General features: G+C 64.4%; 44 protein-coding genes and 1 pseudogene (2 of these 45 running past the window's edge). 26 read left to right on the plus strand and 19 right to left on the minus strand.

The features are described 5' to 3' along the window. Nucleotides 1-1,086 carry the 5' end (the start) of a TonB-dependent receptor domain-containing protein gene (locus ACXJ16_RS20710; RefSeq protein WP_463923220.1) on the minus strand. Its footprint begins 1,872 nt before the window's first position, so only the first 1,086 of its 2,958 coding nucleotides appear in the window; the start codon lies at nt 1,084-1,086; its stop codon lies off the left edge, out of view. A gap of 209 nt (nt 1,087-1,295) precedes the next feature. On the opposite strand from ACXJ16_RS20710, the gene ACXJ16_RS20715 reads away from it, so the two are divergent. From ACXJ16_RS20715 to ACXJ16_RS20725, 3 genes are all read left to right on the plus strand, one after another. After that, a complete protein-coding gene (locus ACXJ16_RS20715; RefSeq protein ID WP_463923221.1) occupies nt 1,296-4,424 on the plus strand; it encodes a glycoside hydrolase family 2 TIM barrel-domain containing protein in 3,129 nt (1,042 codons plus the stop codon). Between the two features lie 385 nt (nt 4,425-4,809). Beyond that, the gene (locus ACXJ16_RS20720; RefSeq protein ID WP_324699702.1) at nt 4,810-6,024 is read left to right on the plus strand and encodes a methyl-accepting chemotaxis protein; all 1,215 of its coding nucleotides are present in this window, start codon (nt 4,810-4,812) and stop codon (nt 6,022-6,024) included. 195 nt (nt 6,025-6,219) lie between these two features. After that, nucleotides 6,220-7,506, plus strand: coding sequence for an MFS transporter (locus ACXJ16_RS20725; RefSeq protein WP_463923222.1), 1,287 nt, complete (start codon nt 6,220-6,222; stop codon nt 7,504-7,506). 4 nt (nt 7,507-7,510) lie between these two features. Here the strand turns inward: ACXJ16_RS20725 and ACXJ16_RS20730 are convergent, their stop codons facing one another. Further along, entirely contained in the window at nt 7,511-8,647 is a 1,137-nt protein-coding gene (locus tag ACXJ16_RS20730) for a glycoside hydrolase family 130 protein (protein ID WP_463923223.1), read from the minus strand. A gap of 117 nt (nt 8,648-8,764) precedes the next feature. Next, nucleotides 8,765-9,439, minus strand: coding sequence for a CDP-alcohol phosphatidyltransferase family protein (locus tag ACXJ16_RS20735; RefSeq protein ID WP_054439085.1), 675 nt, complete (start codon nt 9,437-9,439; stop codon nt 8,765-8,767). 482 nt (nt 9,440-9,921) lie between these two features. On the opposite strand from ACXJ16_RS20735, the pseudogene ACXJ16_RS20740 reads away from it, so the two are divergent. From ACXJ16_RS20740 to ACXJ16_RS20760, 5 genes and pseudogenes are all read left to right on the plus strand, one after another. Then, nucleotides 9,922-10,206: pseudogene (locus tag ACXJ16_RS20740) on the plus strand (hypothetical protein); the annotation flags it as partial. Nucleotides 10,207-10,413: 207 nt separating this feature from the next. Beyond that, a complete protein-coding gene (locus tag ACXJ16_RS20745; RefSeq protein ID WP_463923224.1) occupies nt 10,414-11,577 on the plus strand; it encodes a hypothetical protein in 1,164 nt (387 codons plus the stop codon). Further along, on the plus strand, nt 11,567-12,610 hold the full coding sequence (locus tag ACXJ16_RS20750) for a nucleotidyltransferase family protein (protein WP_463923225.1): 1,044 nt from the start codon (nt 11,567-11,569) through the stop codon (nt 12,608-12,610). The genes ACXJ16_RS20745 and ACXJ16_RS20750 overlap by 11 nt, the downstream gene beginning before the upstream one ends. Nucleotides 12,611-12,704: 94 nt before the next feature. Beyond that, nucleotides 12,705-13,325 (plus strand): FMN-binding negative transcriptional regulator, encoded by a 621-nt coding sequence (locus ACXJ16_RS20755; protein ID WP_463923226.1) that lies wholly within the window; start codon nt 12,705-12,707, stop codon nt 13,323-13,325. 175 nt (nt 13,326-13,500) lie between these two features. Beyond that, nucleotides 13,501-15,732: a TonB-dependent receptor gene (locus tag ACXJ16_RS20760; protein WP_463923227.1), complete on the plus strand. Its 2,232-nt coding sequence runs from the start codon at nt 13,501-13,503 to the stop codon at nt 15,730-15,732. A gap of 49 nt (nt 15,733-15,781) precedes the next feature. Here ACXJ16_RS20760 and ACXJ16_RS20765 read toward each other — a convergent pair whose 3' ends face one another. The 8 genes from ACXJ16_RS20765 to ACXJ16_RS20800 all read right to left on the minus strand — a co-directional run bounded on the left by ACXJ16_RS20765 (nt 15,782) and on the right by ACXJ16_RS20800 (nt 24,375). Further along, nucleotides 15,782-17,092, minus strand: coding sequence for an MFS transporter (locus ACXJ16_RS20765; protein WP_463923228.1), 1,311 nt, complete (start codon nt 17,090-17,092; stop codon nt 15,782-15,784). Nucleotides 17,093-17,123: 31 nt separating this feature from the next. Beyond that, nucleotides 17,124-17,786: a glutathione S-transferase gene (locus ACXJ16_RS20770; RefSeq protein ID WP_463923229.1), complete on the minus strand. Its 663-nt coding sequence runs from the start codon at nt 17,784-17,786 to the stop codon at nt 17,124-17,126. Continuing rightward, nucleotides 17,783-18,793 carry an oxygen-dependent tRNA uridine(34) hydroxylase TrhO gene (gene trhO, locus ACXJ16_RS20775; protein WP_463923230.1) on the minus strand — a complete coding sequence of 337 codons (1,011 nt, stop codon included), beginning with the start codon at nt 18,791-18,793 and terminating at the stop codon, nt 17,783-17,785. The genes ACXJ16_RS20770 and trhO overlap by 4 nt, the downstream gene beginning before the upstream one ends. Nucleotides 18,794-18,863: 70 nt before the next feature. Next, on the minus strand, nt 18,864-19,943 hold the full coding sequence (locus tag ACXJ16_RS20780) for an acyltransferase family protein (RefSeq protein WP_132469585.1): 1,080 nt from the start codon (nt 19,941-19,943) through the stop codon (nt 18,864-18,866). Nucleotides 19,944-20,155: 212 nt separating this feature from the next. Next, on the minus strand, nt 20,156-21,577 hold the full coding sequence (locus tag ACXJ16_RS20785) for a sugar porter family MFS transporter (protein WP_054439100.1): 1,422 nt from the start codon (nt 21,575-21,577) through the stop codon (nt 20,156-20,158). A gap of 68 nt (nt 21,578-21,645) precedes the next feature. Continuing rightward, nucleotides 21,646-22,506 (minus strand): SMP-30/gluconolactonase/LRE family protein, encoded by an 861-nt coding sequence (locus tag ACXJ16_RS20790; protein WP_463923231.1) that lies wholly within the window; start codon nt 22,504-22,506, stop codon nt 21,646-21,648. 1 nt (nt 22,507) lies between these two features. After that, on the minus strand, nt 22,508-23,260 hold the full coding sequence (xylB, locus tag ACXJ16_RS20795; RefSeq protein WP_132469579.1) for a D-xylose 1-dehydrogenase: 753 nt from the start codon (nt 23,258-23,260) through the stop codon (nt 22,508-22,510). A gap of 11 nt (nt 23,261-23,271) precedes the next feature. Then, on the minus strand, nt 23,272-24,375 hold the full coding sequence (locus tag ACXJ16_RS20800) for a fumarylacetoacetate hydrolase family protein (RefSeq protein ID WP_463923232.1): 1,104 nt from the start codon (nt 24,373-24,375) through the stop codon (nt 23,272-23,274). Between the two features lie 232 nt (nt 24,376-24,607). Between ACXJ16_RS20800 and ACXJ16_RS20805 the strand changes: the two genes are divergently transcribed. The 4 genes from ACXJ16_RS20805 to ACXJ16_RS20820 all read left to right on the plus strand — a co-directional run bounded on the left by ACXJ16_RS20805 (nt 24,608) and on the right by ACXJ16_RS20820 (nt 31,352). Then, nucleotides 24,608-26,653: a carbon starvation CstA family protein gene (locus ACXJ16_RS20805; protein ID WP_463923233.1), complete on the plus strand. Its 2,046-nt coding sequence runs from the start codon at nt 24,608-24,610 to the stop codon at nt 26,651-26,653. Continuing rightward, a complete protein-coding gene (locus ACXJ16_RS20810) occupies nt 26,650-26,835 on the plus strand; it encodes a YbdD/YjiX family protein (RefSeq protein ID WP_054436014.1) in 186 nt (61 codons plus the stop codon). The genes ACXJ16_RS20805 and ACXJ16_RS20810 overlap by 4 nt, the downstream gene beginning before the upstream one ends. Before the next feature lie 203 nt (nt 26,836-27,038). Beyond that, on the plus strand, nt 27,039-29,171 hold the full coding sequence (locus ACXJ16_RS20815; protein WP_463923234.1) for a TonB-dependent siderophore receptor: 2,133 nt from the start codon (nt 27,039-27,041) through the stop codon (nt 29,169-29,171). A gap of 381 nt (nt 29,172-29,552) precedes the next feature. Beyond that, nucleotides 29,553-31,352 (plus strand): sensor domain-containing diguanylate cyclase, encoded by a 1,800-nt coding sequence (locus ACXJ16_RS20820; protein WP_132469238.1) that lies wholly within the window; start codon nt 29,553-29,555, stop codon nt 31,350-31,352. On the opposite strand, the gene ACXJ16_RS20825 is transcribed toward ACXJ16_RS20820, so the two are convergent. Then, complete coding sequence (locus tag ACXJ16_RS20825) at nt 31,349-32,185, minus strand: LysR family transcriptional regulator (RefSeq protein ID WP_454798284.1); 837 nt, start codon at nt 32,183-32,185, stop codon at nt 31,349-31,351. The two genes, ACXJ16_RS20820 and ACXJ16_RS20825, sit on opposite strands and share 4 nt — an antisense overlap. Nucleotides 32,186-32,282: 97 nt before the next feature. On the opposite strand from ACXJ16_RS20825, the gene ACXJ16_RS20830 reads away from it, so the two are divergent. Beyond that, nucleotides 32,283-33,734, plus strand: coding sequence for an amidohydrolase family protein (locus ACXJ16_RS20830; RefSeq protein ID WP_463923235.1), 1,452 nt, complete (start codon nt 32,283-32,285; stop codon nt 33,732-33,734). Beyond that, complete coding sequence (locus ACXJ16_RS20835) at nt 33,731-34,909, plus strand: amidohydrolase family protein (RefSeq protein WP_463923236.1); 1,179 nt, start codon at nt 33,731-33,733, stop codon at nt 34,907-34,909. The genes ACXJ16_RS20830 and ACXJ16_RS20835 overlap by 4 nt, the downstream gene beginning before the upstream one ends. Before the next feature lie 96 nt (nt 34,910-35,005). Here ACXJ16_RS20835 and ACXJ16_RS20840 read toward each other — a convergent pair whose 3' ends face one another. From ACXJ16_RS20840 to ACXJ16_RS20850, 3 genes are all read right to left on the minus strand, one after another. Then, on the minus strand, nt 35,006-37,930 hold the full coding sequence (locus ACXJ16_RS20840) for a TonB-dependent receptor domain-containing protein (RefSeq protein ID WP_463923237.1): 2,925 nt from the start codon (nt 37,928-37,930) through the stop codon (nt 35,006-35,008). Nucleotides 37,931-38,096: 166 nt separating this feature from the next. After that, nucleotides 38,097-39,443, minus strand: coding sequence for an ATP-binding protein (locus ACXJ16_RS20845; protein WP_054436009.1), 1,347 nt, complete (start codon nt 39,441-39,443; stop codon nt 38,097-38,099). Beyond that, on the minus strand, nt 39,443-40,123 hold the full coding sequence (locus ACXJ16_RS20850) for a response regulator (protein WP_054436018.1): 681 nt from the start codon (nt 40,121-40,123) through the stop codon (nt 39,443-39,445). Before ACXJ16_RS20850 ends, ACXJ16_RS20845 begins: the two co-directional genes overlap by 1 nt. Nucleotides 40,124-40,305: 182 nt before the next feature. Between ACXJ16_RS20850 and ACXJ16_RS20855 the strand changes: the two genes are divergently transcribed. The 4 genes from ACXJ16_RS20855 (at nt 40,306) to ACXJ16_RS20870 (ending at nt 43,650) form a co-directional block, all read left to right on the plus strand. Next, nucleotides 40,306-40,956, plus strand: coding sequence for a hypothetical protein (locus tag ACXJ16_RS20855; RefSeq protein WP_463923238.1), 651 nt, complete (start codon nt 40,306-40,308; stop codon nt 40,954-40,956). A 103-nt stretch (nt 40,957-41,059) separates the two neighbouring features. Then, nucleotides 41,060-42,289: a glycosyltransferase family 4 protein gene (locus tag ACXJ16_RS20860; protein WP_463923239.1), complete on the plus strand. Its 1,230-nt coding sequence runs from the start codon at nt 41,060-41,062 to the stop codon at nt 42,287-42,289. 70 nt (nt 42,290-42,359) lie between these two features. Then, the gene (locus tag ACXJ16_RS20865) at nt 42,360-43,052 is read left to right on the plus strand and encodes a DedA family protein (RefSeq protein ID WP_463923240.1); all 693 of its coding nucleotides are present in this window, start codon (nt 42,360-42,362) and stop codon (nt 43,050-43,052) included. A gap of 73 nt (nt 43,053-43,125) precedes the next feature. Continuing rightward, nucleotides 43,126-43,650: a DUF3598 domain-containing protein gene (locus ACXJ16_RS20870; protein ID WP_185999832.1), complete on the plus strand. Its 525-nt coding sequence runs from the start codon at nt 43,126-43,128 to the stop codon at nt 43,648-43,650. Between the two features lie 47 nt (nt 43,651-43,697). Here the strand turns inward: ACXJ16_RS20870 and ACXJ16_RS20875 are convergent, their stop codons facing one another. Continuing rightward, nucleotides 43,698-43,991 (minus strand): DUF1330 domain-containing protein, encoded by a 294-nt coding sequence (locus ACXJ16_RS20875; RefSeq protein ID WP_054436004.1) that lies wholly within the window; start codon nt 43,989-43,991, stop codon nt 43,698-43,700. A gap of 152 nt (nt 43,992-44,143) precedes the next feature. On the opposite strand from ACXJ16_RS20875, the gene ACXJ16_RS20880 reads away from it, so the two are divergent. The 8 genes from ACXJ16_RS20880 (at nt 44,144) to ACXJ16_RS20915 (ending at nt 54,448) form a co-directional block, all read left to right on the plus strand. Continuing rightward, nucleotides 44,144-45,424 (plus strand): MFS transporter, encoded by a 1,281-nt coding sequence (locus tag ACXJ16_RS20880; protein ID WP_463923241.1) that lies wholly within the window; start codon nt 44,144-44,146, stop codon nt 45,422-45,424. A gap of 93 nt (nt 45,425-45,517) precedes the next feature. Then, nucleotides 45,518-47,740, plus strand: a complete 2,223-nt coding sequence (locus tag ACXJ16_RS20885; protein WP_463923242.1) for a TonB-dependent receptor — start codon at nt 45,518-45,520, stop codon at nt 47,738-47,740. Nucleotides 47,741-47,851: 111 nt separating this feature from the next. Then, entirely contained in the window at nt 47,852-48,532 is a 681-nt protein-coding gene (locus tag ACXJ16_RS20890) for an isochorismatase family protein (RefSeq protein WP_185999835.1), read from the plus strand. Then, nucleotides 48,532-49,422, plus strand: coding sequence for a polysaccharide deacetylase family protein (locus ACXJ16_RS20895; RefSeq protein WP_054436001.1), 891 nt, complete (start codon nt 48,532-48,534; stop codon nt 49,420-49,422). The genes ACXJ16_RS20890 and ACXJ16_RS20895 overlap by 1 nt, the downstream gene beginning before the upstream one ends. Further along, nucleotides 49,419-50,333, plus strand: coding sequence for a polysaccharide deacetylase family protein (locus ACXJ16_RS20900; RefSeq protein ID WP_463923243.1), 915 nt, complete (start codon nt 49,419-49,421; stop codon nt 50,331-50,333). Before ACXJ16_RS20895 ends, ACXJ16_RS20900 begins: the two co-directional genes overlap by 4 nt. Then, on the plus strand, nt 50,330-51,343 hold the full coding sequence (locus ACXJ16_RS20905; protein ID WP_054435999.1) for a zinc-dependent alcohol dehydrogenase family protein: 1,014 nt from the start codon (nt 50,330-50,332) through the stop codon (nt 51,341-51,343). Before ACXJ16_RS20900 ends, ACXJ16_RS20905 begins: the two co-directional genes overlap by 4 nt. A 208-nt stretch (nt 51,344-51,551) precedes the next feature. After that, nucleotides 51,552-53,786 (plus strand): TonB-dependent hemoglobin/transferrin/lactoferrin family receptor, encoded by a 2,235-nt coding sequence (locus tag ACXJ16_RS20910; protein ID WP_463923244.1) that lies wholly within the window; start codon nt 51,552-51,554, stop codon nt 53,784-53,786. A gap of 62 nt (nt 53,787-53,848) precedes the next feature. After that, nucleotides 53,849-54,448, plus strand: a complete 600-nt coding sequence (locus ACXJ16_RS20915; protein ID WP_463923245.1) for a biliverdin-producing heme oxygenase — start codon at nt 53,849-53,851, stop codon at nt 54,446-54,448. 61 nt (nt 54,449-54,509) lie between these two features. Here the strand turns inward: ACXJ16_RS20915 and ACXJ16_RS20920 are convergent, their stop codons facing one another. The 3 genes in view from ACXJ16_RS20920 to ACXJ16_RS20930 are tightly spaced (at most 39 nt apart) and all read right to left on the minus strand, a layout consistent with a single transcriptional unit that may run on beyond the window. Continuing rightward, on the minus strand, nt 54,510-56,057 hold the full coding sequence (locus ACXJ16_RS20920) for a hypothetical protein (RefSeq protein WP_463923246.1): 1,548 nt from the start codon (nt 56,055-56,057) through the stop codon (nt 54,510-54,512). Nucleotides 56,058-56,074: 17 nt separating this feature from the next. After that, complete coding sequence (locus ACXJ16_RS20925) at nt 56,075-57,625, minus strand: long-chain-fatty-acid--CoA ligase (protein ID WP_463923304.1); 1,551 nt, start codon at nt 57,623-57,625, stop codon at nt 56,075-56,077. A gap of 39 nt (nt 57,626-57,664) precedes the next feature. Further along, nucleotides 57,665-57,671, minus strand: the final stretch of a protein-coding gene (locus ACXJ16_RS20930; RefSeq protein WP_463923247.1) for a hypothetical protein. 1,538 nt of this gene lie beyond the right edge of the window; 7 of the gene's 1,545 nt are visible here — the last part of the coding sequence; its start codon lies beyond the right edge, outside the window — the gene reads right to left on this strand; the stop codon is at nt 57,665-57,667.

Genomic DNA, 57,671 nt, shown 5'->3' on the forward strand with positions numbered 1-57,671 from the left:
CTTCAGCGCATCGCTGACCTCGAAGCTCGCCGATGCGCGGGTGTTGATACGCTGCGAGGGAACCGAGAGGAACCAGCCGTCATAGCGGCCATTATATTCGCCGCCATCGGTCAGCAAAGTGCCCAGCGGTTCGGTCGACGTGCCCAGATTGACGGGAACGGCGTTGACGAAACCACCCGGACCGAGGATCGGATCGCGCAGCGTGCCATTGCCGCTGACCGCGTAAAGCCTGCCGCCCAGCACCACTTGCGCGGCATCGGCGGTGTTGATGTTGCGAACGTGATCCTGGATGTAATAGGGGCTGGAACTGCTGGTGCGGGCGTAGATCGGATAACCGTCCGCCGTCCATGGCCGGTCCGCACCGCTGACGGTTCCGGGCGTGTTCTCGAAGAACCCGTAAAGCGTCACGTTGCCGCGATGGTCGGCAAAGTTGGCGCCGGCCAGCAGGTCGAACCCGTAGGTATCCATGTCGCCGCGCGTGGACGCACTGTAGCGCGTGTTCGCCTCGACCCCTTCGAAGTCCTTCTTGAGGATGAAGTTGGCCACGCCCGCAACCGCATCCGCGCCGTACAGCGCCGAGGCGCCGCCGGTGATCACCTCCACACGCTGGACAAGGCTGGAGGGAATATTGCTGAGATCGACCGCCGAAGTGCCCGGAATCGCCGCCACCTGACGGCGACCGTCGACCAGTACCAGCGTGCGCTGCGTGCCCAGGCCGCGCAGGTCGAGCGCATTGACGCCAGCGTTGCCCGCAAGGTTGCTGGTCTGGTTGGTCTGGGTGACGGCCAGTGCCGGAAGCTGGTTGACGACATCGGCGATGTTCTGCGTGCCGGTCGCCTTGATCTGGTCTGCATCGACGATCGAAAGCGGCGAAGGACTGTCGGCTGCGGCGCGGCGGATGCGGGAACCGGTAACGACGATATCGGCCGCCTTGTTCTCGCCCGCCGTGTCCTGGGCGGTCTCGGGCAGCGTCTGGGCGAAGGCCGCGGTTGAAAGGGCGCCAGCGGAAAGCCCCAGGCAACTCAGCATCAGCACGCACCGGAAACGCGCCACGGCGGACCCCGCGGCGAGGGCATTATATCTCATTGATTTTTGCTCCCTGTTGACCGCATGAATCCCCACATACGGTACACCGTATACGATATTATCATTTCTGCGTTGTCAAGTTGGGCGCAGCGCATTCAATCGGTTGCAATGCGGAGACCCTGACCGGTTGCGCTTTTCCTATATTGGTATACGATATATTTATCCGGTTTTCCGTTGCCGGAACAGCTTACCGTCAGGGGAAATGCCAAGTGCGTACCATCATCCATTCGAGCGCGATCGGAAGCCTGATGGCGAGCCTGCTGGTTTCCGCAGCCGCCCATGCGCAGGCTCCAACCCCGGAATGGGAGCAGCCGGATGTCATCCGGCAAGGCGCCGAACCGATGCATGCGACTTTCGACGGGTTCGAGACGCGCGCCGCCGCCTTGTCGCGAGAAACCGCAAAGTCACGCTACCATCTCTCGCTCGACGGTAACTGGAAGTTCCAACTCTCCAGGACACCGGAAACCCGCCCTACCGATTTCTTCGCCGAGGATTTCGACGCAAGCGGCTGGGGAACCATGAAAGTCCCCGGCATCCTCCAGGCCGAGGGTCATGGACGGCCGGTGTTCGTGGGCAGCGGCTATCCCTTTCCGCGCAACCAGCCCTGGATCGACCACAGCCTCAACGAAGTGGCGTCCTACCGCCGCAACTTCACCGTTCCCGCCACCTGGTCTGGCCGACGCCTGCTGCTGACCGTCGGCGCGGCGGGCGCGGCCTATTACATCTGGGTCAATGGCCAGCGCGTAGGCTATTCGGAAGACTCCAAGCTGCCCGCCGAGTTCGACGTGACGCGCTATGCTCATGCCGGCAACAACACCGTCGCCATCGAACTCTACCGCTTTGCCGATGGCAGCTATCTGGAAGACCAGGACTTCTGGCGCGTCAACGGGATTGAGCGCAGCGTCACGCTCTACGCCGCACCGGCTACGCATATTCGCGACCTGACCGTCGATGCGGGGCTGGAGAACGGGTATCGTGACGGCAAGCTGGCCGTGAAGGTCGACCTGGCCGGACAGGCCGCCGCGATGCGGATCCGCGCGACGCTGCTTGACGGCAGGCGCGAAGTGCTGGTGCGCGAAGGCCCGGCAGACGGAAGCGCCGTTTCCCTCTCAGCGACCATTCCCGCCGTGCGAAGCTGGTCGGCCGAAGATCCGCAGCTTTACACCTTGCTGGTCGAGCTGCTGGGCGCCGATGGCAAGCTGATCGAGGCGACCAGCCGCCGCATCGGCTTCCGCACGGTGGAGATCGCGGGCGGTGAAGTGCGCGTGAACGGCAAGCGCATCATGATCCGCGGCGTCAACCGCCACGAGCACGATCCCAAGACCTTCCGCATCGTTTCCGAGGAAACGATGCGCCGCGACATCGAACTGATGAAGGCGGCCAACGTCAACGCGGTGCGCACCTCGCACTATCCCAACGATCCGCGCTGGTATGACCTTGCCGACGAATACGGCCTCTATGTCATGGACGAAGCGAACATAGAGAGCCACGGCTACCTCAGCCTTTCGCAGGAACACGGGAACGACCCGAAGTATCTGCTTGGCAACGACCCGAAATGGCTCGCGGCCCATCTCGACCGGGTGGAGCGCATGGTCGAGCGCGATCGCAACCATCCCTCGATCATCTTCTGGTCGCTCGGCAACGAAACCGGCATCGGCAGCAACTTCGAAGCCGCCGCCAAGTGGGTGAAGGCGAACGATCCCACCCGCCTCGTGAGCTTCCTTGGCTGGAGCATGAGCAACTGGCGCCATCCGACGAACAGCTACGTCGACATCTTTGCGCCAATGTATGACGATGTCCCCAAGATGGTCGATTACGCCAAGGATCCGGCGTTCACCCAACCGCTGATCCTGTGCGAATATGCGCATTCGATGGGCAACAGCCTCGGCGATCTCGAAGGCTACTGGCGAACCATGCGCAGCTATCCCAAGCTGCAGGGCGGCTTCATCTGGGACTGGGTGGACCAGACCATGCTTCTAAAGGACAAGGATGGTCGTCCGTTCTGGGGACAGGGCCTCGACTACGATCCCGACCCGAAAGCCCCCGGCGTACATGGTGACGACAGCCCGGTGGGCGACGGCGTGATCCAGTCGGACCGGACGCCGGACCCGGAATACTACGAACTGGCCAAGGTGCAGTCACCGATTGCCTTCACGCATGACGCTGGCGGATACCGCGTAGTCAACCGCCACGACCACATCGACCTCTCGCGCTTCACGCTGGACTGGACGATGATGGAAAACGGCAAGGATGTCGCCAGCGGCACTCTGGCCACACCGCAGGTCGCGGCCGGCAGTTCAGCGGCGCTCACCGTTCCGGTTCCGGCTGCGAGAAATGCCTCCGCAGAGCGCATCCTGGTCCTGCGCGCCCGTGCCAGGGCTGGCGCCGTACCCTCGCAGCCGGCCGGGCATGTCGTCGGCTGGGAGCAGTTCGAGCTATCCGGCCCGGTCGCAGCGCCCGCCACCGCGGGCACGGTCGCTCCCGGCGAGACCGCCTCTGCGCTGCGCTTCGAAACGGGCGGTGCCGTGCTGGAGATCGACAAGGCAACCGGCCTCGTCACCCGCTACGAACGCGGCGGCAAGCTGCTGCTGACCGGCGGCGCGCCGAACTTCTGGCGCTCGCCGACCGATAACGACGTGGGCGCGGGCGTGCCCAAGAGCCACGCTATGTGGCAGTACTTTTCCGAGCATCGCCGTCTCGAGACGATCACGCGTGAAGGCAATGCCGTGATCGTCCGCCATGACATGGGCGTCGGCTCGGTGAAGACCGAAACGCGCTGGACGATGGCAAGCGACGGATCGGTGGGCGTCACAATCCATTTCGAGCCGCTGCGAGACACCCTGCCCGATCCGCTCCGCGTCGGTCTCGCCTTCGAGACCCCGGCCGAACTCGATCACGTCCGCTGGTTCGGGCGCGGTCCGCAGGAAACATACGCCGACCGCAAGACCGGCGGCATGATCGCCCAGTGGCAGGGTTTGCTGGCGGATCAGTTCCACGACTACGCCCGTCCCCAGGAATCGGGCAACAAGACCGACGTTCGCTGGATCGAACTGACGGGAACGAAGACCGGCAACAAGGTCGGGCTGCGCATCACTGGCGCGCAGCCGCTTTCGGTCAATGCCCTCGCGTTCCCCTATGCCGATCTCGCGATGAAGCCGCCTGGTCAGGCGCACAGCTCGGACATCCGCCCGCATGGCAGCGGAACGCTGCTGATCGATGCCGCGCAGGCGGGCGTAGGCGGCGACACCGGCTGGAACCTCGATGGCCGCGCGCACATGCCCTACCGCATCGAACTGAAGCCGCTCACCTATTCCTTCACGATCGGCGGAGCAGACTGACAACGACCTTCGCCCTGCCAGCCCCCTCGGAGGCGGGCGGGGCGAATGCCGTCCCCACGGGACGCAATATCAAATCTTTTCAGCGCGATATTGAGATTTATTTTAAATCACACGCCCTCATCATAACAAATAGAACCATTCAGGTTCTAAAATTTCCCGGAAACGCCCCCTTGTGAGCTGCCCGGAACGTCCAGCTCCCGGACCCCGGCACCTATAATGCCTGATGATACTTCGCCGGCATCGGATCTCTTCAGGTCCGGGCGGCGAACTCAGGGGTGGGGGGTATCTTATGTACTGGTTCAAGGCCGACGCGCCTATTCGTCTCAAATTATTCATCGCTTTCGGCAGCTTTGTTGCCCTGACGGCGCTTGCCGGATTTTCCGGCATGCTCATGCCAGCTTCGGTGGCCCGGTGGATGGCCGCCGGCACCGTCGTGCTCGCCATGGTGCTGGCATTCCTTTACCGCGAAGCCATCGCCGGACCTTATGTTACCACGGTCGTGAGGATGGAGGGCCTGGCTGCTGGCGATCTGGACACGCCGATCCAGTTCACCGACTTTCGCGACTGCGTGGGCCGGATGACCACGGCGATGTTCCAGTTCCGCGCCACTGCGCAGGCTCAGATCGAGTCCGACAAGGAGGCGCAGAACAATTCCCTGATCGTGCAAGGCATGGCCGAGAATTTCCGCCGCATGTCGCAGGGCGATCTTACCGCGGACATTACCGAGGCTTATCCCGCCGACTATGCCGTCCTCAAGGAAAGCTTCAACGAGGCTCTCGCCAGCCTGCGGTCATTGCTGGGAGCGGTGAAGGCCAGCACCCAGAACAGCCTTACCGGCTCGCGCGAGATCGCACAGGCATCGGAAGATCTTGCCCGCCGAACGGAGGGCAATGCAGCAAGTCTCGAACAGACGGCAGCGGCGATCCAGCAGATCGACACACGGCTGAAAGCCACGGCCCAGGCCGCTTCACTCTCCGTGGCCACATCGGGGCAGGCGATGGGTGCGGTCAACGAAGGACGCGCACGCACCGATGCCGCCGTCGGGGCGATGAACCGTGTCAGCGACAGCGCGAAAGGCATCGACGGCGTGATCGAAGGGCTAGACAAGATCGCCTTCCAGACCCGAGTCCTGGCCATGAATGCCGCCGTGGAGGCAGGCCGCGCGGGCGATGCCGGTCGCGGTTTCGCGGTCGTGGCCGATCTGGTTTCCGCCCTGGCCATGCGGGCGGAGGAGGAAGCCAAGCGTGCCCGCGACCAACTCGGGGTCACCCAGTCGGATATCGAGGTCGCCGTGGAAGCGGTGCGCAAGGTCGACGCGGCGTTCGAAGTGATCTCTACCTCCGGCGAGGAAGTTGCCCGCCTTGCCGGCCAGATCGCAGCCGATAACGATGCGCAGGCGGCGGCCATCGGGGAGATCAACACGGCGGTTGGCGTCATGGACCATTCGACGCAGCAGAATGCCGCTATGGTCGAACAGACATCCGCCGCGGCGAGGAACCTGACCAACGAAATCGCTTCGCTGGCAAACGAAGCGGACCACTTTCGCATTGGCCCTGCAAGCCCAGGCTTCCGTCCGACACTGGTTCGCAGCGGCACCTGAAACAAACCAAATTTCGCGGAATTTCCGGCCCGTTCGCCTTCAAAAGGCGAGCGGGCCTTCCGCTTTGCGGCCTCGCTTCGGCTCCATGACAAATTTACGTCGCATACTTCCTATATTGCGTGTACTACGTTCCCGCCAAAGGTCGACGCAAGAGACCTTGGCTCGAAACGAGCAGGATTGGGAAGGGAGAGGCGGATGGCTGCAGATGCCACGGCGCAGAAACTGCGCCGAAGGACATTGGCGTGGATTGTCGGGATCGCAATGGCTGGTCTCATGTTCGATGGCTATGACCTCGTCGTATACGGGACCGTGGTCTCCACGTTCCTTCGTGACCCGGCGCAGATCGGTCCAGTCGATCCGGCGCTGGCAGGCGCCCTCGGCAGCTATGCGCTGCTTGGCGTACTCGTGGGCGCGCTTATTGCCGGGAGCATCGGCGACCGTATCGGCCGACGGCGAATGATGATCGCAGCCTATGCGTGGTTTTCGCTGGGAATGCTGTTCACCGCCCTCGCCCATTCCGCCGCCATGTTCGGAATCCTGCGTTTTACCACCGGGCTCGGGGTCGGCGCACTGTTGGCGACGACGGCCGCCATGGTTTCGGAATATGCTCCGCCGGGACGGCGCAATCTCTACAATGCCGTGACTTACGCGGGCGTGCCGCTGGGCAGCCTCGCAGCGGCGGGTATCGCGATACTGCTGGCCGAGCATATAGGATGGCGCGGCATGTTCGCGATCGGAGCTCTGCCGCTGATAACGCTGCTGCCGCTTGCGATCTTGAGGATGCCGGAATCGGTCATGTGGCTCGTCTCGCGCGGCCGGACCGAGGAAGCACGCGCAATCGCGGCACGAACCGGCGTGGCGCTGCCCGATCAGGAACCGGCGCCCCGCCGTTCCGAAACGGAGGCGGCGGGTTATCGCGGCCTCTTCGGCGAATTCCTCGTCCCCGCCGTTCTCATCGGTCTCGTCAGTGCGACCGGGCTGCTGCTGGTCTATTCGCTGAACACCTGGCTGCCCGAGCTGATGATGCGCTCCGGCTTCGACGCCAGGGGATCGCTGTCATTCCTGCTGGTGCTCAACGGCGGCGCCGTGCTCGGTCCGATGTTCGCTGCCCGCTTTGCGGACCGGATGGGGCCGCGCCCGGTCGTGGCGGCAAGCTTCATCGTGGGCGCGCTGGCCATTCTCGCATTGACCCTTGCCCTGCCGCTTTGGCTACTGCTGTGCGTCGTCGCGCTCGTGGGCGTGGGCACAAGCGGAACGCAGACGCTGATCTACGGGCTGGCCGCCAATTACTTCCCCACGCGCATGCGCGGCGCCGGGGTGGCGTGGTGCGCGGGCTTCGGTCGGCTCGGCGGCGTTGGAGGGCCGCTGATCGGCGGTTTCCTGATCGGAGCGGGCCTTTCGATCACGAAGATCTTCATGGTCCTGGGTGCTCTTGCCCTGCTCGGAGCGGTTCTGGCGATCTGCGTTCCGCGCCGAGCCTGATCTGTCAGGGCGCGAAGACGGCTTGGGGAATATGCGTGATCCGGCAGGCCAGGTCGGCCTCGCCGGACGCCACTATATAATGCTCCCCATGCGCGGCGATGCCCGTGGTGAATACCACGTCCCGCAGATACATCTGGTGTTCTAGCGGAAGCGTCAGGTCCGGGTCCGCTTCAAGCAACGGCGCATGGCCGGTCTGCAGGACGCGGCTGGGATCGTCTCGGTCCAGGATCGACCAGTACGTGCGATAGATACCTACGATTTCCTTGGGCTCCACCCCGTGCCAGAGCGTCAACCAACCCTGGTCCGTGAGGACCGGCGGCGCCCCTCCCCCCATTCTCGCGGTGGCGACGGTAGCGGAATGGGGACGAATTCCAGGCCTGCCACAGGGCTTCCAAAACCGCGCGTCAGGCGAGAGCGCAAGGTTTATCGAAGGCCCCGAACGCCACTCGCTGCCCGGCGGATAGGCGAAATAGAGATCGCCGAGCGGGCGTGTCTGCGCCCAGTAATGACCGCCGATGAGGCCCTCGAAGATCAGCATGTCCTTGTTCTGGTGATCGAGCACGATGTCCTCGAACTGCCAGTCCAGACCGTTTTTCGAACTGTAGAGCGTGGTCGAATGCCGCTCGGGACTGACCGAGCAGGTGGTCATCAGCCAGTCTTCCCCCACCTTGCTGATCCGCGCATCCTCGATCCCGTAGCATTGCAGGCCGCGCTGCGGCGCGATCGCGCGGTCGTAGTGGACGGCGACCACGTTCAGCCCTTCGGCGTCGAGTTCGACGGGCAGTAACCACGAAAGCGAAGTCAGCGCCATGATGCGCCAACCTCCGCCCCGCAGCATGAACTTGCGCGGGTCGGTGGTATCGGCATGCTCCAGCGGCCAGGCATCTAGCACGTAGCGCCCATGATCGCCTTCCTCGCCCTCCCATCGGATGGCGTGGACATGGCCGTCCCGGATCGGTTCGCGCAAGGCTTCGGCCACGCGCACCATCATCAGCAGATTGCCGCCGGGAAGGCGCGTCAGGCCGGGGTTGAAAGCGCCAAGAACGTAAGTCTCGGCATCGAGATGGCCGGCCAGTGGCGAGCGGGAAAGGTCCACGTCATCGGGAACGAACACGAGACGGTCCACCGGAAAACCGCTCATGAACACATCCCTACCGTAAAGGAAGCGCTCCCCGGAATGGCGGTGACTGGATCGACCATGGCATTCTCCTGACGGAATCGTCAGGAAAACGCGCGTGGCCGCATTGGGTTTCGCCGATCAGCTCGCCGCGGCGAGGCGGCGGCCGGTCACAAGCGTCTGAACGACGAACAGGACCATGAGGATCACGCCGACGCTGCCGACGAACAGGTCAAAGCCGGAAACCGCGCCGAACAGGCCCTTGCCCGAACCCAACGTCATCATCATCAGGGTGAGGCCGATCAGCATGAAGCGCAGTTCGGTAGGCCCGGCCTGGAGATAGGAGAGCTTGAATTCGCCCAGCACGCGGGCGGCAAGATAGGCATGGATGGAAAGCAGGAGATATCCCACCAGTGCCACCATTGCGACGTCCATCGTCACATACGGGCTGGTGCCGATGCCCCAGACGATCAGCGCCGTCGTCAGCCCGTCACAGCTGTGATCGATGAAATAGCCATAGGACGGGCGCTCGATGCGGCGGAACCGGGCAAGGCTGCCGTCCATGGAATCGCCGAACCACTGCACGACATAACCCGCCATCGCCAGCCACAGCCACTGCGCCGAAAGGTTGCTTGCGGCATAGCCACCGAAGGTCATGAAGGCACCGACGAGACCGGTCGCGGTCAGCACGTCCGGCGTGACCCATCGCGGCATCCGGGCGCAGAGCCATTGCAGGAGCTGTCGTTCCCGCCTTGCCAGGATGTTTTCCTGAATCCGCGTGGGGGGCAGAGGCTGCGTTTCGGATTTGCCGGTCATGAGATGTCGTCCGTGAAGCTTGAATTCAAAATGTCATAAAACGGAAACCCCGATGAAGGCCGGACGCTCCCGCGCGAATGCCGGGCCGGATCAGCCCGTGGCCACGTCATTGCCCCCGATGACGTCACCTGACCTGTCTTTTCACGGCACTCCCATGCAGCGGGAAGCCGCATCGACCCGCGAAAAGCCTTCGTCTGTTCGGGATACCTGATAGTCCATCGAAGCTCTCCTGCCTGCGGGAGCTCGTTGGTCTCTCAGTCGCCGACGTGCAAATACCTGTCGGCGATCGGGGGCCTATAGCCGACGATCGCCGGTCTGGCCAGCCGCGCCGCCCCGCAAGGGCAAATGGGAGGTAGTCGCCGATACCTTATGAATGATGCGGCAAGTGCATCGGGATAGTTGCGCGGCGCTGCCCATAATAGCCGCTTTCGGGGGAGGCGCCCTCCTGTACGCTGGCTTCGGCATGATGGGGAGTCGAGGCAATGGAGAACCCGCAAGACCTGATTGAGCAAGCCGAAACGAACGATCGACGCTCGTTCCTCGCGGCTTGCGGAAAGTATTCCCTGCTCGTTCCGCCCGCGATGACAATGCTCCTTTCGACATCGCTGAGCTCGCCCGCGATAGCCAAGTCCGGCGGTGGTGGAGGTGGCGGCGGTGGCGGAAGCGGCGGCAGCACCGGTGACGGCGGCCATACCGGCGATGGCGGCGGCAGCAAGGATGGCGCCAGCACCGGCGATGGCGGTGCCGGCGGCACCAAGGACGGCGGCGCTTCCCCGCCCAAGGATACGCCTGCTGCCGGGTCGGCGACAGGCGACGGCGGCGGAACGAAGGTCCCCGAGACGAAATCGGAAGGCTCGGCGCCCAAGGTTGCCGAAGGGGGCTCGCGCGATGGACCCGAGCGCAAGAAAGGCGACAAGCGCTGATCGAATCACACCACGCGGAGTAATCCGCGTGGTCGGGGGCCGGAGGGAGCGATGCACCGCAACGCGGATCGGGATTCCCCGGCAGCGAAGTCCGATGCCGAAAGCCTGAAACTGTATCTGGCTCCGGGCGCCGTGCCGCTCGTGGTTGACCAGCGCCCGGTGCTCTTCCTCGAAGCCTCCCAGCAACTCCACGCGCTAGACGGCTCGGCAGCCCACATCGTGGCGTGGCTTGCCGATGGAATATCGCTTTCGGCGCTGCGCCGCCAGCTTGCGGGAGCCTTATCGGATGAGGCGATCGACGCCCTGTTGACTGGCTGGTCCGAACAAGGGGTGATCGCCGCCGAGCCGGGCCTGTCCTTCCCTGCCCCTGTTCCTCCTTATGCCATCCAAAGGTACCTGCCACGGGGAGACGATCTGGTGGAAATCCGTTTTCCCGACGATCCCTGGGGCCAGACCTTCGCCGCCCCTTACGCGCATCTGGCAGCCGGCTTGACGCCATCGCTCATAGCGCAGGATAGGGTTGCGCTTTGCCGCATAGGGACGCTCTCCTTCATCTCTGCATCGCCGCGCGGGATGCTGGTCCCAAGCGCGAATACCGGCCCGGGCCTTCGCGCGGCGCTGGTATCCAGGGCGCTTGAAGGCGATACCTTCATCGCCCTCCATGCCGCCTGCCTCCTTTCCGGAGACAAGGCGATATTGCTGACCGGAGCCCCCGGCGCTGGGAAATCCACGCTGGCGGTCACCGCAGCAGCGACCTGCCCGGCGCTTTCCGTCGCGTCCGACGATATCGTCCTGTTCGATCCCCGGACCGGCCTGATCGCGCCCTTGCCGCTGCCGGTCACCATCAAACGCGGAAGCTGGGAGAGACTGGCGGATATCGCGCCCGGCCTCGCCGCAAGCGAACCCGTGCTGCGCGGAGACGGCCAATGGCTGCGCTATCTTCCGCTTCCGGGACCGGTCGATACCCGGTGGCGCAAGGTCAGCGCGATCGTCGATCTCCATCGGGGGAGCGCCTCCGGTAATGAGCTGGCTACCAATTCGGTCACTGCCTGCCTCGGCAAGCTGCTCGCGGAAGGCTTCGCCCAAAGCGGCCGCTGTTCCGCGAAAGCCATGGCCGCCCTTGCCGCCATGGTGGAGCACGCCAGCACGCTGCGCCTGCATTATACGGAAGCCGAGCAAGGGGCGCGGCAGCTAGAGACACTCGTTGGACGATGATCGCAATGCCCTCGGCCCGCTGTGCCAATGCCTTCGCGGCGAGGCCTTCAGGGAACCGCGCGGCGTCGCACCGGATTGGGATGGCATCCTCAGCCTCGCCAATCGCACCCTCGTCACCCCGGCGCTGGCTCAAGCGCTGGCCGACGACACCGATGTCCCGGCCGAAGTCAGACATTTTCTTGAGGAAGTACGTGCGCGAACCGCGATACGCAACCGCCGGATGCATGAACAGCTCCGGGAAGCGGTTGCCGCGCTCAACCAGGCCGCGATCGAGCCGATCCTGCTCAAGGGCGCCGCCCTGCTTGCCCGCAACGGCGAGGATTGCGCGCACCGCCTGCTGACCGATCTCGACCTCATGGTTCCCTACGAGGCAGGCCCGGAAGCCGTCGCCGCGCTGGCGATCGTCGGCTATCGGCGCTACCCCTCCAGCGCCGGGGAGTGGCAGGGGGTCAACCTGTTCCGCCCCCAGGACCCCGGCGGCATAGACCTGCACTTTCGCCTGAAACTGGCAGGACCGGGCCACGACCATGCCGCCCTGTCGCGATCATGCCTGCCCTATGTGGTCGGGTCCGGCGTGGCTGCCTTGCCCTCCCCCACCCTGCTGGCAGCTCTGTTCATTCTCCACGACCAGTTGCAGGAGCACGATTACTGGCGCGGCCTGATCGACCTGCGACACCTTCTGGACATAGCCCGCATTGCCGAAAGTGGCGGAATTTCTGACCCTTCGGCCCTCGAAGCCCTGTTCCCGTCGGCGCAGGCCAGGCGCGCGCTCCACACCCAGCTAAGGACACTGTCACAGTGGCTCGGGGTGACGATCGGGCATGAAAGGCGCGATTGGCGGGTATCGATGCAGGCCCGCCGCCGGAACCTGCAGTTACACAGGCCGCGATTGGCTCCGATCCTGACGCTGCTGGCGATGCTCGTCGATCCTCCGCATTCCGGGAAGCACGATCGACCGGCCGGGCAAGGCATCGCCGCCTCGGCGCGAAACCTGCGTCGGATCGTTTTCGTCACCAACCCCGCCAAAGTCTAGGTCGTAGTGACCTGCTCGCACCTCCCACTTGGACCCATGAAACTTTCATTTTTGGCCGATTGATGAGGTGCAGGCGCGGCGCGACAGTACCAGCATGAAATTTCCATCCGGCTCCGACCAGGACCTGCTCAGGCTTATCGGCGAATATCCGCTCGCCTGGCTGGTCTCGGCGCGCGATGGGCATTTCCAGGCGGTGCCCTTGCCGCTTCTGGCCGAAACCAACGGCTCCGGCGAACTGGTGTCGCTTCTGGGCCATTGTTCCCGCACCAATCCTCAGGTGGAGCATTTGCGCGCCGACCCGCGCGCGCTGGTCCTGTTCTCAGGGCCGCAAGGCTACCTCTCGCCATCGCTGGTCAGGAACCCGACCTGGGTGCCGACATGGAACTATGCCGTCGCCGCCATCGAGGTGGATGTGACTTTCGTGGAGGAAGAGACGCGCGCCTCGGTCGTGCAGCTCTCCGATGCGATGGAGGCGGAGCTGGCCGATCCGTGGACCATAGAGCGAGCCGGCCCCCGGGTGGAGCCGATGCTGAAGCGCATCATCGCCTTCCGCGCGACAGTCCGCGCCGTGCAAGCCAGCTTCAAGCTTGGTCAGGACGAGACGATGGAAGCGCTTACCGATCTCATTTCCGGCACCGGCGATGCATCGCTGGCCGACTGGATGACCCGTTTCAACGCCGAACGCCTGTCGCAAGGCGGAGCCGCGACGGAATGAAGCCGCACCCGTCCTCCCGGTAACGCGGGGGTGCGGAAAAAGACGGCAATGGAGGAGTATCCCGGGCGCGAGACCGGGGAACGGCAGGGAAGCCGGACAAGCATGTCCAGCGGATATCAACGATGGAGAACCGGCTCCGGCCGGGATCGCCACGACAAACATGAGGGTTGAAACGATGGGTTCACGTAACACGATCAAGGGAGCGATCCTTTCCTCGACGGTGCTGGCGCTCGGCCTGGCCGCACCTGCCCATGCACAGCAGGCTTCCGAAACCGGGATGGGCAAGGACGACATCATCGTCACCGCCACCAAGCGCGAACTGAAGCTCAGCGACGTGCCGATGCCGATCAGCGCCGTCAGCGGCGATCAGCTCAAGGCGATGAACGCCAATTCGCTGGCCGACTACATCACCCGCCTGCCCGGCGTCGTCTTCAACGATTATCAGCCCGGCATTTCCGAAGTCGTGATCCGCGGCATCGCGGCTACCACCTATCACGAACAGGGCCAGACCACGGTCGGCTACTACCTCAACGAAGTGCCGCTGGTGGAGCCCGGCTTCCCGATCGGCATCCCCGACATAGACACCTTCGACCTTCAGCGCGTGGAGGTTCTGCGCGGCCCGCAAGGCACGCTGTTCGGCACCTCGACACTGGGCGGCGCGGTCAATTACGTTGCCGCCGTCGCCGATCCGGGCAAGTTCGATGCTGCCGCCGAAGGCCTGCTGGGCAGCACCAGGAATGCTTCCGGCCAGCTCAACTACGCGGCCAAGGCAATGATCAACCTGCCGCTGGTCAAGGACCAGCTCGCGGTGCGGGTGATGGCGCTTCAGCGCGTGGATGCGGGCTATCTCGACAATCCGGGCATCGGCGTGAACGGCTCGAACGACTACCGCACGCGCGGCCTGCGCGGCTCGCTCGTCGCCACCCCCAACGACACCACCAAGCTGACGTTCCTGACGACCTATCAGGACACCAGGCTGGACGACCAGACCTACCTCGATCTCGATAATCCCTATGTCCGCGACACGCCGCGCGCCGAACCCCAGAAGACCGATTTCTGGATGAACAGCCTGCGGCTCGATCAGGAACTGCCCTTCGCGAACCTGACGGTGCTCGGCTCCATCACCGAGAAGCACAACACCACGCTGTTCTCCTATCCCTATGCCTACGTCACCGGCGTGACCACGGGGGATGACGCCGCCTATTCGCTGGGCAAGGCCGATGCCAATATCAAGAGCTTCGAAACCCGCCTCGCCTCGAAGGACGACGGCCCGTTCCAGTGGCTGATCGGCTTCAGCTACATGAAGGCGAAGAAGCACAGCGCAGACCGCATCTACCAGGGCGGCGCCGCCGACTTCATCGATGCGAACCCCGATCTCTACGGCGGCTATTCGGGTGATCTGATCGCCCCGAACGATGCCATCTACGGCTATCTCTCCGACACCAGCAACGAGAACTGGGGCGTGTTCGGCGAAGCTTCCTGGGAATTCGTGGCTACCGTGACCCTGACGCTGGGCGGCCGCTACTACAACACCCGCAACTCTGCCGAGATCACCAATGCGCCGGGCTCGCTGGCCCCCGGCAGCTACACCATCGCGCCCGCCAGCTTCGGCGTGAAGCAGAAGGAAGACGGCTTCACGCCGAAGGTCTCGCTATCATGGAAGCCCGGCGAGACGATGCTGGCCTATGCCACTTATTCGCAGGGCTACCGCGAAGGCGGCCCCAACCCCAATGCGGCGATCCTGACGGGCATTCCCACCAGCTACAAGAGCGACACCGTCGACAACTACGAAGCGGGCGTGAAGACCGCGCTCTTCGGCAATCGCCTGACGATCGACATGGCCGCTTTCCACATCGAGTGGAACGACATCCAGGCCCGCCTTTTCACCGACGCACCCTATTACTATTCCTACGTCACCAATGCCGGCGGCGCGAAGATCGACGGCGTCGAGTTCTCCGGCGCGCTTCAGGTCAACAGCATCCTCAGCTTCAGCTCGAACGTGACCTATCAGGACGCGCGTCTCAGCAAGTTCCTGCCCGATACTTTCGCCGTCGGCGGCGGCTATGACAAGGGCACCACGCTGCCGGGATCGTCGAAATGGTCGGTGGCCAACAACCTGCGCTTCGAACTGGCGGACGTGACCGGGGCGCCCAGCCTGGAGATCGCGCACCGCTACCTTTCGAAGGCGCCGGTCGCCTTCGGAAACGACGCAAGGCGCGGCGGCTTCAACGTGTTCGACCTTCGTGCCTCGATGGGTCTTGGCGAGAACATCCGCGTGATGGCCTTCGCCAACAACGTCTTCGACAAGTTCGGCATTCTCAACGCACCGTTCACGTCCCAGGCGGTGCCAGCAGGATCGATCATCCGTCCGCGCACGATCGGCGTGAAGCTGGACTGGAGCCTCTGACGCCCTGACACGCCGGCCATCGAAGGCATGCCAGCCCCGGCGGCCCCGGTCAGATGACGAAGTCCTGTTCGGTGCTCTTGCGGATAGTCAGGAGCCCGATCAGGGTCAGCACGGCCGCGCCGGAGATATAAGCGCCCACGAACAGCACCCCGCCCCGGTCCGCCAGTGTCTGCGCGATCATCGGGGCAAAGCCGCCGCCCAGAATCCCGCCGACATTGAAGGCGATCGACGCCCCCGTATAGCGCACGCGGGCACTGAACAGCTGCGGAAGCAGAGAGGCCAGCGGGCCGTAGACCAGCCCCATCGTGAACAGGCCAAGGCAAAGGAACACCGCGATCGCCGCCAGCGATCCCGCTCCGAACATCGGGCCCATCGCCAGTCCCACGATAACCGCAACGACACTGCCGAAAATCAGCACGCCGCGCGAACTCCAACGGTCCGCCGCATAGCCTGCCACCACGATGCCGACCGCCATGAACAGGATGGCGAAAAGCTGCACGCCGAGGAACGCCTGCCGGTCATAGCCAAGCGTGGTCGTGCCATATCCCAGGGCGAAGGCGGTGGTCAGGTAATAGATCGCAAAGCAGGCGACGACGGCGAAAGTCCCCGCCAGGGTCTGGCGCAGATGCGTCCTGAACAATTCAACGAGCGGGATCGACCGGGCAGGCTTGTGTTCGAGAACGGCCGCGAAGGACGGCGTTTCCGAAAGGCGGAAGCGGATCCACAGGCCCAGTCCCACCAGCACCGCGCTCAATACGAAAGGAATGCGCCAGCCCCAGGTCGCGAAATCGCTATCGCTCAGCGTCATGGTCAGCACGAGGAACAGGCCGTTCGCGGCAATGAAGCCGACCGGCGCACCCAGCTGCGGGAACATCCCGAAGCGCGCGCGATAACCCGGCGGCGCATTCTCCACCGCGAGCAGCGCCGCGCCGCCCCACTCTCCGCCAAGCCCGAGCCCTTGCGCGAAGCGCAGCACGCAGAGCATCAGCGGCGCCAGCCAGCCGGCGCTCTCGTAAGTCGGCAGGAAGCCGATCAGCACGGTCGCCCCGCCCATCAGCAGCAGCGACGCCACCAGGGTGGACTTGCGCCCGACACGGTCGCCGAAATGGCCGAACAGCGTTGCCCCTACCGGACGCGCGATGAAGGCGATGCCGAAGCTGGCGTACGCCGCAAGCTGCTGCACCGAGGCGGAATGGGCCGGGAAGAACAGCGGCCCGAACACCAGTGCGGCAGCCGTGGCGTAAATATAGAAATCGTAGAATTCGACGGCCGTGCCGACGAGGCTGGCAACCAGCACCCGCGCATTGCTGCGGTAGACGTTCTGCTGCGGCACATCGCCGGGAATCGTCTTCGTCGCCATCACTTAGCCCTCATCATCGCTTCGGGCCGCCTTACTGGATTTGGCCGGACGGTCCATCCCCGATCGCGAAGGGCACCGCGTTATCGCCCTCCTGCCATGGCGACAACCGCACCATGATCGAAGCGAAGAGCGCCGAACCGAGATGGCCTTCCAGCCAAGCCTTGAGATGCGGCAGGGGCAGGCCGCCGAACCATGCCGGATCGGTCGCGGCGAACTGTCGCACGAAAGGCATGATCGCGGCATCGGCGAGCCCTCGCGCGCTTCCGCAAAGCTGCCCTTCCGGGGCGATCCGCGCATCCAGTTCGCGAAGGAACGTCAGGCCGCCTTCCCGGTGGACCAGCGGATCGGCGCCATGACGATCGGGGTACTTGTAGCGATCGAGGTCGTGCTTGAAGGGACCGTCGTTCGCCGCGATCAGCGCGGGATCGTCACGCCCGAGCCAGCCCTCGGGATCGTGCCGCGCCAGCGCCCAGCGCATGATATCGATGCTCTGGTCGACCACCGCGCCCTCATGCAGGACCAGGACTGGAACCGTCCCCTTGGGCGAAGCCTCCAGCATCGCCGCCGGTTTGGCCGACAACTTGATCTCGCGAATGTCGCAGCCGGCACCCGCGATCATCAAAGCCAGCCTTGCCCGCATGGCGTAGGGACAGCGCCGGAAGCTGTAGAGGACGGGGCGCGCGTTCGCGATCACTGCGGTCGGTCTGCCGCGGCGTCCTCTTTGCCCGCGCGAACGGCGCCGACATGGGCCTGACCGCGCGCCGCCGCCAGTTCCTCCTGCCGGTGTCGCTCGCGGTAAGAGGCCCGCTGTTCGTCCGAGCGTTCGTCATGGCAAGCCGGACAACTGACGCCGGGCTCGTATCGGTCCGACCGGCTCTCGGCCGCGCTGACCGGGCGGCGGCAGGCATGGCACAACAGATGCGTGCCCTCGACCAACCCATGCCCGATCGTCACCCGCTGATCGAACACGAAGCATTCGCCCTGCCACATGCTTTCCTGCGGGGAGACCGTCTCCAGATACTTGAGAATGCCGCCCTTGAGATGGAATACATCCTCCACGCCTTCCTGCTTGAGGAACGCGGTGGACTTCTCGCAGCGGATTCCGCCGGTGCAGAACATCGCCACTTTCGGCGGCTTGCCCTCGCCCAGCAGGCGCTCGCGCTCGGCCCGGAACCATTCGGGAAACTCGCGGAAAGTGCGCGTGCCGGGATCGATCGCCCCCTCGAAAGTGCCCACGGCGACTTCATAGTCGTTGCGCGTGTCGATCACGATCGTATCGGGATCGGAAATGAGCGCGTTCCAGTCCTGCGGTTCGACGTAAGTGCCCACGATCGCCAGCGGATCGATGTCCGGCTCGCCCATGGTCACGATCTCGCGCTTGATGCGCACCTTCATGCGGTGGAACGGCATCGTCTCGGCGCTGGAGAGCTTCACGTCCAGTTCCGAACAGCCCGGCAAGGCGCGGATATGCTCAAGCAGGCGTGCAATCGCCTCGTGCGTACCGGCGACCGTGCCGTTGATGCCCTCATGCGCCACCAGCAGGGTGCCCTTGATCCCCTGCTCCTCGCAAAGCCGCAAAAGCGGCGTGCGCACGCTGTCGCAATCCGCGAAAGGCGTGAATTGATAGAGCGCGGCCACGCTTAGCGGCAACGGCTTCACCGCTCCGCCCGAGGCTTCCGTTTCGACACGACCAGTATGCATGGCGCGCCCATAGCGCGGAATCGCGGCATTGGGAACGGCGCGATTCCAGAGAGGCGCGGCCGAAAGGGGATCAGGCCGCCCTGAGCCTGCCCCCGCTCAGGAGCCGCGCCGGTCCGGGCACTGTCCGCGCAAGCAAGGTGCCCACTACAACCACCGCGCCCAGAACGATCAGCGGCTGCGCAACCAGGTACACCGGATAGAGCGGCGCACCCAATTTTCCGAACAGGGCCCCGAGCACCGGCCCGCCCAGCCAGATCAGGATCAGGTGCGAACAGAACAGCAGGAAAACATAAGGCTCCATCTTCAGAAGCGCGTCCTTGGCGACACTTCCGGCCAGTGCCCACGACAACCGCCAATAGGCCGCCGCAGCAGCGACACGCACCGCAAGGTCCAGCGCCGAAGTGCCGAGATCGACCGGCCGTCCGTCAAGCCGCAGCGAAAGATAGAGCTGCACCGGCATCAGGAGCGCAAACGGCAAGACGCTCCACGCAAGGGGGGCCTTCGCCACACGCTCCGCCATGCCGCCGCGCTGTGCAAGAATGCCGAGGATGAAGAAGAACGGAATGGCCGCGCGCATGAAGACCGGCGGCCCGAAGCCGAAAATCTGGCAGAATGCCGCGCCCATCGCCAGAACCGCCAGTGCGCGGCTCGGCATCCTCACCAACAGCGGCGCCAGGACCATGCACAGGAAAAGATCGCGCAGGAAAGGCATCTGGACGTTGATGTCGGGATTGCGCGTGACGATGAAGATTTCCTCCACCACCCAGCGCACGGAATCCGGCGTCGGCGCCGGAAGGTGCCACAACCATGCGGAGCCGGAAACCAGCAGCACCGCAAGCGCATTCCACAGGACCATGGGCACGAGGATCGTCCTGGCCTTGCGCCGCAGGTGGATGCGCCACTGCAGCGTGGTGCGCGATCCGGCCACCAGCCAGCCTGAAATCAACCCGAGCAGCGGCACGGCGCTGTGCCCGAAGATTTCCATCAGCACCCAGCGGAGATCTTCCTGCACGCTACCCCGTGCGAGTTCCAGATCATATCCGCTGAGGCCGGTCCAGGCATGGACGTAGACCACGCCGAGAATACAGATCACGCGCGCGATCGAGATCGCCTGAGACCGGCGAGCCCCATCGTTCAGATTGTCCGGCAGACGATTGTCCCGCTCTTCGCAGGCATTCCAGAGGTTTGCTTGTCGCACAGCGTTCCTTTTGGCGGCCACATCCGGTCTGTGACCATCAAAACCGCCAAGGGCCACCGGGGCTGCGGCGCGACGCGACCGGTCGCCCCTCCGATCCGACGAAACGGATATTCATGCCGGAGTCCCAGGGCCGCCGCGGTGGAGCGCGGCGGCCCTGGGATTTCTCAACCTTCCATCTGCTCCAGTTCGCGGCCCTTGGTCTCATTGACCATGGCCCGGACGAAGAAGAACGAAACGGCGGCGAAGAAGGCATAGCCGGTATAAGTTACCGCGAGGCCGGGGCTCACGGCCAGTGCCGGGAAGCTTACCGAAACCGCCGCATTGGCGATCCACTGCGCGAAGCCCGCAACCGCAAGGCCGGAACCACGGATCTGGTTGGGGAACATCTCGCCAAGCATGACCCACATGATCGGGCCCCAGCTCATATTGAAGAAGATCACGTAGAGGTTGGCGGCGACGAGCGCGATCACCCCGTTGTGGCCGGGGAGCGAAACCGCGCCGTCGGCGCCGGTCACGGCGGTGGAGAAAGCGTAGGCGACGGTCGCGAGCGTGGCCGCCATGCCCGCCGAGCCGATCAGCAACAGCGGCTTGCGGCCGATGCGGTCGACCATGGCAATGGTTGCAAGGCAGGCGCCGATCGAGAGCACGCCCGAGAGGATATTGGTCTGGAGCGCGTAGTCTTCCGAGAAGCCCACCGCTTCCCACAAGGTGGCGCCGTAGTAGAACACCACGTTGATGCCGACGAGCTGCTGGAACACGGCCAGGCCGATACCAGCCCACACGATCGGGCGAACCCGGCCGCTGGCACGGTCGATCAGGTCGGAAAGCTTGGGCTTGTGATGGTCCGCAGCAAGGCTGGCCCGGATTTCAGAGACCTTGCGGTCTGCCTCGGCAGTGCCGAACAGGCGGGTAAGCACGGCGTGAGCGCGCTGTTCGTGACCCTTGACGACGAGGTAGCGCGGGCTTTCCGGGATGATCAGCAGGGCGAAGAAGTAGATCGCGGCCGGGATGGACTGCAACCAGAACATCCAACGCCAGGCCGGCAGGTCAAGCCAAAGCGACTCGGTGGAGCCACCGGCAAACCGGGCCAGCACGAAATTGGCGACGAAGGCGCCGGTAAGGCCGGTGATGATCATGACCTGCTGCACGCTGGACAGGCGGCCACGGATCGCCGCAGGCGTCACTTCCGAGATGTAGACCGGCGAAATCACGCTGGCCGCACCGACGCCGAGGCCGCCGATGATGCGCGCGATGATGAAGATCACCGAGGAACCGGCCGCGCCTGCCATGAGCGCGCTGAAGAAGAAGAGCACCGCCGCCAGCATCATCACGCCGCGCCGGCCGATGATGTCGGCCATGCGGCCCGCCGCGAACGCACCGATTGACGAGCCGACCAGGATCGCCCCGACATTGAAGCCGATGCCCAGCTTGCCAAGGTCGAAGGCGGCTTCGAGCCCCTTTTGGGTGCCGTTGATAACGCCGGAATCGTAGCCGAACATGAACCCGCCGATCGTGGCAACGGCCACGATGGCGATAATGAACGCCATGTTGATCCGGGCTTCGCCCCCGGTCTGCGCCGCAGTCATTCCTCTATTCCCCTTGATCGATATCATTCGATATTCTGTGTGTCTGGATGCGACCCCAGGTCGTGAACCTAGCTGTTGGCCAGATGAACCGGCAATCCGGAAACCCCGGCATCGAACATAAACAGATTGCCGGCAAGCGGCTGTGCCTCCAGTTCGGAAGCGGACAAGCCCTTGCGTGCGGTGGTGGCGAAGGCAGTGCAGAGGTCGGGGCCACCGAAGGCGATCTTGGTGACGTTTGCCACCGGGAATCTGACCGTAGCCATCAACTTGCCCGCCGGATCATAGCGCCTGACGGCCCAGCCGCCGAAAAGGCCGGTCCAGAGGCAGCCTTCGGCATCGATCACGCAGCCATCCGGCCATCCGGCGCCGTCCTCTATAGTGACGAACAGTTCCGGTTTCCCAAGCGCGCCGTCCTCGTCCACCGCAACGCGCCAGATGGTCTTGCCCAGCGTATCGGTATGCCAGAGCGTCCGCCCGTCGGTGCTGATCGCCGGGCCATTGGTGATGACCACCTCCGGCAGTCCCGCATGCGCGCAGTGCCCCTTGTCGAGCCGGTAGAGCGCGCCAGACGCCTCGGTCTCGCTGTCGTCCATGGAGCCCAGCCAGATGCGCCCGGAAGGGTCCGTGGCAGCGTCGTTCAGCCGGTTGCCCGGACGGGTCGGCTCGGGATTGTGCAGCAGCGCGAAGTCGCCGGTTTCCGGGCTGAAACGGTGCAGGCCGGTCTTGACCCCGACGATCATGTCGCCGCGTGCGGTCGGCAGTGCCCAGCCGATCTGGTCGGGCGCGTGCCACATGTCGAGCATGCCGCTGGCCGGGTCGTGGCGGTAGAGGCGATGCTCCTTGATGTCCACGAACCACAGGCGATCGCCTGTCCAGACCGGACCTTCGCCCAGCGTGGCGCCGACGTTGAGAATGGATTCAGGCGTCATGTCACCTCCAACCTGCATCGACGAAGTAGTCGTGCCCGGTGCACATGGCGCCGTCGTCTGAGGCGAGGAAGAGGCAGAGGGCGGCGACGTCGGCGGGCTGGATGCGGGCCTTGAGGCACTGCGCGGCCATGATCTCGGCCTCGCCCTCGGGGGTGTACCACTGCTTCTGGCGCGGGGTGTCGACATTGCCCGGCACGATCGTGTTGACGCGGATGTTGTCGGCGCCAAGGTCGCGCGCCATGGCCCGGGTCATGCCTTCCACCGCCGCCTTGGCGGTCTGGTAGAGCACGAGATCGGGCAGGCCGAGGTGCCAGCTGATCGAACCGAAGTTCAGGATCACGCCCCCGCCCTGCGCCTTCATGCCCGGCACCACCGCCTGCGCCGCGAAGAACTGGTGGCGCAGGTTCGTCGCCATGCGCTCGTCCCAGTAGGCCGGCGTCACTTCGTCGATGCCGTGCCGGTCATCGCTCGCGGCATTGTTGAGCAGCACGTCGACACCGCCGATCGCCTCGGCCAGCTCGGCCAGGACCGCGGCCGTCGCATCGAGATCGCGCAGATCGCAGGCCCGGAAATGCGTGCCCGGCAGCGCCGCCGACAGCGCCTCTCCGGCAGGGGCATTGATGTCGAGGAAGCCGACATGGGCGCCCTGCCCGGCAAACGCCTCGACAAGGCCCGCACCGATGCCGGTGCCGCCGCCGGTGATGAGCACCCGCTTGCCCTTGAGGCTGGGATAGATGGCCGAATGGTTCGTCATGGATGTGATCTTCATGCCTTGAGCAGTCCGCGCGACAGCAGGTTGGCGTAAAACGCCCCGATTCCGGTGCTCCACGGCGCCGCATCGCGCGAGGTGACGACGCGGTTGGTGAGCTGGCCCAGCCGGTCGCTCTCGATCGTCACCACGTCGCCCACCTTGTGCGTGAAGCCGCGGCCTTCCTCGTCGCGGTCCTGCACCGGCGCGAACAGCGTGCCCAGGAACAGCACGAAGCCGTCGGGATACTGGTGCTCGCTCAGCGTCTGGCGCACGAGGTCGAGCGGATCGCGGCTGATCTCGGCCATGTTGCTCTTGCCGCTCAGCACGAAGCCGTCCTCGCCGGTGATCGAGAGCCGCACTTCGGCATCGCGCACATGGTCGATGGTGAAGCTCTCGTCGAACAGGCGCACCAGCGGGCCGAGCGAGCAGGAGGCGTTGTTGTCCTTGGCCTTGCCCAGCAGCAGCGCCGAGCGCCCCTCGAAATCGCGCAGGTTCACGTCGTTGCCGAGCGTCGCGCCCACGGCCTTGCCGTCGCTGCCCACCAGCAGGGCGATCTCGGGCTCGGGGTTGTTCCAGCTCGAATCCGAGCGCACGCCGATCTCGGCGCCCACGCCCATGGTGGAAAGCACCGGCGACTTGGTGAACACTTCCGCGTCCGGTCCGATGGCGACTTCGAGATACTGCGACCACAGCCCGTCCTCGATCAGCGCGGCCTTGAGCTGGGCGGCGCTGTCGGAACCGGGCACCACCGCGCGGATCTGCCCGCCGATACGTGCTTCCAGCCGCTCGCGAATGGCGGCCGCCGCGCTCCAGTCACCCCGCGCGCGTTCCTCGATCACCCGCTCGATCGCGGAAGTGGCGAAAGTCACGCCGCAGGCCTTGACGCACTGGAGATCGACCGGGCTGAGCAGGTTCACCGCCGCCGCATCGAAGGCGCCCAGCCGCACCCCGCCCGCGCCCGAGAAATCGCCCGCCTCGACCAGCGCCGAAACCGTGGGCACCACGCCCGACATGTCGATCAGTTCGCCGCGCAGCACCAGGATCGGGCTAGGCCCCTCCCCAAAGTCCGCGCGGCCCACGAACGTTCCCTGCGCCCAGTCAGACGGCATCAGCGGCATGATATCACGGGATTCGACATATCCCTCCCTACTCCCGATTACTTTATTTGATAGCGCTAACAAATGGAAAACGGGTTCCTTGTCAAGTGCCATTGCGAAGTGTTGCCACGGGCAGGCGAACAGGAAAGCCGGGCTTCACATCGCGAACATAATCGTGCAGCGAAGGCCGTGCCGGTTCCCGGCGGGAAAGAACGTGTCGTTACAGGCAGAACGCACGGCAGGAGAGAATGGCATGACGCGGCACCTCACATGGCTTCTGACCGGGCTTGCCGGCGTCATTGCCCTGGCCGTCGTCGCGCTGTCCCGCGGCGAAACCGTGAATGCGCTGTGGATCGTGGTGGCCGCCGTATGCTGCTTCCTCGTCGCCTATCGCTACTATTCCCTGTTCATTGCCCGCCACGTCATGAAACTTGACCCTGCCCGGCCAACGCCCGCGATCCGCCGGGCCGACGGGCTTGACTATGTGGCAACCGACCGAACCGTGCTGTTCGGCCATCACTTCGCGGCCATCGCCGGCGCCGGGCCGCTGGTGGGCCCGGTACTGGCGGCGCAGATGGGCTATCTTCCCGGAACGCTCTGGATCATCGGCGGCGTCGTGCTGGCAGGGGCGGTTCAGGACTTCATGGTCCTGTTCATATCGATGCGACGCGACGGACGCTCGCTCGGCGAACTGATCCGCATGGAAATGGGCCAGTGGGCGGGGAGCATCGCCCTGTTCGGCGCTTTCATGATCATGGTCATCATCCTGGCCGTGCTCGCGCTCATCGTCGTCAAGGCGCTGGCGGAAAGCCCCTGGGGCATGTTCACGGTCGCGGCAACGGTACCCCTCGCCATACTGATGGGCGCCTATACCCGGTGGATTCGCCCCGGGCGGATCGGTGAAGTCTCGGTCCTCGGCCTGCTGGGTCTGCTGGCTGCGATCGTCTACGGGCAGGCGGTGGCCCAGTCTCCGGTGTGGGGACCGCTGTTCACGTTCACGCCGGTACAGCTTTGCTGGATACTGATAAGCTACGGCGCGGTGGCATCGGTGCTGCCGGTATGGTTGCTCCTCGCGCCGCGAGACTATCTTTCGACCTTCCTCAAGATCGGCGCCATCGCTGCGCTTGCAATCGGCATCGTCATCATGGCGCCGCCGCTCAGGATGCCCGCCCTCACCGCTTTCGCGGCCGGTGGCGGCCCGGTCTTCTCGGGCGGGCTGTTTCCCTTCCTGTTCATCACCATCGCCTGCGGGGCCGTGTCCGGGTTCCACGCGCTGATCGCCAGCGGTACCACGCCCAAGCTTATCGCCAGCGAGGCGGACGCCCCGCTGATCGGCTACGGCGCGATGCTGATGGAAGCCTTCGTGGCGATCATGGCGCTCGTCGGGGCCTCGATCCTCGATCCGGGCATCTACTTCACCATGAACAGCCCCGCCGCGCTGATCGGAACGGACGCGGCAAGCGCCGCCCATGCCGTGACCGCGATGGGCTTCCCCATCTCGCCCGACACCATCTCACGGACTGCCAGCGAGGTCGGCGAACACACCATCATATCCCGCGCAGGCGGTGCGCCGACGCTTGCCGTGGCAATGGCCGAAATCTTCTCGCACGTCGTGGGGGGCCCCGCGATGAAAGCCTTCTGGTATCACTTTGCGATCCTGTTCGAGGCGCTGTTCATCCTCACCGCCGTGGACGCCGGAACGCGCGCGGGGCGCTTCATGCTGCAGGACCTGATGGCGCTTGCCATACCCGGCCTCAACGACCGCAAAAGCCACGTTCCCGGCCTCGTCGCCACCGGCCTGTGCGTGGCGGCCTGGGGATTTTTCCTCTACCAGGGGGTGACGGACCCGCTGGGCGGCGTGAACACGCTCTGGCCGGTCTTCGGCATCTCGAACCAGATGCTCGCGGCGATCGCGCTCATGCTGGCGACGGCTGTGCTGTTCCGCATGAAACGTGACCGGTTTGCCTGGGTCACGCTGCTGCCGATGGCATGGTTGCTGGTCTGCACGCTTTCGGCCGGATGGCTCAAGCTGTTCTCGTCCGATCCCGCCGTGGGTTTCCTGGCCCATGCCTCCAAATTCTCCGAAGCGCTGGAAAACGGCACCGTGCTGGCTCCTGCGAAGACCGTGGAGCAGATGCAGCGCATCGTCTTCAACGACCGGGTGGACGCCGCTCTGGTCGCGGTGTTCCTCGCGGTCGTGATGTCGCTGATGGTCTTCACCTTGCGCACCTGCATCGCCGCGCGCCGGAGCGCAGTGCCGACAGTGAGCGAGATCCCGTCGGAGCCCGTAGCAGCATGAAAGCGCTGGCAGACACCCTGCGCCGCACCGCGCGACTCATGGTAGGCGTGCCGGATTACGAGGATTATTGCCGCCATATGCAGGCGCATCACCCCGAGCTTCCGGTCATGGACCACACGACGTTCTTCCGAAACCGGCAGGAAGCCCGTTACGGCGGAAAGAACGGCGGACGCTGCTGCTGAAGGCAGCGGCGACTGTTTCAAAACGAAAACTCGCCTGCCGCCGGAGCGGCCCCCGAGTCGTGCCCGCACGCCTGCTGTTGCCAACAAGTGACAGGGGATGGGAAACGATTGCGATGCCGACAGGAAACCTTCGAGGAATATTGCGATCAATTCGCAGTATCACTAGTGGCGCGATCGCGACGTATTCTCGAAAGGCATAACCAATGTTCCGAACGACGGCCCGCAGCCGGCTTCTCGTGGGAGTGGCCACTGGCATGATGGCGATCTCCAGTCTCCCCTCGCTGGCCCATGCCGCGGATGCCGACGATACGATCGTGGTAAAGGGCGACCGCTCTTCGACGGTCGCCTCTTCCGGGACCAAGAGCGATACGCCCATCGCCGAGACGCCCCAGTCGATCTCGGTGATCGATGCCGCGACGATCGCCGAACTCGGCATCCAGAACCTCAACCAGAGCCTTCGTTACGTGGCAGGCGTGACCCCGGAAACACGCGGGTCTTCGGCCGAGGTCTATGACCAGTTCAAGCTGCGCGGCTTCGATGCGCCGACCTACCTCGATGGCCTCAAGCTGTTCGGCAGCGCCAGCGGCTATGCGGTCCCGCAGGTGGACATGTCCCGTCTCGACCGCATCGAAGTGGTCAAGGGCCCGGCATCCGCGCTCTACGGCTCCTCAAGCCCGGGCGGTTTCGTGGCCGAGCAGAGCAAGCTGCCGATCGATCGTGACTTCTACGGCGCGGTTTCCGGCACTTACGGCAATTACAACAGCTATCGCCTCGACGGCGATGTCGGCGGCAAGGCCGGCGAAGACGTGCTCTGGCGCGTCTACGGTAGCGTCAACGGCGCCGACGCCCAGCAGCGCTACGGCAAGCGCCGCCGCCAGACGGTTTCCGGCGCGGTGACGCTCGGCGCGAACAGCGCGACCAGCCTCACGCTGCTGGCAGCCTATTCGCACGATCCGTTCAATGGCAACTACAGCGTGTTCCCTGCCGTGGGCACCTTGTTCGATGGCCCCGAAGGCCAGATCTCGACCAAGTTCTACGGCGGCGAGCCGGGCGACTTCTTCAAGCGCGAGCAGGCCGCAGGAACCTATATCCTGCGCCATGACTTCGGTGGAGACTGGGCATTCCGCTCCTCTGGCCGCTACCAGTACGTCAAGAGCAGCCTGGGCATCGTCTACACATCCGGCACCCCGGTGGCGGCTGGCAGCACGGTTTACAACCGCGCGTCCTATGCGACCAAGGAACACCTCAACAGCTGGACGATAGACAACCAGCTGACCGGCCATTTCGAAACAGGTCCGCTCAAGCACAGCGTGCTCTTGGGGGTCGACCGTCAGGTCGCACATTCGAACGAGCTCTTTGCCTTCGGTTCGGCAACTCCGATCGACGTGTACAACCCCGTCTACGGCACGATGGACACGCCGCAGACCGCCTATGACGTGCCGGGCGGCGATGTCGGCTATACCGCGACGCGACAGCGCCAGCAGGGCATCTATGCGCAGGATCGCATCTCGCTCGGCGATCTCGACGTCACGCTGAGCGGCCGCCAGGACTGGGCGCGCCTCGAACAAGGCGGCTCCGTCCAGCACAACAAAAAGTTCACCTGGCGCGCTGCCGCTCTCTACAAAACGGAATTCGGCGTTGCGCCTTACGTAACCTACTCGACCTCGTTCGAGCCGCAATCCGCGGTGCTGGAAACGGGCGGACTTGCCAAGCCCTCGCTCGGCAAGCAGATCGAGGCTGGCGCCAAGTACCAGGTTCCCGGCACCGCCATCCTACTGACCGGCGCCTGGTTCCAGATCAACCAGACCAACGTGGTGGTCTACAACCCGCTGACGTACGCCGCCTTCCAGTCCGGCGAAGTGCGTTCGCGCGGCGTCGAGGTGGAGGCCAGCGGTTCGCTGCCCTATGACTTCGACTTCCGCGTCGCCTTCAGCACGCAGAGCGTCAAGACGCTCAAGGACGTGGACGCCGACAAGATCGGCAAGGGTCTCGCCACGGTCGGCAAGGGCGGCATTTCGGCCAACCTCGCCTGGGCTCCCAAGTCCGGCTCGCTCGAAGGCTTCTCGATCGGCGGCGCGGTGCGGCATGTCGATCACGTCTATGCCGGCAGCGACGATGACAACGTCTCGATCTACACCCCCGCCTATACGGTGTTCGACGGCCTGATCCGCTACAATCTGGCCAAGGTCAGCCCCAGGCTCGCCGGTCTGACGCTGGGCCTCAACGCCACCAACATCTTCGACAAGAAGTACCTGACGAGCTGCTTCTCCGACTATAGCTGGTGCTGGTACGGCAACCGTCGCACGGTCCAGGGCACGATCGCCTATACCTGGTAAGCTTCGCGAAGCCCCGATCCGGGTACCGGGTCGGGGCTGACGGGCCAAATGAGCCCGCATCGATGCGTTCGGGGAACAATAACGAGAGATTGCAGTTAATTATCCGTGGGGTTGTTGCAGGCAGCAGTTATGGAGCAGCCAGCCATGACCAATGTGGACCGCACTTCGGGCAATGCCCGCAGACTCGATGTCATGTTTATCCTTGGCGCTACGGCGGCCTTGTGGTCGATCCTTATCGGCATCATTCTGCTGATCATATGATGCCGCAGACAGGCAGAACCGCCGCGCCGCACAGACTGGGCCGATCGGAAACGCGATATTTTTTCGAGCCTCGTCAATATCGAGTCGAAAATATCCGGACCCGCGTCTATCCTCGCTTCCGTGGGTAGCAGGAAACTTGGTCGGACGATCCCGCTGGCGGCGGGGATCGGCATTCTTTACTTTGCCATGGCCGCGGCGGCCTTGCATCTTACCAAAGGCGTGGACGGGATCGCCACAGTGTGGCCGTCCAGCGGGGTCGGCGTTGCAGGGCTTTTGCTGGCCGCACCGGGCGAGAGACGCTGGATCGTGCTTGCGATCGCCATGGCCAGCTTTGCGGCCAATTTCACGCCTCAGGGAAATTCCGTGCTCGCCGCCGGCTTCACTTTCGCCAACGTGATCGAAGCGATCATCGCGTTCAAGATCATGAACGGGATCGAGAAACAGGACGGCTCGCTGTTCCGCATCGCCGCCGTTATGCGTTTTTGCTGCGCCGCCCTCATTGCGGCCACCGTCAGCGCGACGATAGCCAGTCTGCTCATCGGCGACGGTTTCGGCCACATGTTCATTTCCTGGCTGATGACCGTCAGCCTCGGCATCATGATCGTGGTGCCGCTCATCATGAATTTCATGCGGGGGGACGGCCAGCCGCGATCCGGCATGAGCATTCGCGATGCCACGCGCACGGCCACGGTGCTCCTGCTCGTCGGCGTCACTTCTGCGGTGGTCTTTGCGCAGTCCACTTATCCGCTGCTGTTCCTGCCGCTGCTGAGTGTCCTCATGGCGACATACTTCATCGGTCCGACCGGAGCGACCTGCAGCACGCTGATGATCGCGGCGATCGGTTCGGTGGCTATCTGGCAGGAACATGGCCCGATCAGCCTGATGCACGCCAGCCATCCGGCTGAAGTGCTGTTCTTTCAGTTCTACCTGTTCACGCTGCTCGCTTCCGCCCTGCCGCTGGCCGCGCTCGTCAATACGCGGGACCGCAGCTTCAGCGAGGTGGAACGCGGCAAGCGCTGGCTGGAAATGTCCGAAAGCATCGCCAAAGTGGGGCATTGGCGACTGGAACTGCTGGAACGCCGGCTGTTCTGGTCAAGCGAGGTCTATCGCATTCACGGCCTCCCTCCGGAGCGTCCGCCTTCGCTCGACAATGCGATAGAGTTCTATCACCCCGAAGACCGCGTGCTCGTCGATAACGCGCTCACGCGCTCACTGGACACTCTGCAGCCGGTCGATTTCGAGGCGCGCATCGTCCGTGCCGATGGCGCCATCCGCTACGTCTACAGTTGCAGCGAAGTGGAACTGCGGGATGACGGCAAGCCCGTCGCCATCTTCGGTATCTTCCAGGACGTGACCAATCGCGTGCTTGCGGCGATGGAGCTGACCCATGCCCGTACCCGCGCCGAAGCCATGGCCGATCAGGCCATGCAGCTTGCCGAAACCGATCCGCTCACGGGCATTGCCAACCGGCGAAAGGCGATGATCGTACTGGACGCCGCAGTGGATCAGGCCGCAGCGCACGGCACGCCGCTCGCCGTCGCCTCGCTGGACATAGATCGCTTCAAGCAGATCAACGACCGTCTCGGCCATGCCGTTGGCGATCAGGTGCTTCGCCGTGTGGCGCAGACGTGCGCCGTTACCTTGCGCGGGTCGGATTTCGTCGGCCGGGTCGGGGGAGAGGAATTCGTCGTCATCCTTCCCGCGACAAGCACGGAAATGGCATTCGCCGTGGCCGAACGCGTCCGCCGGAGTGTGGAGCAGCTGGACTGGGCGCCGCTCGATCTCCAGCGGGTAACGGTGAGTATCGGCCTTACGAACCATGTCGCGGGCATGGACCGCGAGGGCCTGCTCGCGGAAGCCGACAGGGCGCTTTATCAGGCCAAGAACGAAGGCCGCAACCGCCTCAGGCAAGTGGGCTAACGCGCCGCCAGCACCGCGATCATGCGCTCGGTCAGTCCGGCCACGGGCCCCTGATCCTCGCGCGCATAAAGCGAGACTACCATCGGCGCGACGCCGCCGAACCTTTCATCCTGCCGCAGCCGGCTGCCGCGCGTTACCGCAAGCGGCAGCAGCGACACTCCCAGCCCGGCGGAAACGGCGGCAAGCACGCTTTGCAGGCTGCTGCCGGAAAAGGCGACATACCAGCGGCGGCCCTCCGCCTCGAGCTGCTCGAACATCGCCTCCCGGTAGAGGCCGCCCGCCGGGAAAGCCACGAGGGGTAAAGGGCCGGCATCTTCGCCCGCATCATCGATGGCGCGGAACCAGCCCAGCGGCTCCGGGAAGCTGCCACGGCAATCCGCCGATGCCCGGGCCTCCTTGACGATGACGACATCGAACTCACCCTGACGGTAGCGCGCGGCAAGATCGCGGCTAAGACCGGTGGTGACATCGATCCGCGTGCGACTGCTGTGTCCCGCGAAACTGGAGAAGGCTTCGGTCATCGCAGGCGAAGCCAGATCTTCCGGCAGCCCGATCGAGATCGCGGCCGTTCCTGCCGGATCGCGCAGCAGGGTCTGCGCTTCCCCGTCGAGCTGGAGAATGCGGCGGGCATGGCCGATCAGCCTTTCTCCCATCACGGTCAGGCGCACTGGCCGGGAATGCCTGTCGATCAGGGGATGGCCGGCCGCATCCTCCAGGCGTCCAAGTTGCTGGCTGATCGTGGACTGCGTCATCCCCAGCCGTTCGGCCGCCTGCGTGAAGTGCCCGGCATCGGCAATGGCGACAAAACTGCGAAGAAGGCGTGGGTCGAGCAAGCGTCATTCCTGAAATGGATGATATTCATTCCAACATCTAATTTGTGAATATCACTCCCCGTTCGTAGATTGCAATGCATCACAAAGGAGTTGTTCGATGAAGTGTCTTGCCCCGCTGCTCGCTGCGCTGATGGCCACCACCTCCCCGGCGATAGCAGCGGTCAGCCAGGGGGACGTCATCATCCGGCACGTCACCGTGATCGATGTCGAGCACGCCGCTGCGGAGAAGGAGCAGGCAGTCGTCCTGCGCGGGCAAGAAATCGTTGCCGTGGGCAAGGACAGGGAAATCGCACGCCAGTGGCAGGCGCAGAACGTGGTGGAGGGGAAAGACCGCTTCCTCATCCCCGGGCTCTGGGACATGCACGTCCACTTCGGCGGAGGGCCCGAACTGGTCGAGGAGAACAAGGCTCTCCTGCCCCTCTATGTCGCCAACGGGATCACCACGATACGCGACTGTTCGGGCGATCTGCCCGATCAGGTCCTGGCCTGGCGCGGTGAAATCGCGAGCGGCGACCTGTTCGGTCCGCGCCTGCTGACTTCCGGCGCCAAGATCGAAGGCATCGCTCCGATCTGGAAAGGCACCATCGAAGTCGGCAGCAAGGCCGATGTCGACGCCGCGCTTACCCGGTTGCAACAGCGCGACAAGGTCGATTTCGTCAAGATCACGGACAGCACGCTCGATCCGCAGCTGTTCCTTTACGCCGTCTCGCAGGCAAAGGCGCGAGGGCTGCGTTCCTCGGGGCACATACCCATAGCGCTGACGGTCGGCCAGGCGGTGGATGCGGGCATCAGTTCGATCGAGCATCTCGACTATGCATACAAGGCCGGCGTCAAGGACGAAGCCCGCATCGCTGCGGATTTCGCCGCGGGCCGGATTGACCGTGCCGAAGCGAACCGCATGCTGGACAGCGGGTTCGATACCGCCACCGCCATGGCCGCCTATCGCGACTTCGCCGCAAAGGGCGTGTTCGTCACGCCCACCCTCAACGGAAGCCGCGTGATCGCCTGGCTCGACAGCGACGATCACGCAGACGATCCCTACCTCGCCTACATCGGCCCGAAGCTGCGCAAGACCTACGAATGGCGCGTCCAGCGCGCGGCGCAGGCCGATGCTGCGGGTATCGCCGCGCGGCACGAGCATTTCAACCGCATGGCCGCCATTCTCCCGCTGCTGGAAAAGGCAGGTGTGACGATCATTGCCGGAACGGATGCCGGATTTCTCAACTCCTTCAATTATCCCGGACAGGGCCTGCATGATGAACTCGGGCTGTTCGTGACCGAAGGCCTGACCCCGGCTCAGGCGCTTTCGGCGGCGACGCGGGCCGGCCCCGCCTGGTTCGGCCAGCTCGATCGCTACGGCGCCGTAAAGCCGAGAATGGCCGCCGACCTCGTCCTGCTCGATCGCGATCCGCTCAAGGACATTGCCGCGACGCGCGCGATCCATGCCGTGGTGATGAATGGCAAAGTCTATGACCGGGCCGCTCTTGACGGCATGCTGGTGCAGACGAAAACCAAGGTTGCAGCATGGAACGCGCAGGCCGCGCAATGATGGACCGCCTTTTCACCAATGCCCTGCTGCCTGACGGCAGCGCCGCTGACCTTGCGGTTTCGGGCGGACGGTTCATCGAGATCGGCCCTCGCCCGCCGGGCGAACATGCCGCCGAAACCATCGACCTTGAAGGGCGCCTTGTGGTGCCGGGCTTCGTCGATGGCCATATCCACCTCGACAAGAGCTTCTTCGGTGAGACATGGCAGCCCCACCGCCCAGCCGCCAGCCTGCGGGAGCGGCTCGCGGTGGAGAAGGCCATGCTTGCCGATGTCCGGCCGGTGACGGTGCGGGCCGATGTGCTGATCGGCCAGGCCGCCAGCCTCGGCACCGTGGCGATGCGCAGCCATGTGGACGTGGATGCCACCACCGGCCTATCTCATCTCCACGCGGTGATGGCCGCGCGGGAGAAATGGCGCGGCCGCATGGATATCGAACTGGTGGCCTTTCCGCAGGCGGGCATCCTCACCTGCCCCGGCACCGCCGAAGTGCTCGACGCCGCGATCCGGGAGGGGGCCGAAGTGATCGGCGGGATCGACCCGCTCGGCATGGACGGCGATTCCGAAGGGCATCTAGGCGTGGTCTTCGGCATCGCCGAGCGGCGCGGAGCCAGGATCGACATCCATCTCCACGAAGCGGGTGAAGGCGGCATCCGGCAGATCCTGCGCATCGCCGAACGGACGCGAGCATTGGGCATGGCCGGCCGGGTCGTGATCAGCCACGCCTATGCGCTGGGCGATGTTCCGGACGAAGTGGTCGACAGTACCGCCCGCGCCCTTGCCGATGCCGGCGTTGCGATCATGACCAATGCGCCGGGAGACCGGGCGTTTCCGCCGATCCTGCGCCTGCGCGCGGCAGGGGTGCGCGTTTTTGCCGGAAACGACAATATTCGCGATGCCTGGTGGCCTTACGGAAATGGCGACATGCTGCAGCGGGCGATGCTGATCGGCTACCGTTCGGGCTTCCACACGGACGCACATCTGGAAATCGCGCTGGCCATGGCCACGACGGAAGCCGCCGCCGCTATCGGCCGCGAGGGCCATGGGCTGCTTCCCGGCGCGCGGGCCGATTTCGTCGCGATCCGGGCGCCCAATGCCGCGGCCGCCGTGGCCGCTCCGCCAACGGAACGCCTCGTGGTCCGCAACGGCATCTCCTTAGACCCTGCCGCCGCGATCTGACCCCGCACGCCAGAAGGCCCGCCCGGTCTTTCGACCGGACGGGCCTTCCTGATGACTGCGACCCCAGGGACAGGAGGAGTCGCCGTCCCTCCTGAATCAGAAGTTGGCGGTGAAGCCGACGAAGATCGTGCGGCCCAGCGCGTCGTAGACACCCGGATAGGTATTGCCGTTGCCGAAGCTCTGGAGCAGGCCTGCGGCGAGAACCGGCGGATCCTTGTCGAACAGGTTGTTCACGCCCGCACGCAGGGTGAACTGCTTGTCGATCACCTGGGTCAGCGACAGATCGAAGTAATTATAGGCATCGATCTTGCGGTTCACCACGCTGGGCGTGCCGGTCAGGAACGGATTGTCCGACAGGCTCGACAGCTTCGTGCCGCCGATATAGCGCCAGGACAGCGAGGCCGTGAAATCGCCCGGAGCCATCCAGGTCATGCGCGCAACGTGGCGCCATTCCGGATTGGGCTGGCCGCAGGTGTAGCCGAACATGCCCTTGCAGTCGTAAGTGCCCGCGCCCGGAAGCGGCTCTGCGATCTGGTTGATCAGGTAGGTGCCGACCATGCTCAGGTTCATGCGTCCGGCATTGCCGACGTTGAACGTGTAATCGGCGTTCACGTCGATGCCGGAGGTCTTGAGCGAGCCGGTATTGAGCGTGGTCGAGACGATGTAGCCGCTGTTCTGTCCGAAGATCACGCCCGAGGTCGGGTTACGGCGGAAGAGGCTGCAGTAGTAGGGATCGCCGGTCTGGATGCACTGGCTGATGATCAGCGAAGGTGCGATCTGGCCGATGTAGTCCTTCACCTTGATCGTGTAATAGTCGACCGAGAGCGAGAAATTGCGCAGCGCCTTGGGCGTCAGCACGAAGCCGGCCGTCCAGGTGTCCGCCGTTTCCGGCTTGAGGTCGCGGTTGCCGCCGCCCAGAGACGAGCACTGGTCGGCCGGGCATTCGGCGATGAAGCCGTATTGCGAAGGCGTTACGCCGCTGAGTTGGCAGGCTTCCAACGTAGCCGAAGGCGTATCACCGGCGCAAGGATCTGTACCGCTGACATTCCCGACGGACTGCGAAGCGAACAGTTCGGTGATGTTCGGTGCGCGGATCGCGCGGTTGTAGCTGCCGCGCAGGCGAACGTCGTCAACCGGCTGCCAGCTCAGTTCGCCCTTGTAGGTGACGACGTTGAAGCTGGACTTGAAGCCCGTCGAATTCTGCTTGTTGTCATAGGCCGAGTAGCGGATGCCGCCATTGATCGTCAGCGAGCGGAAGAACGGCTTGTCCTCGATCAGCGGGACTTCGATTTCGCCGTAGGCTTCCTTCACGTTGATGATGCCGTCGGAATTGGTCGCACCGCCCTGCTGCGCCATTTCGTCGGCGTAGAAGTTCAGCGTCTCGCGGCGCTGTTCGGCACCCAGAGCGATACCGACGCCGCGATTGGCCCAGGGCACGGTGATACCCTGCTCGCCAAGATCGCCGCTCAGCGTGGCGGAGAATACCCGCTGCGAATTGCGCGAAGACGTGTTGCTGGTCGAGAACAGCGTCTCGGCCTGATCGGCAGTGACGCCATAGGCCTGGAACACGTTGATCGGGACGCAGTTCGGGTTGGTGCCGGTGATGACCGACCGGCAGGTGGGAACGCCGTTGACGTTCACGACGTTCAGCGCGTCTGCCGCCTTGTTCTGGTCAACATCGTTGAGATAGCTCTCACGATACTTCACCAGCGAATAGAGGTAGCTGACATCGTAGCTGAAACCGCCGCCGATATCGCCGCGAACACCCGCGCTGTAACGATAATCGTTGTACGTCAGGTCGTCCCGGCGGGGTGAGGTGGTCATGCGATAGGCCACGAATGCCGGAGCCGTCGTGTTGGTTCCGGCAGCGCTGCCGCAGATCACCTGAAGCTGGCTGTCGCTCGCCAGCGGGTTGTTGCAGGAAATGTCGAACGTGCGACCGGCCCAGATGCCCGAGGGCGCAACCTGCGAGAACGTATGGTCCCGCATGTACATGAAGCTGCCGTAGACCTCGACCGCCTTGCTCACTTCGAAGTGCGCGAAGCCGCCCGCCGTGATGCGTTCGTCAGAGCGCTGGAAGTAGTTGTCCGGCGCGTAGTTGTAGGCGTAGGCGCTGCCGTCTCCGTAAGGCAGGAAGGTCTGCGAACCGTCCGGATTATTGACCTGCGCCTTGTTGAGATAGGGATTGCCCTGGGCCTGCGGCGTGATCGTGCCATAAGGCGTATTGCTGGAGCCGCCGCAATAGAGCCCGGTGCCGGCCTGATCGATCTGTTCGAGCGCGCAGGACGAAATGTCGCGGCTGGACTGGCGGACCGGGCTGAAGCTGCGATAGCCGCCGTAGACGGTAATGTTGCCCCGACCGTCGGCAAAGTTCTTGCCGGCCGAGATCGTGATGTCCTGCTTGCCGCCGTCGATCACCGACTTCGGCGCGAGATCGTAGCTACGACCGCTAACGATGTCGCGAACCGCACCGTTGTTGTTGGTGTGCTGCGCGAAGCCGGCCTGCGCGTCGATGCGCACGCCGTCGAGGTCCTTCTTGAGCACGAAGTTGACGACGCCGGAAAGTGCGTCCGAACCGTAGACCGCCGAGGCGCCGCCCGACAGCACGTCGACCCGATCGACCAGGCTGCTCGGCACGAAGTTGAGATTGACGGCCTGCTGCGGCAGCATGCGCTGGCCGTCGATCAGGACGAGCACGCGCTGCGAACCGAGGTTGCGCAAGTTGATCTTCGACGTACCGTCGGAGCCGTTCGAGACGTTCTCGTTAGCGTCGGCGGTGAACTGCGGCAGGCGGTTCAGCACCTGCTCGACGGTCGTGGCGCCCTGGTAACGGAACTCGTCGGAACCGACGACGGTCTGCGGGCTGTTGCTTTCGAGGTCCGGACGCTTGATGCGCGTGCCGGTCACGACGATGTCAGCGGCGGCGCCTTCGCCGGCCGGTGCTTCCTGTGCGTGCGCGGTGCCGGCGACGATCGCGGCCAGCGCGGCAGCGCAATAAAATTTCGTTTGACGACCCCTCATGGGTTTGACTCCCTTTTGAATGACGCCATTTTTGCGTCACATTTCCGGGGATGTCAAATACCGTATACTAAATATTATATCTCACCTGAGATCGTGTCCTATCGGCCACGGTCGCCCCAACAGGCTCGGATCGCCGATACGGGTGGTCAACACGCCGCATGAGGGGCTAGATTTCCTCGGCGTTCTGCCCGGCCGGGCAGAAGCGAAGCCGAAAAACCGCGCCGTTAGGGCTATTCGCCCAGACATCCAGTTCGCCGCCGACCTTGGCCATCAGTTCATCGGCAATCGCCAGACCGAGCCCGGAACTGCGGGTCAGGTCTCGCCGGGCCGAAGCGAAGCGATCGAACAGGCGGCGATCGTCCGCAGGCAGGCCCGAACCGGTATCCGCCACGAGAATTTCCGGTGCCGGGCCCACGGTCACGGCAACATGCGTACCGGGCGGCGTATGCTTCATCGCGTTTTCCAGCAGGGAATCGAGCGCCCGCCCCGCCAAGTGCTGCGAGGCGAAAGCCCATACCGAACCTTCGCCGAGAATCTCTATCTCCTGATTCTTCGCGATCAGGAGGGGCGCTATCGCCGCTACCCGGTCTTCCGCCACCGCACGCAGATCGACCGCATCGGCCGGATCGCACGCCATGGCATCCACTTCGGCAACGAGCAGCAGACGCTCGACGATTTCCTCCACCACATCGATCTGGCGGAGCATCCTCGGCAGTCCTCCCGAGGTGATCTCCTGTTCCACCAGCAGCCGAAGTATGGCGAGCGGCGTGCGCAATTCGTGCGCGGCATCCGCCGCGAAGTTCCGCTCTATGCGATAGGCGTCTTCCACCCGGTCAAGCGCCGCATTGAAAGCGCGCAGAAGCGGCAGCACCTCGGCAGGCATGCCATCGATATCCACGCGCTGCTGCAATTGATAGGGAGAGACCCGCTCGACCTCGCGGGAGGCCCGTTTGACGGGCAGCAGCGACTGCCGCACGATATAGGCCTCCAGCGCCAGCAGCCCGACCAGGAACAGCGCGAGAAGACCGGCCCCGGCCAGGAGGACCTGGGTTCGCAGATCATCGAAGATGACATCAGGATGATCGAGATTCTGGACGATGACGAGCCAGGTTCCAGATTCGCCCGCAAGCGGAACGCTCATCCCCGAATAGATCTTGGAACCGCGCACCCGCTTGAAATAGGCCACTCCGGCGCGCGTCGGCACGATCAGCGAAGGATTGGACCGCAAGTTCTCGATGGCGACCTGACGGTCGTGATCGATGATCCAGAAGCTGAAACTGCTGCCGCCGCCCCGAAGCGCCGATGCCGCTTCGTCGGAAATGCTCCAGCCCCTTTCGCTGCGATGGAGCCCGGTCTGCATCTTGTCGGCATATTCGTCGAGGATCTGGCGTTGCAGCCGATCGCTGGTGCTGTTGAACAGCATCATCGCGCCGAAGGCGACCAATCCTGCGGTCACCAGCGTGGCCGCGGCATGGAGGAGCAGGATGCGCCGCAGGATCGAGTGAGTATGCATCAGTGCTCCGGCGAAGCCCGCAACAGATAACCGAGGCCCCGCACCGTGACGATTTCGGCGCCGGCGTCCAGCGATTGAAGCCGCTTGCGCAAACGGTGCACGCTGACTTCCGCGGCGTTCGAGGAAAATTCATCGCCGAGCCCGAAGAACGCGGATTCGATCTGGGTCTTGCGCACCACCTTGTCGCGGTGCCGCATCAGGAGATCCAGCAACTGGATCTCGCGCGGGGCCAGGACGATGGCGTGTTCATCGACGCTCACGGTCTGGGACGAGACATCGTAGCGCAAGCGGCCGCACGCGATTTCCACGCCGTTCTCCCCCGTGGCGCGCCGCAGCAGCGCCGCCACGCGAGCGACCAGTTCCTCCGCCGCGAAGGGCTTCGGAAGATAGTCGTCAGCGCCCGCATTCAGTCCGGCAACCCGGTCCGCTATCGATGAACGCGCCGTCAGGACCAGCACCGGCAGGAAATGCCCCGCCGCGCGCAGGCTCCTCAGCAAGGCGATCCCGTCCTGGTCCGGCAACCCGAGATCGAGCAGCAGGGCCGCGTGATGGCCCGCCTCGACGAGCAGGCGCGCGTCTTCCGCGGTGGAAACGATGTCGTTGACGAAGCCCGCCTCGCGCAGGCGGGTGCCGATCAGTTCGGCCAGATCAGGATTATCCTCGACGATCAGCAGTCGCATGAACGGCTCCAGTAAGGTCGCGGTAAGTTGGACCATGCTGCGGGCAGCCGGACATTGCCATGGTTATCTGTCATGTCGTCCATATCGCGGCGACGAGGCCATGGCGCAACAGGAGTGTCTGATCGATGCGCCCGGCCCTTATTGTTCTCGCGGCGATTTCCTTTCTGCAGACGGCACCGGCAATGGCTCAGAACTATCCCGAGATAGCGGAGCCGATGGTGTTCGACATGGTCCGCCCGCTCGGTGCACGCGCGGGCGAGCTTGAAGTCAACACACTGGCCCAGACCCGCCTGTCCGGCCCCGACCGCGCGGTCGAATGGGCGCCGGAAATCGAACTTGCGGTGGCCGACGGGCTGGCGGTCGAACTGGAACTGCCGTTCGAGGATGGCCATATCACAGATTACAAGCTCGGCCTGCAGGGCACATTCGGCTCGCTCGATGGCGGAAAGGGCGTGCACGGCGTCCAGTACCTGGGTCTCTACAATCGGGAAAGCGGCCGCTGGGAAAGCAGCCTGCTTTATCTCGTCGGCTACCGCTTCAACGCACGCTGGAGCATGATGGCCATGGCCGGCGCGGGCGACGTCACTTTTGCCAAAGGTGGCCGAAGCAGGGCGCTGCTCAACCATTCCACGTTCTACGACGCATCGCCCGCCACGACCCTGGGTATCGAATTCAACCTCCAGAGCGGCGCCGGGCGCCAATTGCTCATCATGCCGCAGCTTCATCAGGACATCGCGCCTCGCCTTTCGATGCAGGCGGGGATAGGCGCGGCGCACCAGCGCGAACTGGGGTGGAGGCCCCAGGCGGGCTTGCGCGTGATCCGGGAACTCTGAGGCAAATAGTCCGCCCTTGTAAGGTTGCCGTAAGCAAAAGTCGCGCAGGGCCCGAACAAACCTCGGCAACGGCAGCCGAAACATCGAAAAATATCAGGAAGTGATGCCGCATATCGATCCAGCGCCGCGATCACATCGATCCGGCCAGTCCCGCCAGCGGCCCCGTGTCGCTCTTTTCTCGGGCAACTACAACTACGTTCGCGATGGCGCGAACCAGGCGCTCAATCGTCTCGTCGGCTATCTCGAACGGCGTGGTTGCTCGGTCATGGTCTATTCGCCCACTTCGCCGACGCCCGCCTTCGCGCCCGAAGGAACGCTTGTCCCGGTGCCGTCGATCCGGATACCGGGGCGCGAAGACTATCGCCTTGGCCTGGGCCTGCCACGGCGCATCCGCGCGCACCTTTCCGCCTTCGCACCGGACATCATACATGTGTCGGCGCCGGACTGGACCGGGACTGCCGCCCAGAATTTCGCCCGTGACGCGGGCATTCCAGTGGTATCCAGCCTGCACACACGCTTTGAAAAGTATGCCGCTTTCTACGGCGCGAAGCTGCTGCGGCCCGCGATGGAACGCCACCTTTCCCGCTTCTATCGCCGCAGCGACCGCATCCTCGTCCCCACGCCGGCCATCGCCGCCGAGTTCGGCGAGGCCGGTCTCGGCGAACGGACGCGCATCTGGGGGCGGGGCGTCGATCGCAGCCAGTTCACCCCTCACGCCCGCGACATGGCCTGGCGGCGCAAGCGCGGGATCGCGGACGGCGAGGTCGCCATTCTCCACTTCGGCCGTCTCGTTCGCGAGAAGGGGCTCGCCGAATATGTCGCACTGTGCGAGCGGCTGATACGCGAAGGCCTGCCGATCCGGCCGCTCGTGGTCGGCGGCGGCCCGGAGCGATCATGGATGGAGCAGAAGCTGCCGCAAGCCCGGTTCGCCGGCCACCTCATGGGTCCGGAACTCGGACGGGCAGTGGCCAGCGCCGATATCTTCCTCAATCCCAGCACGACCGAAGCCTTCGGCAACGTGACGCTGGAAGCCATGGCATCGGGCGTGCCCACCGTCTGCATCGACGTGCCCAGCGGGCGCAACCTGCTTCAGGGAGGCTCGGGCATCCTCTTCCCCCAGGGCGACATGGAGGCGGCATTGCACGGGCTGCGCGAATTGACCCGCAACGCCAGGGCCCGGGCTGCCATGGGCGCCCATGCCCGCAATGCCAGCGCCACTTACGACTGGGACGGCGCATCGTATCAGGTGCTCGAATGCTACATGGACGTGCTGGGCCGCAGTTTGGAGCCGTGGGACGGACGCGGCGATGCCGCGTTCCCCTTCGCGGCATGACCTCCCCCGGAATGCCCGCTTTCGGCATCAGCCGGCCCAGCCCCCTCTCACGCGTGATCCGGCACGGCACATGGAAGGCCTGATCGATCAGGCCAGCCAGTTCGTCTCCGCCCACGGCATGTGGGCAGGCCCTGTCGTGGGCATTGTGTGCTTCGGCGAATCCCTTGCGATCGTGGGTCTGTTCGTCCCGGCAACCGCCGTCATGCTGGCGATCGGCGGCCTGATCGGCGCCGACGCGCTGGACGCATGGCCGATCTTCATCTGGGCCGTGGCCGGATCGATCCTGGGGGACTGGGTTTCCTACGGCCTGGGCAACAGGATGGGGCCCCGCATCTATCGGCGCTGGCCGCTCAACCGGCATCGCCCCGCCGTGGCCCGCACCCGGCTGTTCTTCCGCAAGTTCGGTTTCGCCGCCGTCTTCATGGGCCGTTTTCTCGGCCCGATCCGCGCGACGGTTCCCCTTGTGGCCGGCGTTCTGGCCATGCCCGGCCGCCCGTTCCAGATCGCCAACATCGCTTCGGCCACCTTGTGGGTGCCGCTGATGTTCGCGCCGGGCTACCTTGCGGCAGGCACTTTCGGATCGCAGTGGTCTATCGATGAAGGGCATCTCATGCTCGGCGCCCTCCTGCTGGCGGGATGCGCGCTGACCGCGACGTTCCTGGGTTCGCGGCTGCTGGGCCGCGCCAGGAAGAGAGGCCGCGCCCGCGCCTCCGCCCGGCTCGAGGGCGGAAACGCCCCCTGCCGCTGTCCGCAGGACGGATAGCAACGCCTCCCCTTCGGGCAATCCGCACGATCATGGCGCAACCTCCCGGCCGGTAAGCTGAAAAGGAGGTTTCATGACGACACTCATCAACACGCCCGGCGTGCGCGAGGCGATGCCGCTGCTGGCATCCAACGAAGGCGTCTGGGAAGGCTGGTATCGCTATTACGACGCCAAGACCGGCGAATTGACCGACCAGCACCGCTCGCGCCTGATCTGCCGCCTGTTCGAGAAGGACGGCGTGGATCACTACCACCAGACGAACCATTATTTCTGGGATGACGGCCGCGTGGAAGTCCGCGATTTCCCGGCAGTCTACAAGGATGGCCGGATCTGGTGGGACAACGATCTCATCAAGGGCTGGGCAGCGGCCATGCAGCCGGACGACTTCAACCGTTCGACCTGCCTCAACTGGACCCGCCACAACGAGCCCGGCATCTATCTCTACGAGATGATCCAGAACAACGACGAGCGCACCCATCGCGCCCGCACCTGGCAGTGGTTCCGCGAAGGCAAATGCTACCAGCGCACCCTGATCGACGAGGTCTTCGTGACCCGCGACTGGCAGAACTGGTCCAACGACGGCGCGCCCGACATCTGATGGGCGACCGCGCCCCTGCCGGCTCCCGACCGGCAGGGGCGTTCACGTCATGCGCCGACGAGCGTGACGGAGATTTCCGCCAGTCCCTCGCGCAGTTTCTTGGCGGCGGTGTATTCGGGCGAGTTCCAGAATGCGAGCGCGGCGTCGCGATCGGGCCATTCCGAAACCACCACCGAGCCACCGTCCCGGCCCTCGCCCTCAAGCACGGTGCCGCCGGGCGCGCGCACGACGTAAGTTCCTCCATAATTGACCAGCGCCTCGGCAGCGGCCTGGGCATATCCGCAGGACATGAATGCCTCGCGGTCCTTGAGGTGGGCGGTAACGACGAGCCAGGCGGCCATTATATCTACTCCTGCTGGATTGTTCGCGAACAGTCCTTCGATCCCGCGCCCTCCGGCCAGCCCGCACCGCGCGCTATCCGCTGTGCGGATGCAATGGCACCCGTGCTGGGAATGCAGCGGCAGACGCGGTTCCCTCCAGACCGAAGAACTTCATGGAGGCAGACTTGCAGGCAGACAGGATCGAACAGGCCGCTTTCCCCGATCCGGCCGGAGCATCCGCCGACGGCGAATTCGCGCGGGGCTGGACGATCCTGCTGGCATCGCTGATCGGGATCGGCAGCGGTCTCGTATCGCTGCCTTTCTACACCTTCGGAATTTTCGCCCCTCACCTCGCGCAGGAATTCGGATGGTCGATGGGCCAGATCATGGGCGGATTGACGATCACCACGCTGGCCCTGCTGGTGGCCGCCCCCATCGCCGGGCTGCTGTGCGAGCGCTTTGGCGCCAGGACGGTTTCGGCCGCCTCTCTTGCGCTGTTCGGCCTGTCCTACATCTCGCTCGCCACGCTGGGGGGCTCGCTCACGCAGTACTATGTCACCTGGGGCGTCGCCGCGGCCGTCGGCGCGGGCAGCCTGCCGATCACGTTCACCCGCACCGTGAACCGCTGGTTCGACCGTCATCGCGGGCTGGCACTGGGCATCGCCATGATGGGCACGGGCCTGTTCGGCATCGCCTGCAAGCCCGTACTCGCCTGGGTGATCGGCGACTACGGCTGGCGGACCGGCTACGCCGTACTAGGCGCGCTTCCGCTACTGGTCGCCACGCCGATCACGCTGCTGCTGTTCCGTGATCCTTCCCCCGCCGACCTGCAGGACACCGGAAACACTGACCCGATCACGCCGATTTCAGGATATTCCCGGGGCGAGGCGCTGCGCCAGTGGCGGTTCTGGCTGATCGCGCTGCTGCTGGTCCCGCTGTCGTTCGCGCTGGCCGGAACCCCACCAAACCTGGAATCCATCCTGAGCGACAAGGGCCTCGACGCCGCAACGATCGTGAGGCTGACCCCGCTGATCGGCCTTGCATCGATCACCGGACGGCTGGTGGGCGGCTTCCTGCTCGACCGTTTCTGGGCGCCCGCCGTCGCCTTCGTGATCCTGAGCGTGCCTGTGGCTTCCTGCCTCATCCTTTCGGGAGGGCATGTCGCCCCTGCCACCGCCGGCTTCGCCATTTTCCTGATCGGCTTTGCTCTGGGCGTGGAGTTCGATGTCGTGGCCTATCTGACGGCACGATATTTCGGGATGAGATCCTACGCCGCGATCTACGGCCTGTTCTACGTCTGCTTCACGGTCGGCGCCGGTTTCGCGCCGCTCGTGTTCGGGATGATTCGCGATGCCGCGCACGATTTCACTCCCGCCTTGTTCGCTTGCGCCATCATCCTCCCGATCAGCGCCGCCGGCTTCCTGTTTCTCGGCCGATATCCGCGGTTTAGCTGAATCCGGAAATACTGCGTCAATTATTTGACATATTGATATATCATTATAACAATATCATTCGGCGAATGGTCGCCATTCCATGAGGGAATCGCCATGACCGATTACCGACTGCTCCTTTCCACGATACTCATGCCGCTCAGCCTCGCCTCCGTTCAGGCCGAGGCTCAGGCGCAGGAAGCACCCGCAGAAACCGGCGCGAAGACCGGCGGGCTCGAAGAAATCGTCGTTACCACGCAGCGCCGCCAGGAAAAGCTGCAGGACGTGCCGGTAACGGTCACCGCCTTCAACGAAGCCATGCTGGAACGGCTCAATGTCCAGGATGCCATCTCCACATCTAAGTTCGTGCCGGGCATGGTTTCGCAGCACAATGCGGGCCTCGCCTCGGCGAATGCCTATTACTTGCGCGGCCTGGGCAACAGCCAGTCCACCCCGACCTTCGACGCGCCGGTCACCACTTATGTCGACGACGTCTATGTCGCCCGCCAGAACGCCAACAACTACGCCTTCTTCGATACCGAGCGCGTGGAAGTCATGCGCGGTCCTCAGGGAACGCTGTTCGGCCGCAACACCACCGGCGGCGCCATCAACGTCATCATGCGCAAGCCTGCCGACACCGCCGGCATGAAGATGGAAATGAGCGCGGGCTCCTATGAACGGTACACCGTCAAGGCAACCGCCGACCTGCCCCTGACCGACGGGATCCTGACCAAGCTGTCGGGCTATGTCGTGCAGGACCGGGGGTACCTGAAGAACATCACTACGGGCGACTGGTTCAACGGCGAGAGCAGCTACGGCCTGCGCGGCGATGTCCGGCTTTTGCCGACCGACCGGCTCACCATCGATCTTGCCGCCGAATATACCCGCAACTCCGGCACCTATGCGGGCCTGCGCAGCGTCGCCGGAGAAAACCCCTACGTGCCCGCCGCCACCACCCGCCCGGTCTTCTACGAAACCGCCTCGGGGCTGCCGACCACGCACTGCAACGGCAACAACGCGCAGAACCTGCTCTCCACCGGAGCGGGCAACTGCAACCTGTCCGAGAACGTCGCGCTCAGCGCCAACGTCAATTACGACCTTGAAGGCAGTTCGCTGACCTGGATCTTCGGTTACCGCCACCTCGATCAGGGCTACATCAACGAATATAGCGCCAACGCGGTGAACAAGTACGCGGGCTACATTATCACCGACAACGGCACGCACGAGCAGTGGTCGAGCGAGCTGAAGTACAATGCCGATCTCTTCGGCGACCGCGTTCACCTCGTCACCGGCCTGTTCTACCTCAATGAGAAATCGGACGATCGCCAGACCAGCTTTTCCGGCGGGACCACTGCGTTCAATCTCGTTCAGGACCAGCACCTCCTGCCCAAGACCGAAACCGGCGCGGTCTATGCGCAGGCAGACTTCGACCTGACCCGGCAGCTGACCCTGACCGCAGGCGGGCGCTACACGATCGAGACCAAGCAAGTCGGCTATCTCGCCTCGGACGAATTCCCGGGCTTTGGATACGACAGAGCCGCAGTGGCCGCTTACGGCATTCCGCTGAAGCGGACATTCCGCAAGTTCACCCCGCGCGTGGCGCTAAACTACAAGATCAACCCGGACGTCATGGTCTTCGCTTCCGCCACCAACGGGTTCAAGTCCGGCGGCTGGAACGGCGGTTCGGCCGCGCCGTACAATGCGGTGATGTTCGATCCTGAGAAGACGTGGTCGTTCGAAGGCGGGGTGAAGTCCGAACTGTTCGGCCGCAAATTGCGCTTCAACGCCACCGGCTATTACGCCAAGACCAGGGACCTCCAGGTTACTGCCGCCGTCACCAGCCCGATCACCGGCGTGATATCGCAGCTTCCCTTCAATGCCGGCACTTTCGAAGCCTACGGTATCGAGATCGAAAGCACTGCGAAGTTCGGCAATTTCAGCCTCTTCGCCAATCCTTCGCTGATGCACGGCGAATATACCTACATCGTGCCGACATCGACCACGCTCACCACCGCCTACAAGCCCGTGCGCGTGCCGACCTTCCAGTTCAGCGGCGGCGCGGCCTATGACCAGCCGGTGGAAGCACTGGACGGCTCGCTGGGTGCTTCCGTGACTTGGCGCCATAACTCGCCCTACTGGGTGGCGGTGCTGAACACCACGACCACGCAGACCGAGGACTACGTGGACGCCGCCGTCAGCTACACGACCATGGACGAGAAGATGAAGATCGCCTTCGAGGTCTCCAACCTGACCGACCAGAAAACGGTTACCGCGAACTTCCTCTCGCTCTTCCCGGGCGATCCGCGCCGCTACACGGTGCGCGTGAAGTTCCAGATCTGACCCCAGGCCGCGCGGTGTCCGCAGGTCGGACAGCCCTGTTCTCCCAGCGGACACCGCGCGGCTGGCGCGCTCCTATCGCGGGGCGCCCTTTTCCTGAACGAGGTATATTCCATGAGCATCGTCGGCACCCGGATGGTCAGCGACGGCAAGACCGCGCGGCAGATATTCGAAGAAGTCATGGCGAACCCCGCCCGCACGAAGTTCGGCTTCGGAGAGAAGCTGGCGATCGTGAATGTCGATTTCCAGAACGCCTACACCCGGATCGACGAATTCAAGACCGCCTATGAGACCGATCCGCGACAGATCGAATATACCAACACGATCTCCGCGCTTGCCCGCGCCAAGGGCATGCCCGTGATCTGGACCCACGTCGCCTATGCCGAGGACGCCAGCGACGCCGGCGTCTGGGGCACGCGCACGGATACGCCGGATTCGCTCCAGAACATCAGGTACGAAAGCCGGCGCCATGCGTTCGACGAGCGCTGCGAGATCGATCCGGCCGACATGATCTATACCAAGCGCATGCCCTCGGCGTTCTTCGAGACACCGCTGCAAAGCCTGCTCGTCTGGCACAAGGTCGATACGGTGGTGATCACCGGCGGCTCCACTTCAGGCTGCATCCGCGCCACGGCGGTGGACAGTCTCAGCAGGGGCTATCGCACCATCGTTCCCGTGGAGACCTGTGCCGACAAGCACGAGAGCTATCACTTCGCCAATCTCACCGACCTCCAGCTCAAATATGCGGATGTGGAGCCGGTGCAGACGGTGATCGACTGGCTGGAGGCGCGCTGATGCAGGAGGGACAGGCCGATCCCGGCCTTTACGACTTCAAGCCCTATCGCGATCGCGCGCCATTCTCATGGCCCGGCGAAAAGAAGGTCGCCGTCTGGGTTTCGCCCAATCTCGAATATTACGAGATAGACCCTCCGGCGAACCCGCACCGCAAGTCATGGGCGAAACCGCATCCCGACGTCGTGGGCTACGCACACCGCGACCATGCCAACCGCGTCGGGCATTGGCGCATGGCCGAAGTCATGAGCAAGCACGGCTTCCCGGGCTCCGTCAGCCTTTCGGTAGCGCTGTGCCAGCATCATCCCGAAGTGGTGGCGGACGCGAACGCGCGCGGCTGGGAGTTCTTCAGCCACGGCATCTACAACACCCGCTACTCCTACGGCATGGACGAAGCGCAAGAGCGCGCGATCATCGAGGATTCGATCCGCACCGTGCGCGAGGCCACCGGCCAGACGATCCGCGGCTGGCTCGCCCCGGCGCTCACCCATACGCCGCGCACGCTGGATCTGATCGCCGAATACGGGCTCGACTATACCTGCGATCTCTATCACGACGACCAGCCCCAGCCCGTCAACACCGCTAGCGGCGACCTTATCTCGATGCCCTACAGCCTCGAAGTCAACGACCACTACGGCTTCTTCATCTACAACATGAGCCCGCGCGAATATGCGCAAACGCTGATCCGGCAATATGAGCGCCTTGCCGACGAACCGTCCGGCACGGTCATGTGCATCCCGCTCCATTCCTACCTGATCGGCCAGCCCCACCGCATTGGCGCCTTCGAGGAAGTCCTGCGCCACATCGCCGCGGACGGCCGCGCCTGGATCACCCGCTCCGGCGACATCGCCGACGCGTGGAGAGCCGCTCATGCCCGGGAGTCCATCGCATGACCCTCGACCCCAGCTATATCGAATATCCGAAGCGCCGCCTCGGCTACGACCACGATCTCTATGCTTTCAGCACCCTACCCAGCCGCAAGCCGCTTGCCTGGCCGCACGGGAAAAGCGTGGCGGCCTGGATCGTCGTCAGCCTCGAATGGTTCCCGATCACGCCGGGCGACACGCCGTTCCGGGCGCCCGGACACATGCAGACCGCCTATCCGGACTATCGCCACTACACCGCGCGCGAATATGGCACGCGGGTGGGGTTCTACCGCCTGCTCGACGCTTTCGCCAAGGCGGGCGTGAAAGCCTCGATCGCGGCCAACAGCGCGATTGCGCAGCGCTATCCCTCGATCATCCGGGACGTGGTGGATGCCGGGCACGAGATCATTGCCCATTCCACCGACATGAACGGCACCATCGCCTCCTCCCTGCCGGTGGACGCCGAGCGCGCGCTCATCCATGACAGCATCGCCGCGCTGTCAGACGTGGCGGGTGCGGCTCCGCGCGGCTGGCATTCGATCGCGCGCTCGCAAAGCTTCGCCACGCCCGATCTGCTGATGGAAGCCGGGATCGAATACTGCTGCGACTGGGCCAACGACGAAGTGCCGTGGACTTTCGCCAATGGTCTGGTGAACCTGCCGCTCAACCACGAACTCTCGGACCGGCAGATCCTCAACGTCCAGCAGCAATCGGTGGACAGCTACGCCACGCAAATCCTCGACGCGCACGACTGGTTGAGCGCGGAGGCGCAAACGCAGGGCGCCCGGCTGCTGCCGCTCCACCTCACCCCCTACATCATCGGCCTGCCTTACCGCATGGACGCTTTCGAGCGCCTGCTGGCGGACCTCGCCGCGCGCCCTCAGACATGGTTCGCGCGCGGATCCGACATTCTCGACAGCTTCAGGAGCCAGATGTGAAAGCCTATCAACTCGGCGCGCAGGACGGTCTGTCCTCGCTTACCCCGGTTACCCGCCCCGATCCCGTGGCCGGGCCCGGCGAAGCGGTACTCAAGGTCCGCTACGTCTCGCTCAACAATCGCGACCTCCAGATTCTCGAAGGCCGATACGGCGCAAGGAAGCCGGAAGAACGGGTGCCCTTCTCCGAAGGCATCGGCGAAGTCGTCGCGCTGGGCGAAGGCGCCAGCGGGATCGCCGTGGGCGACCGCGCGGTGCTTTCGCACTTCATCGCCTGGCAGGACGGTCCGTTCGACATGCGCTACTTCGGATCGGACGTGGGCATCACCCAGGACGGCTGGATGGCGGAATACCTCAAGGTGCCCGCCTCGGCGCTGGTCCGCGTGCCTGACAGCCTGGCCGACGAACAGGCCGCTGCTCTTGCCGCCGCAACGTTGACGGCGTGGCATGCCGTGGTCGAAGTCGGCCAGGTCAAGGCGGGCGATATCGTGCTTGCACTGGGCACCGGCGGCGTCGCCATGGCCGCATTGCAGATCGCCAAGGCCAGCGGCGCCTTCGTCGCCATCACATCGTCAAGCGACGACAAGCTCGATCAGGCCCGCAAGGCCGGGGCAGACTTCACGGTGAACTACACCACGCATCCGGACTGGGCTGCCGAACTGATGAAGCAGACCGGCGGGCGCGGGGCCGATATCGTCGCTGAAACCGGCGGTCAACATACCCTACCCCAGTCGATCAATGCCTGTGCGGTCAATGCCCGGATCGTCCTTGTGGGTGTGGGTGCGGCAGACGGACCGCTGCCGAATTACGGCGCGATCATCGGCAAGAACCTCACCATCAAGGGCATTGCCGCCGGTAGCCGCGGCATGCTGGTGCGCCTGCTTCGCGCCATGGAGGCCAATGCCTTTGCCCCGGTGGTGGACCGGGTGTTCGGCTTCGACGAAGCACAGGCTGCCTGCGAATACCTCAAATCCGGCAATCACCTCGGCAAGGTGCTGATCCGCGTGACCTGACGCGGGCCTCTATCGTGCGGCAATCATGCCCGGCCACATCGATGGATGCGGCCGGGCATTTGCATTTTCCCGAGGCAATCCACGAAATTTTCCGGGCTTGTGAGCGCTGTTGTATCCCTGTGAAACTTTTCCGTTCCCGCGATTGAAATAAGGGAGAGACATCTGGCAGATAACGCTCCTGCGAATCATTAGCAGCAGGATGATATAAATGATTTCCCCTACCCGGCGGGCACTCGTCCATGCCTTGAGACTGAATTCGGCCCTCGGCGCTGTGGCCGTGATCTGTACGGCGGGCCAGGCCTTCGCCGCCGATACGGCCGATACGGCGGCTGACCAGCCGGTCCAGCTCGGCTCGGTCCGCGTCGAGGACACCGCCATTATCGACCCCACGCCGATCAATGACCGCAGCGCCGCCGGCAAGCCCGAGGTTCTGACGACGACGACATCGGCGGAAACGCTGCGCCTGCGCATGGCCGACAATATCGCCGACTATGCCCGCCGCATCGACGCTGGCGTCAATTTCAACTCCAGCAATCTCAGCATCAATATCCGCGGGCTCGACGCGAACCGGGTGCTGACGACGGTGGACGGCATTCGCCTGCCCTGGCTCAACGACGGTGCGCGCGGTGTCGAAGGCGGCGTCGCCGCGTTCGACTTCAACTCGCTGAGCGCCATCGACGTGGTCAAGAGCGGCGATTCCAGCTTCTTCGGACAGGGCGCCCTCGGCGGCGTCTTCGCGGTGCGAACGCTCGATCCCGAAGACCTGCTCTCGGGCGGCAAGAAGCAGGGCGCTTTGGGCAAGGCGACTTACGACAGCGCCAGCGACAGTGTCTACCTCAACCAGGCCGCCGCTTTCCGAACCGGCGACACGATGGTCCTGATCCAGGGCGGCTACCAGAACGGCGCCGAAACCGAGAACCGGGGCAATGTCTACGGCAGCGGCAGCACCCGCAGCGCGAAAAACCCCGCCGCCTACGATCAGGAAAACCTGCTGGTCAAAATCCACCAGTATCTCGGAAACGGCCACCGCCTTGGCCTGAGCGGCGAAATCTTCAAGCGCAGCTATGACGAGAACACGCTCAGCAGCGTGAACTCGACCTACTCCGCCTATTCCACGCTCGAACAGAACAAGCGCAAGCGCATCGCCGGAACCTACGACTATCAGTCGGAAGGCGATGGGTTCATCCGCGAAGCCCACCTGATAGGGTACTGGCAGCGCCTCAACCTGCGCACTTACACGCAGGCCACCCGCCTGACCTCCCCGGCCGGCGCATACGACCGCGACAGCGACCTTCAGGACGAATCCTATGGCCTGAACGGCTCGGTCATCGCCGCCGCCACGACAGGCGCCGTCCAGCACGCCATCAGCCTCGGCGGCGAGGTTTACGCCACCAGCACCACCCAGTATGCCGCAGGCGTCGACAACTGCACGGCGGCCATCTACGCCTGCTCGTTCCTCCATGTGAACCAGTCGGACATGCCGGATGTGGACGGCATCGACCTTGGCCTGTTCGTGCAGGACCGCATGACCTTCGGCGCCTTCCACCTGACGCCCGGTCTCCGGTTCGACTGGTATCGCCGCAGCCCTCAGGAAACCGCGAGCTATACGGAAAACGCCGCTTACGAAGGGCTGCCCGCCCGATCCAGCGATTCCCGGTTCTCGCCGAAAATCCTTGCCGAATTCGACATTGCGTCCCGGCTGACGGCCTATGCCCAGTGGTCGCAGGCGTTCCGCGCGCCATCAGCCACTGAGCTATACCTGACTTACGGCGGCACCGGCAGCTACGTCAGCATCGGCAATCCCGACCTCAAGCCGGAAACCAGCAACAGCTACGAAGTCGGCCTGAAGTTCGGCGATTCCGAACGCGGCGCGAAGATCAGCGTCTACGACAATTACTACCACAATTTCATCGACACGATCACCACCACCGCATCGGAAGCCGGCCTCAGCGGAAGCTATCCATTCGGGGTGTTCAAGTATGTGAACCGCGCGCACGTGCGGATCTACGGCGCCGAAGCCAGCGCGCAGTGGGCACTGTCCCCGCAGTGGCACGTCTGGGGCTCGATCGCCTATTCGCACGGCAAGGACACGGATGAGGATACCTACCTCAACTCCATTCCGCCCCTGCGCGGCATCGTCGGGCTGGGTTACCGGCAGGTGCGCTTCGGTGCGGACCTGTCGGCAACGGTCGCCGCTGCGCGCAACAAGGTGGAAAACCCCTCCTCGACGCTCAACAAGACGCCGAGCTACGGCATCGTCGATTTCACGGGCTGGCTGAAGCCGGGACTGTTCGAGGGCCTGCGCCTGCAAGGCGGTGTGTACAACATCCTCGACAAGACCTATTACAACGCGCTGGATATCCCGGACAGTTCCACCGTGCCGCAATTATACTACAGCCAGCCCGGCCGGACGTACAAGCTCTCGATGATCCTGTCATTCTGACGGGCGGGCGATTTTCGCCCGGTTCCCGCCAAGCGCCTTTCCTGAAGAGACATTCCCCGACCATGGACACGACACTCCAAGCTCCGCCCGAAACAAGCCGCGCCAAGCGCCTGAAAGCCGCCACCGGCGAAGTCCACGACCGTCTCGACAAGCGGATCATGGCCGGCGAACCGTTCGCCAGCGTGGAGAACTATGCCCGCTTCCTGGCGGTGCAGTACCAGTTCCACCGCGACATCGACGCGCTCTACGCCAGCCCGGCGCTGGACGCCCTGCTGCCGGATCTGGAAGGACGCAGACGCCTGCAACGCATCGCCCAGGATATCGCGGACCTGGAGGTCGCTCTTCCCGCTTCCCATGAAGAGGCGCAGTTTGCCGATGGAACTTTCGACCTGCCCACTGCGCTGGGATGGCTCTATGTCGCGGAAGGCTCCAACCTCGGAGCGGCATTCCTCTTCAAGATGGCACGTGCGCTTGGCCTGGATGAAAACCACGGCGCCCGCCACCTCGCCGGACATCCGGACGGCCGGGCACAGCACTGGCGCGAATTCACCGGCGCGCTGGACGGCCTGGACCTTGACCGGGAGGAAGAGGTTCGCCTGATGGAAGGCGCCAAAGCCGCCTTCCGCCGTGTTCACGCCCTCGTCGAGCAAGCTTACGGTTGAGGCGAACGGCGCCGTTACGAGCGGTTCGGCTTCGGACCCTCGTAACGGCGCTGTTTCCCGGTCAGCGCCGGATGAGCGACAGCAGTTTCGCCCCAGGACTGTCCCACGCCGGCAAGATTCCGCCGATATCCGCCGCAGAAAGCCTGTCCAGCATGGAAAGCGCGCGGGAGAACGTCTCCACCTGCTGATAGGCGAAATCGGCGTCGAGCCGTTCCAGGCCGCCGCCCGGCAGTATCTGGCACAGGTAGTCGGGGCCGGGCACCAGCGAAATGGACGGTATCCCGCACTGGTAAAGGGTAGAACCCTCGCCAAGGAAGAGGTGACCCAGCCTCGGCGCCACGGTGAGGCTGCGCAGCTTTGTACGGCCTGACGTGGCCGCGCGGTAGACCTGCTCCATCACGGGGTTCGTGGTGTAGACGATTTCCCGTTCGAGCTTTCCGGTCGCCTCCGGCCGGGACGGTTCGCCGCGATCCTTCCACTCCATGCAGCCCAGATGTTCCAGCGTCAGCCCCGCAACGGCACGCGCATGTCCCGGGCCGCCATCCCACAGTTCGGGATGGGCCTTCAACCAGGCGGAAGTCGCCTGCCCGTGGCCTTCAACGATCTGCGGAATCTGGAAATGGCCGGTGGCAAAGACAAGGACGATCGATCGCTGGCGATCCTGCCGCCCCGCATGGGCCTGTGCCAGCGCGAGAAGGCCGGCAGGTCCGTTCTCCTCACAGGCGTTGGGGCCGTCGGTGTGCGTGTTGACGATGATCGTCTCATGCGGGTTGCGCCCCGGCAGGACCGTGTGCAGCGTGTCCGTTTCAGCGTCTTCCAGTTCCGCTTCCAGAACGAGGGTCGCGGAACTCCCCGCTCTCGCTGCTGCCTTCAGCCGCGCGCGCTGGCCCGCGCCGACCCACAGGGCCGGACAGTCCGCATAGGGCGTGGTGAACGGCAGCACCTGATCGCTTGCCAGTTCCTCCGAAAGCCCCTCGAACAGGCAGATCACCCCGCGCACGCCGGCTTCGCGCGCTCTTGGCAGAAACGTGTTGGTCAAGGGGCCGAGAACCGGAACGACTTCGCCGTTGGCCAGATCGGCGCTGCCCTCGGGCAGGCTCGCCTTGCGCTCGAACAGCATGAGCGTGGTGAGCGTGGTCAGGTCCAGCCGGCCGACAGGCACGACCGCGATCTTGCCTCTTGCCGCCGAAAAGTCCTTTGGCGCCTTGTCGAACCACACGAGATCCCCGGTCACGCCGCCGGTTTCGGTCATGCCCGAATAGGGATAGGGCGCGGCCACGGGAATACGGCTGCCGTCCGCCAGCGTGAGGCTGGCATGGCCCGGCGTCCAGCGGCGAATGCGGTGGGTCTGCCGGTGCACCTCCAGCCCGAGGCTTGCCAGTTCATCGGCGATGTAATCGATGCAGAGGGCATGGGCCGGGCTCGCGGTCAGCCGGGGGCCGAAGGCGTTGAGGCTTTCGATCCAGTTCCACAGCTTGTCCCGCGGCGGCAGCCGCGGCGTGCTTTCCAATGGTGCCAACGGCGTTTCACGGCGCGGACGCACCAGCGCCAGACCGCCCAGCACCGCTGCCCCCATCGCACTGCCCCAAAGTATCGCCCGGCGTCGCATCGATCACCTCTATCCCTTTACCGCGCCCGCTCGTCCAGCAGGGCACGAAGCGCTTTCTTGTCGATCTTGCCCACGCTCGTACGCGGCAGGCTGTCGACCTCGATCACTTTCTCGGGCACGGCATAGCGGCTCAACCTGCCCGATGCGACATGCCCCTGAAGCACATCGCAGACAGCGCCCGGATCGAAACCACCCGCCGCAACCACGAAGGCAACCGGACGCTCGCCCCACTTCGCGTCGGGCACGCCGATCACCGCCGCTTCGGCAATGCTCCCCTCCGCTTCGAGCAGATTTTCCAGTTCGACCGTGGAAACCCATTCCCCGCCGCTCTTGATCACGTCCTTGAGCCGGTCGACGATGCGCAGCGCGCCGTCGGGATCGCGCGCCGCGACATCTCCGGTATGAAGCCAGCCTCCGGCCCACAAGGCATCGGACGCGGCCTGCGTGGCGTGGCCCTGCGTCAGCCACGGCGCCCGCAGCACCAGCTCTCCTCCGTTTCCGTCCTCGATCCTTGCCTGAACGAACGGGATGGGGAATCCGGCCCGGCTGAGCGCTCCGGTATCCTCGCCATCCTCGCCGCGCGCCAGCGATATGACCGGCCCCGTCTCGGACATGCCATAACCGACCACCGTGGTGATCCCGGCACGCCGGGCCTCCCGTGCCAGCGCCTCCGGAAGAGCGGCCCCGCCGATCACCACTGTCCACGGCGCCAGCGATGAGCTCTCCGCCCCATTCGCATCGAGCAACATGCGCAGGATCGTCGGCACGCAGTGAGACAGGGTCACGCCTTCCCGCCGCTTCAGCGCGAGCAGCCGCGCCGGATCGTAGCGGCCCGGATAGACCTGCTTCGAACCCAGCATCGTCGCCACATAAGGCATGCCCCAGGCGTGAACGTGGAACATCGGCGTCATCGGCATATAGACGTCGGAACGCCGCATGCCCTGGCCATCGGGTTGGTTGGCCAGGGCTGCTGACAGCGCCAGCGTATGCAGAACCAGTTGCCGGTGCGTGAAGAAGACCTGCTTGGGATCGCCGGTGGTGCCGGTCGTGTGAAACGTGGTGGCGACCGCGTTCTCATCGAAATCCGCAAAGACGAAATCCGGTGAGGAGTCTGCCAGCAGCACCTCGTAATCGTCGCAAGCCGTGCCTGCCATGACGATCGCCTCCCTGATCGTAGGCTGTCCGCGCAGCAGTTCGGCACAGACCGGCGCAAAGTCGGCGTTGTAAAGCAGGAGCGACGCTCCCGACTGCTCCAGCGTGAAGGCGATCTGGGCGGGCGAGAGGCGGACGTTGACCGTCTGCAGCACCGCTCCCATCATCGGGATCGCGAAGTAGCATTCGAGATAGCGGTGGCTGTCCCAGTCCATCACCGCCACGGTGTCACCCGGCCTGACGCCCTTTCCGGCAAGCAGCGATGCCAGCCGCGCCACCCGCTGGGTGAAAACGGGATATGTCAGCCGCAAGTCTCCGCTGACGATCTCGGCCGAACTCTGACCGGCGACATTGGCAAGCAGGTGGCGGATCAGCAGCGGGCAGGAATAGGCCTCGGCCGCCGGGGTGTTCAATATCCGGGGAGCATTCAAGAGAGGGTCTCCAGAGGAGGGAAGTCAGGCA

The sequence above is a fragment of the Novosphingobium sp. TK71 genome (assembly GCF_055361505.1).

Coding starts and splice junctions, on each gene's coding strand:
- ACXJ16_RS20720 (WP_324699702.1), top strand. CDS start 4,810: ATGCTCATGCCAGCTTCGGTGGCCCGGTGGATGGCCGCCGGCACCGTC.
- ACXJ16_RS20790 (WP_463923231.1), bottom strand. CDS start 22,506: ATGACGCCTGAATCCATTCTCAACGTCGGCGCCACGCTGGGCGAAGGT.
- ACXJ16_RS20860 (WP_463923239.1), top strand. CDS start 41,060: ATGCCGCATATCGATCCAGCGCCGCGATCACATCGATCCGGCCAGTCC.
- ACXJ16_RS20745 (WP_463923224.1), top strand. CDS start 10,414: ATGCACCGCAACGCGGATCGGGATTCCCCGGCAGCGAAGTCCGATGCC.
- ACXJ16_RS20765 (WP_463923228.1), bottom strand. CDS start 17,092: ATGGCGACGAAGACGATTCCCGGCGATGTGCCGCAGCAGAACGTCTAC.
- ACXJ16_RS20760 (WP_463923227.1), top strand. CDS start 13,501: ATGGGTTCACGTAACACGATCAAGGGAGCGATCCTTTCCTCGACGGTG.
- ACXJ16_RS20910 (WP_463923244.1), top strand. CDS start 51,552: ATGATTTCCCCTACCCGGCGGGCACTCGTCCATGCCTTGAGACTGAAT.
- ACXJ16_RS20870 (WP_185999832.1), top strand. CDS start 43,126: ATGACGACACTCATCAACACGCCCGGCGTGCGCGAGGCGATGCCGCTG.
- trhO (WP_463923230.1), bottom strand. CDS start 18,793: ATGCATACTGGTCGTGTCGAAACGGAAGCCTCGGGCGGAGCGGTGAAG.
- ACXJ16_RS20885 (WP_463923242.1), top strand. CDS start 45,518: ATGACCGATTACCGACTGCTCCTTTCCACGATACTCATGCCGCTCAGC.
- xylB (WP_132469579.1), bottom strand. CDS start 23,260: ATGACGAACCATTCGGCCATCTATCCCAGCCTCAAGGGCAAGCGGGTG.
- ACXJ16_RS20850 (WP_054436018.1), bottom strand. CDS start 40,123: ATGCGACTGCTGATCGTCGAGGATAATCCTGATCTGGCCGAACTGATC.
- ACXJ16_RS20815 (WP_463923234.1), top strand. CDS start 27,039: ATGTTCCGAACGACGGCCCGCAGCCGGCTTCTCGTGGGAGTGGCCACT.
- ACXJ16_RS20830 (WP_463923235.1), top strand. CDS start 32,283: ATGAAGTGTCTTGCCCCGCTGCTCGCTGCGCTGATGGCCACCACCTCC.
- ACXJ16_RS20855 (WP_463923238.1), top strand. CDS start 40,306: ATGGCTCAGAACTATCCCGAGATAGCGGAGCCGATGGTGTTCGACATG.
- ACXJ16_RS20755 (WP_463923226.1), top strand. CDS start 12,705: ATGAAATTTCCATCCGGCTCCGACCAGGACCTGCTCAGGCTTATCGGC.
- ACXJ16_RS20810 (WP_054436014.1), top strand. CDS start 26,650: ATGAAAGCGCTGGCAGACACCCTGCGCCGCACCGCGCGACTCATGGTA.
- ACXJ16_RS20730 (WP_463923223.1), bottom strand. CDS start 8,647: ATGAGCGGTTTTCCGGTGGACCGTCTCGTGTTCGTTCCCGATGACGTG.
- ACXJ16_RS20840 (WP_463923237.1), bottom strand. CDS start 37,930: ATGAGGGGTCGTCAAACGAAATTTTATTGCGCTGCCGCGCTGGCCGCG.
- ACXJ16_RS20875 (WP_054436004.1), bottom strand. CDS start 43,991: ATGGCCGCCTGGCTCGTCGTTACCGCCCACCTCAAGGACCGCGAGGCA.
- ACXJ16_RS20800 (WP_463923232.1), bottom strand. CDS start 24,375: ATGCCGCTGATGCCGTCTGACTGGGCGCAGGGAACGTTCGTGGGCCGC.
- ACXJ16_RS20845 (WP_054436009.1), bottom strand. CDS start 39,443: ATGCATACTCACTCGATCCTGCGGCGCATCCTGCTCCTCCATGCCGCG.
- ACXJ16_RS20725 (WP_463923222.1), top strand. CDS start 6,220: ATGGCTGCAGATGCCACGGCGCAGAAACTGCGCCGAAGGACATTGGCG.
- ACXJ16_RS20915 (WP_463923245.1), top strand. CDS start 53,849: ATGGACACGACACTCCAAGCTCCGCCCGAAACAAGCCGCGCCAAGCGC.
- ACXJ16_RS20920 (WP_463923246.1), bottom strand. CDS start 56,057: ATGCGACGCCGGGCGATACTTTGGGGCAGTGCGATGGGGGCAGCGGTG.
- ACXJ16_RS20785 (WP_054439100.1), bottom strand. CDS start 21,577: ATGACTGCGGCGCAGACCGGGGGCGAAGCCCGGATCAACATGGCGTTC.
- ACXJ16_RS20805 (WP_463923233.1), top strand. CDS start 24,608: ATGACGCGGCACCTCACATGGCTTCTGACCGGGCTTGCCGGCGTCATT.
- ACXJ16_RS20880 (WP_463923241.1), top strand. CDS start 44,144: ATGGAGGCAGACTTGCAGGCAGACAGGATCGAACAGGCCGCTTTCCCC.
- ACXJ16_RS20890 (WP_185999835.1), top strand. CDS start 47,852: ATGAGCATCGTCGGCACCCGGATGGTCAGCGACGGCAAGACCGCGCGG.
- ACXJ16_RS20835 (WP_463923236.1), top strand. CDS start 33,731: ATGATGGACCGCCTTTTCACCAATGCCCTGCTGCCTGACGGCAGCGCC.
- ACXJ16_RS20895 (WP_054436001.1), top strand. CDS start 48,532: ATGCAGGAGGGACAGGCCGATCCCGGCCTTTACGACTTCAAGCCCTAT.
- ACXJ16_RS20735 (WP_054439085.1), bottom strand. CDS start 9,439: ATGACCGGCAAATCCGAAACGCAGCCTCTGCCCCCCACGCGGATTCAG.
- ACXJ16_RS20865 (WP_463923240.1), top strand. CDS start 42,360: ATGGAAGGCCTGATCGATCAGGCCAGCCAGTTCGTCTCCGCCCACGGC.
- ACXJ16_RS20900 (WP_463923243.1), top strand. CDS start 49,419: ATGACCCTCGACCCCAGCTATATCGAATATCCGAAGCGCCGCCTCGGC.